This window comes from Pseudomonas sp. 1152_12 (assembly GCF_052850675.1).
The window spans coordinates 114,572-170,474 of the sequence record NZ_VXCW01000012.1; the positions used below are offsets into that span (position 1 = coordinate 114,572).

General features: G+C 60.3%; 57 protein-coding genes, 1 pseudogene and 1 riboswitch (2 of these 59 cut by a window edge). Of the genes and pseudogenes, 28 read left to right on the top strand and 30 right to left on the bottom strand.

Annotated features, from left to right (window positions below; all coding sequences use genetic code 11):
* Positions 1-2, top strand: partial view of an NAD-dependent DNA ligase LigB gene (ligB, locus tag FW764_RS21875; protein ID WP_446435667.1) — a 2-nt sliver only. It extends 1,663 nt beyond the left edge of the window; only 2 of the gene's 1,665 nt are visible here; the start codon falls outside the window, past its left edge; its stop codon straddles the left edge of the window (only 2 of its three bases are visible, at positions 1-2).
* A 71-nt stretch (positions 3-73) separates the two neighbouring features.
* Positions 74-469, top strand: coding sequence for a DUF1090 domain-containing protein (locus tag FW764_RS21880; RefSeq protein ID WP_446435668.1), 396 nt, complete (start codon positions 74-76; stop codon positions 467-469).
* A gap of 6 nt (positions 470-475) precedes the next feature.
* Here FW764_RS21880 and FW764_RS21885 read toward each other — a convergent pair whose 3' ends face one another.
* Positions 476-925 (bottom strand): c-type cytochrome, encoded by a 450-nt coding sequence (locus tag FW764_RS21885; protein ID WP_446435669.1) that lies wholly within the window; start codon positions 923-925, stop codon positions 476-478.
* A gap of 129 nt (positions 926-1,054) precedes the next feature.
* Here FW764_RS21885 and mltA point away from each other — a divergent pair, with 129 nt between their 5' ends.
* The gene (mltA, locus tag FW764_RS21890) at positions 1,055-2,251 is read left to right on the top strand and encodes a murein transglycosylase A (protein WP_446435670.1); all 1,197 of its coding nucleotides are present in this window, start codon (positions 1,055-1,057) and stop codon (positions 2,249-2,251) included.
* Between the two features lie 127 nt (positions 2,252-2,378).
* Here mltA and FW764_RS21895 read toward each other — a convergent pair whose 3' ends face one another.
* Entirely contained in the window at positions 2,379-2,765 is a 387-nt protein-coding gene (locus tag FW764_RS21895) for an MAPEG family protein (RefSeq protein WP_446435671.1), read from the bottom strand.
* A gap of 195 nt (positions 2,766-2,960) precedes the next feature.
* Here FW764_RS21895 and FW764_RS21900 point away from each other — a divergent pair, with 195 nt between their 5' ends.
* Entirely contained in the window at positions 2,961-4,196 is a 1,236-nt protein-coding gene (locus FW764_RS21900) for a cation:proton antiporter (protein WP_446435672.1), read from the top strand.
* 40 nt (positions 4,197-4,236) lie between these two features.
* Here the strand turns inward: FW764_RS21900 and FW764_RS21905 are convergent, their stop codons facing one another.
* Positions 4,237-5,118 carry a LysR substrate-binding domain-containing protein gene (locus FW764_RS21905; RefSeq protein ID WP_446435673.1) on the bottom strand — a complete coding sequence of 294 codons (882 nt, stop codon included), beginning with the start codon at positions 5,116-5,118 and terminating at the stop codon, positions 4,237-4,239.
* A 92-nt stretch (positions 5,119-5,210) separates the two neighbouring features.
* Between FW764_RS21905 and FW764_RS21910 the strand changes: the two are divergent.
* Positions 5,211-5,625, top strand: a pseudogene (locus FW764_RS21910) (VOC family protein).
* Between the two features lie 33 nt (positions 5,626-5,658).
* Complete coding sequence (locus FW764_RS21915; protein ID WP_446435674.1) at positions 5,659-6,948, top strand: cation:dicarboxylate symporter family transporter; 1,290 nt, start codon at positions 5,659-5,661, stop codon at positions 6,946-6,948.
* 42 nt (positions 6,949-6,990) lie between these two features.
* Here FW764_RS21915 and FW764_RS21920 read toward each other — a convergent pair whose 3' ends face one another.
* Together FW764_RS21920 and FW764_RS21925 are read right to left on the bottom strand one after the other, a co-directional pair.
* Complete coding sequence (locus FW764_RS21920; RefSeq protein ID WP_446435675.1) at positions 6,991-7,872, bottom strand: formate/nitrite transporter family protein; 882 nt, start codon at positions 7,870-7,872, stop codon at positions 6,991-6,993.
* 75 nt (positions 7,873-7,947) lie between these two features.
* A complete protein-coding gene (locus tag FW764_RS21925; RefSeq protein ID WP_446435676.1) occupies positions 7,948-8,352 on the bottom strand; it encodes an acyl-CoA thioesterase in 405 nt (134 codons plus the stop codon).
* 198 nt (positions 8,353-8,550) lie between these two features.
* Positions 8,551-8,655, top strand: a riboswitch (S-adenosyl-L-homocysteine riboswitch).
* A 21-nt stretch (positions 8,656-8,676) separates the two neighbouring features.
* Between FW764_RS21925 and ahcY the strand changes: the two genes are divergently transcribed.
* The 4 genes from ahcY (at position 8,677) to FW764_RS21945 (ending at position 14,061) form a co-directional block, all read left to right on the top strand.
* Positions 8,677-10,086, top strand: a complete 1,410-nt coding sequence (gene ahcY / locus FW764_RS21930; RefSeq protein WP_056857730.1) for an adenosylhomocysteinase — start codon at positions 8,677-8,679, stop codon at positions 10,084-10,086.
* Between the two features lie 92 nt (positions 10,087-10,178).
* Positions 10,179-11,024, top strand: a complete 846-nt coding sequence (gene metF, locus FW764_RS21935) for a methylenetetrahydrofolate reductase [NAD(P)H] (RefSeq protein ID WP_446435677.1) — start codon at positions 10,179-10,181, stop codon at positions 11,022-11,024.
* 130 nt (positions 11,025-11,154) lie between these two features.
* On the top strand, positions 11,155-11,946 hold the full coding sequence (locus FW764_RS21940; protein WP_446435678.1) for a substrate-binding periplasmic protein: 792 nt from the start codon (positions 11,155-11,157) through the stop codon (positions 11,944-11,946).
* Between the two features lie 222 nt (positions 11,947-12,168).
* Positions 12,169-14,061, top strand: coding sequence for a DEAD/DEAH box helicase (locus FW764_RS21945; protein ID WP_446435679.1), 1,893 nt, complete (start codon positions 12,169-12,171; stop codon positions 14,059-14,061).
* Positions 14,062-14,128: 67 nt separating this feature from the next.
* On the opposite strand, the gene FW764_RS21950 is transcribed toward FW764_RS21945, so the two are convergent.
* On the bottom strand, positions 14,129-14,497 hold the full coding sequence (locus FW764_RS21950) for a nuclear transport factor 2 family protein (protein ID WP_446435680.1): 369 nt from the start codon (positions 14,495-14,497) through the stop codon (positions 14,129-14,131).
* Between the two features lie 125 nt (positions 14,498-14,622).
* On the opposite strand from FW764_RS21950, the gene FW764_RS21955 reads away from it, so the two are divergent.
* Positions 14,623-15,507, top strand: a complete 885-nt coding sequence (locus FW764_RS21955) for a LysR substrate-binding domain-containing protein (protein ID WP_446435681.1) — start codon at positions 14,623-14,625, stop codon at positions 15,505-15,507.
* Positions 15,508-15,567: 60 nt separating this feature from the next.
* Here FW764_RS21955 and FW764_RS21960 read toward each other — a convergent pair whose 3' ends face one another.
* Together FW764_RS21960 and FW764_RS21965 are read right to left on the bottom strand one after the other, a co-directional pair.
* Positions 15,568-16,164: a YceI family protein gene (locus FW764_RS21960; RefSeq protein WP_026013867.1), complete on the bottom strand. Its 597-nt coding sequence runs from the start codon at positions 16,162-16,164 to the stop codon at positions 15,568-15,570.
* Between the two features lie 32 nt (positions 16,165-16,196).
* On the bottom strand, positions 16,197-16,748 hold the full coding sequence (locus FW764_RS21965) for a cytochrome b (protein WP_446435682.1): 552 nt from the start codon (positions 16,746-16,748) through the stop codon (positions 16,197-16,199).
* Between the two features lie 273 nt (positions 16,749-17,021).
* Between FW764_RS21965 and FW764_RS21970 the strand changes: the two genes are divergently transcribed.
* Positions 17,022-18,428, top strand: coding sequence for an adenosylmethionine--8-amino-7-oxononanoate transaminase (locus FW764_RS21970; protein ID WP_446435683.1), 1,407 nt, complete (start codon positions 17,022-17,024; stop codon positions 18,426-18,428).
* Positions 18,429-18,520: 92 nt separating this feature from the next.
* Positions 18,521-19,240: a 16S rRNA (uracil(1498)-N(3))-methyltransferase gene (locus tag FW764_RS21975; RefSeq protein WP_446435684.1), complete on the top strand. Its 720-nt coding sequence runs from the start codon at positions 18,521-18,523 to the stop codon at positions 19,238-19,240.
* A gap of 40 nt (positions 19,241-19,280) precedes the next feature.
* Here FW764_RS21975 and FW764_RS21980 read toward each other — a convergent pair whose 3' ends face one another.
* Together FW764_RS21980 and FW764_RS21985 are read right to left on the bottom strand one after the other, a co-directional pair.
* Positions 19,281-20,183 carry a transporter substrate-binding domain-containing protein gene (locus FW764_RS21980; RefSeq protein WP_446435685.1) on the bottom strand — a complete coding sequence of 301 codons (903 nt, stop codon included), beginning with the start codon at positions 20,181-20,183 and terminating at the stop codon, positions 19,281-19,283.
* Between the two features lie 28 nt (positions 20,184-20,211).
* Positions 20,212-21,453: a D-amino acid dehydrogenase gene (locus tag FW764_RS21985; RefSeq protein ID WP_446435686.1), complete on the bottom strand. Its 1,242-nt coding sequence runs from the start codon at positions 21,451-21,453 to the stop codon at positions 20,212-20,214.
* A gap of 108 nt (positions 21,454-21,561) precedes the next feature.
* On the opposite strand from FW764_RS21985, the gene FW764_RS21990 reads away from it, so the two are divergent.
* The gene (locus FW764_RS21990) at positions 21,562-22,464 is read left to right on the top strand and encodes a LysR family transcriptional regulator (protein WP_446435687.1); all 903 of its coding nucleotides are present in this window, start codon (positions 21,562-21,564) and stop codon (positions 22,462-22,464) included.
* Between the two features lie 126 nt (positions 22,465-22,590).
* On the opposite strand, the gene trhA is transcribed toward FW764_RS21990, so the two are convergent.
* Positions 22,591-23,208: a PAQR family membrane homeostasis protein TrhA gene (trhA, locus tag FW764_RS21995; protein WP_446435688.1), complete on the bottom strand. Its 618-nt coding sequence runs from the start codon at positions 23,206-23,208 to the stop codon at positions 22,591-22,593.
* Positions 23,209-23,554: 346 nt separating this feature from the next.
* On the opposite strand from trhA, the gene FW764_RS22000 reads away from it, so the two are divergent.
* On the top strand, positions 23,555-24,469 hold the full coding sequence (locus FW764_RS22000) for a LysR family transcriptional regulator (protein WP_446435689.1): 915 nt from the start codon (positions 23,555-23,557) through the stop codon (positions 24,467-24,469).
* Here FW764_RS22000 and madM read toward each other — a convergent pair.
* The 17 genes from madM to pilG all read right to left on the bottom strand — a co-directional run bounded on the left by madM (position 24,466) and on the right by pilG (position 43,240).
* Positions 24,466-25,230 carry a malonate transporter subunit MadM gene (gene madM / locus FW764_RS22005; protein WP_446435690.1) on the bottom strand — a complete coding sequence of 255 codons (765 nt, stop codon included), beginning with the start codon at positions 25,228-25,230 and terminating at the stop codon, positions 24,466-24,468. The two genes, FW764_RS22000 and madM, sit on opposite strands and share 4 nt — an antisense overlap.
* A 5-nt stretch (positions 25,231-25,235) precedes the next feature.
* Positions 25,236-25,628: a malonate transporter subunit MadL gene (madL, locus tag FW764_RS22010; RefSeq protein WP_446435691.1), complete on the bottom strand. Its 393-nt coding sequence runs from the start codon at positions 25,626-25,628 to the stop codon at positions 25,236-25,238.
* A gap of 67 nt (positions 25,629-25,695) precedes the next feature.
* Complete coding sequence (gene mdcH / locus FW764_RS22015) at positions 25,696-26,595, bottom strand: malonate decarboxylase subunit epsilon (RefSeq protein ID WP_446435692.1); 900 nt, start codon at positions 26,593-26,595, stop codon at positions 25,696-25,698.
* Positions 26,592-27,188: a malonate decarboxylase holo-ACP synthase gene (locus tag FW764_RS22020; RefSeq protein ID WP_446435693.1), complete on the bottom strand. Its 597-nt coding sequence runs from the start codon at positions 27,186-27,188 to the stop codon at positions 26,592-26,594. The genes mdcH and FW764_RS22020 overlap by 4 nt, the downstream gene beginning before the upstream one ends.
* The gene (gene mdcE, locus FW764_RS22025) at positions 27,182-27,952 is read right to left on the bottom strand and encodes a biotin-independent malonate decarboxylase subunit gamma (RefSeq protein WP_446435694.1); all 771 of its coding nucleotides are present in this window, start codon (positions 27,950-27,952) and stop codon (positions 27,182-27,184) included. Before mdcE ends, FW764_RS22020 begins: the two co-directional genes overlap by 7 nt.
* On the bottom strand, positions 27,949-28,791 hold the full coding sequence (locus tag FW764_RS22030; protein WP_446435695.1) for a biotin-independent malonate decarboxylase subunit beta: 843 nt from the start codon (positions 28,789-28,791) through the stop codon (positions 27,949-27,951). Before FW764_RS22030 ends, mdcE begins: the two co-directional genes overlap by 4 nt.
* Positions 28,784-29,083 carry a malonate decarboxylase subunit delta gene (locus FW764_RS22035; RefSeq protein ID WP_446435696.1) on the bottom strand — a complete coding sequence of 100 codons (300 nt, stop codon included), beginning with the start codon at positions 29,081-29,083 and terminating at the stop codon, positions 28,784-28,786. The genes FW764_RS22030 and FW764_RS22035 overlap by 8 nt, the downstream gene beginning before the upstream one ends.
* Positions 29,083-29,916, bottom strand: coding sequence for a triphosphoribosyl-dephospho-CoA synthase (locus FW764_RS22040; protein WP_446435697.1), 834 nt, complete (start codon positions 29,914-29,916; stop codon positions 29,083-29,085). Before FW764_RS22040 ends, FW764_RS22035 begins: the two co-directional genes overlap by 1 nt.
* The gene (mdcA, locus tag FW764_RS22045; RefSeq protein ID WP_446435698.1) at positions 29,917-31,587 is read right to left on the bottom strand and encodes a malonate decarboxylase subunit alpha; all 1,671 of its coding nucleotides are present in this window, start codon (positions 31,585-31,587) and stop codon (positions 29,917-29,919) included. It abuts the gene before it with no gap.
* Positions 31,588-31,711: 124 nt separating this feature from the next.
* On the bottom strand, positions 31,712-32,461 hold the full coding sequence (locus tag FW764_RS22050; protein ID WP_446435699.1) for a hypothetical protein: 750 nt from the start codon (positions 32,459-32,461) through the stop codon (positions 31,712-31,714).
* Between the two features lie 531 nt (positions 32,462-32,992).
* A complete protein-coding gene (locus tag FW764_RS22055; RefSeq protein ID WP_130908723.1) occupies positions 32,993-33,229 on the bottom strand; it encodes a DUF6124 family protein in 237 nt (78 codons plus the stop codon).
* A 234-nt stretch (positions 33,230-33,463) separates the two neighbouring features.
* A complete protein-coding gene (locus tag FW764_RS22060; protein WP_094949146.1) occupies positions 33,464-33,919 on the bottom strand; it encodes a chemotaxis protein CheW in 456 nt (151 codons plus the stop codon).
* A complete protein-coding gene (locus FW764_RS22065) occupies positions 33,912-39,728 on the bottom strand; it encodes an Hpt domain-containing protein (RefSeq protein ID WP_446435700.1) in 5,817 nt (1,938 codons plus the stop codon). The genes FW764_RS22060 and FW764_RS22065 overlap by 8 nt, the downstream gene beginning before the upstream one ends.
* A gap of 107 nt (positions 39,729-39,835) precedes the next feature.
* Positions 39,836-41,887 carry a methyl-accepting chemotaxis protein gene (locus FW764_RS22070; protein WP_446435701.1) on the bottom strand — a complete coding sequence of 684 codons (2,052 nt, stop codon included), beginning with the start codon at positions 41,885-41,887 and terminating at the stop codon, positions 39,836-39,838.
* Positions 41,884-42,408: a chemotaxis protein CheW gene (locus FW764_RS22075; protein ID WP_446435702.1), complete on the bottom strand. Its 525-nt coding sequence runs from the start codon at positions 42,406-42,408 to the stop codon at positions 41,884-41,886. Before FW764_RS22075 ends, FW764_RS22070 begins: the two co-directional genes overlap by 4 nt.
* Before the next feature lie 12 nt (positions 42,409-42,420).
* Positions 42,421-42,786 carry a twitching motility response regulator PilH gene (gene pilH / locus FW764_RS22080; protein ID WP_014720320.1) on the bottom strand — a complete coding sequence of 122 codons (366 nt, stop codon included), beginning with the start codon at positions 42,784-42,786 and terminating at the stop codon, positions 42,421-42,423.
* Positions 42,787-42,832: 46 nt separating this feature from the next.
* Positions 42,833-43,240 carry a twitching motility response regulator PilG gene (gene pilG, locus FW764_RS22085; protein ID WP_027606081.1) on the bottom strand — a complete coding sequence of 136 codons (408 nt, stop codon included), beginning with the start codon at positions 43,238-43,240 and terminating at the stop codon, positions 42,833-42,835.
* 239 nt (positions 43,241-43,479) lie between these two features.
* Between pilG and gshB the strand changes: the two genes are divergently transcribed.
* The 7 genes from gshB to FW764_RS22120 all read left to right on the top strand — a co-directional run bounded on the left by gshB (position 43,480) and on the right by FW764_RS22120 (position 49,438).
* Positions 43,480-44,433, top strand: a complete 954-nt coding sequence (gene gshB, locus FW764_RS22090; protein ID WP_016976046.1) for a glutathione synthase — start codon at positions 43,480-43,482, stop codon at positions 44,431-44,433.
* Between the two features lie 77 nt (positions 44,434-44,510).
* On the top strand, positions 44,511-45,416 hold the full coding sequence (locus FW764_RS22095; RefSeq protein WP_446435703.1) for an energy transducer TonB: 906 nt from the start codon (positions 44,511-44,513) through the stop codon (positions 45,414-45,416).
* Between the two features lie 129 nt (positions 45,417-45,545).
* The gene (locus FW764_RS22100; RefSeq protein ID WP_446435704.1) at positions 45,546-46,115 is read left to right on the top strand and encodes a YqgE/AlgH family protein; all 570 of its coding nucleotides are present in this window, start codon (positions 45,546-45,548) and stop codon (positions 46,113-46,115) included.
* Entirely contained in the window at positions 46,115-46,552 is a 438-nt protein-coding gene (gene ruvX, locus FW764_RS22105) for a Holliday junction resolvase RuvX (RefSeq protein ID WP_003195067.1), read from the top strand. The genes FW764_RS22100 and ruvX overlap by 1 nt, the downstream gene beginning before the upstream one ends.
* A gap of 82 nt (positions 46,553-46,634) precedes the next feature.
* Entirely contained in the window at positions 46,635-47,141 is a 507-nt protein-coding gene (gene pyrR, locus FW764_RS22110; protein ID WP_446435705.1) for a bifunctional pyr operon transcriptional regulator/uracil phosphoribosyltransferase PyrR, read from the top strand.
* A 24-nt stretch (positions 47,142-47,165) separates the two neighbouring features.
* Positions 47,166-48,170 (top strand): aspartate carbamoyltransferase catalytic subunit, encoded by a 1,005-nt coding sequence (locus FW764_RS22115; RefSeq protein ID WP_446435706.1) that lies wholly within the window; start codon positions 47,166-47,168, stop codon positions 48,168-48,170.
* Positions 48,167-49,438 (top strand): dihydroorotase, encoded by a 1,272-nt coding sequence (locus FW764_RS22120; RefSeq protein WP_446435707.1) that lies wholly within the window; start codon positions 48,167-48,169, stop codon positions 49,436-49,438. Before FW764_RS22115 ends, FW764_RS22120 begins: the two co-directional genes overlap by 4 nt.
* Before the next feature lie 133 nt (positions 49,439-49,571).
* Here the strand turns inward: FW764_RS22120 and FW764_RS22125 are convergent, their stop codons facing one another.
* A complete protein-coding gene (locus FW764_RS22125; RefSeq protein ID WP_083356307.1) occupies positions 49,572-50,000 on the bottom strand; it encodes an NINE protein in 429 nt (142 codons plus the stop codon).
* A gap of 249 nt (positions 50,001-50,249) precedes the next feature.
* Here FW764_RS22125 and FW764_RS22130 point away from each other — a divergent pair, with 249 nt between their 5' ends.
* Positions 50,250-50,888 carry a C40 family peptidase gene (locus tag FW764_RS22130; RefSeq protein ID WP_446435708.1) on the top strand — a complete coding sequence of 213 codons (639 nt, stop codon included), beginning with the start codon at positions 50,250-50,252 and terminating at the stop codon, positions 50,886-50,888.
* Positions 50,889-51,028: 140 nt separating this feature from the next.
* Here the strand turns inward: FW764_RS22130 and FW764_RS22135 are convergent, their stop codons facing one another.
* Positions 51,029-52,063, bottom strand: a complete 1,035-nt coding sequence (locus FW764_RS22135; RefSeq protein WP_446435709.1) for a type IV pilus twitching motility protein PilT — start codon at positions 52,061-52,063, stop codon at positions 51,029-51,031.
* A 57-nt stretch (positions 52,064-52,120) separates the two neighbouring features.
* On the opposite strand from FW764_RS22135, the gene FW764_RS22140 reads away from it, so the two are divergent.
* From FW764_RS22140 to metW, 5 genes are all read left to right on the top strand, one after another.
* Positions 52,121-52,807 carry a YggS family pyridoxal phosphate-dependent enzyme gene (locus FW764_RS22140; RefSeq protein WP_446435710.1) on the top strand — a complete coding sequence of 229 codons (687 nt, stop codon included), beginning with the start codon at positions 52,121-52,123 and terminating at the stop codon, positions 52,805-52,807.
* Positions 52,808-52,840: 33 nt separating this feature from the next.
* Positions 52,841-53,659: a pyrroline-5-carboxylate reductase gene (proC, locus tag FW764_RS22145; RefSeq protein ID WP_446435711.1), complete on the top strand. Its 819-nt coding sequence runs from the start codon at positions 52,841-52,843 to the stop codon at positions 53,657-53,659.
* A gap of 35 nt (positions 53,660-53,694) precedes the next feature.
* Positions 53,695-54,282, top strand: coding sequence for a YggT family protein (locus FW764_RS22150; protein WP_446435712.1), 588 nt, complete (start codon positions 53,695-53,697; stop codon positions 54,280-54,282).
* Positions 54,283-54,473: 191 nt separating this feature from the next.
* Complete coding sequence (metX, locus tag FW764_RS22155; RefSeq protein ID WP_446435713.1) at positions 54,474-55,613, top strand: homoserine O-succinyltransferase MetX; 1,140 nt, start codon at positions 54,474-54,476, stop codon at positions 55,611-55,613.
* Positions 55,614-55,620: 7 nt separating this feature from the next.
* Positions 55,621-55,903 carry the start of a methionine biosynthesis protein MetW gene (metW, locus tag FW764_RS22160; RefSeq protein WP_446435714.1) on the top strand. Its footprint extends 338 nt past the window's final position, so only the first 283 of its 621 coding nucleotides appear in the window; it begins with the start codon at positions 55,621-55,623; its stop codon lies off the right edge, out of view.

Here is a 55,903-nt window from a genome sequence, read left to right on the forward strand (position 1 = left end):
GAACCCGGCCCTGTCACCTTTTAACTTACGGCAGAATTCACCCTGCCATTTGATTGCGACACTGGAGCCTCACATGAAATTCCTAGCCCCGCTTGCCTTGCTGACCGTCGCAAGCTTCATGGCCCCGCCATTGCTGGCCGCCGAAGACGCGCAACCCCTGACAGGCTGCGCCGCCAAGCGCCACGCCATCAGCACCCAGATCGAACAAGCCAAGGCCCATGGCAACAGCGATCAACAGGCGGGGCTGGAAAAAGCCTTGAGCGAAGTCACCGCCCACTGCACCGATGCGTCCTTGCGCAAAGAACGTGAAAACAAGGTGCTCGACGCCAAGCACGAAGTCAGCCGCCGTCAGGCCGACCTCGACAAAGCAATGAAAAAGGGCGACGCGGACAAGATCAACAAGCGCAAAGACAAGCTCGCCCAGTCGCGCAAAGAACTGCAGGACGCCGTCGAGGAACTCGACCAGTAAAACCGGTCAGTGGTCTCGAAACTGCTTATGACAGGCCGTGCAGGCATCTTCAACTTTCTGCACTGCTGGCCCCAGGTTACTGGCTTTGTAGGGCTGTACCTGGCTTGCGATCACCAATTCACCGGTGGCCGCTTCAAGGTTTCGGGCCAACGCCTGGAAGCGGGCCTGTTGCTGCCACACGTTATCCTTGGCGCTGGTGTGATCTTCTTCGCGCACGCTCGGGAAATGTTTCCACGGCTCGTGGGACAACGCATCGAGCTTGACCGCGCCCTCTGCGAACTTCGCGCCGTCAAACGCAATACGCCCACGCAGCATGCCACCCAGGTCTTCTCCGGTCTTGAGCATCTGTTTGAAAATCGCCTTGCGCTGACCCAGGGGCGAGTTCGGATCAACACCACCGCAGGCGGACAAGGTCAGGCAGGCCAGCAATACCAGGGTCAGTTTTTTAAAGGTCATCATGGCTTCAAGGTCACGGGAAACGGCGGCCAGTATCCTCGCCTCTCCCGCAAAGGCCAATAGCCCTATTATTAATAAGGGTTGCCCAAAAACGCTACGGCATGGGCGATCGCTTCAGGAATTGCGTGTATGAATGTCACCTTGAAACTTTGGAGCCGTCGCCTGGCGTGGGCTCTACCGATGATCGCGTTGCTGGCCGGCTGCGATGCTGGCAAAGACGCCACCAAAGACGCTCACGAAGCTGAAGAAGCAAAGCCTCACCCTGTGGCCACGTATGTGAACGTACCGTGGGAAACGCTCCCGGCAGTCTCCGAAGCTGATCTGCTGGCGGGGTTTAACTCTTGGCGCAGCGCCTGCCAACGGCTCAAGGCCGACCCGGTATGGGGCGCGACCTGCGCAGCAGCAACCGACGTGCCGAGCAATGCCGGAGCGGTTCGGGGTTTTCTCAAAGCGCGGCTGGATGTTTTCGGCCTGCGCTCAGCTGACAACTCACCCAACGGTTTGATCACCGGCTACTACGAACCGATCTACCCCGGCAGCCTGACCGAAACCGCCAACGCCCACGTACCGGTGTACGGCGTGCCGGATGACCTGATTATCGTCAACTTGGAAAGCATCTATCCCGAACTCAAGGGCAAGCGCCTGCGTGGTCGTCTTGAAGGCCGCGTACTCAAGCCTTATGACGATGCCAGCACCATCAACAGCAAGGGTTCCGGTGCCAAGCCCATTGCCTGGCTGACCAACCCCATGGACCTGCAATTTCTGCAAATCCAGGGTTCGGCCCGAATTAAAGTGGCGGGCGGGCGTCAATTACGCGTTGGCTATGCCGACCAGAACGGCTACCCCTACCGCCCTATCGGACGCTGGCTGGTGGAACAAGGCGAGCTGAAAAAAGACGAGGTGAGCATGGGCACCATCAGTGCCTGGGCCAAGGCACACCCGGAACGTATTCCGGAACTGTTGGCGAGCAACCCCAGCTACGTATTCTTCAGCACCCGCCCGGACAGCAATGAAGGCCCGCGCGGCTCGTTGAATGTGCCGTTGACTGCCGGCTACAGCGTGGCAGTGGATCGCAAGGTAATTCCGCTAGGCAGCCTGCTATGGCTGTCGACCACCCAACCTGACGGCTCGCCGATTGCCCGGCCTGTGGCAGCCCAAGACACCGGTGGTGCGATCACCGGCGAAGTACGCGCAGACTTGTTCTGGGGCACGGGTGACGCGGCGGGAGAGTTGGCGGGAAATATGAAGCAGCAGGGGCAGATCTGGATGTTGTGGCCTAAGGGCGTTGCATTGCCGCAAGTGCCGGATGCACCTGCCGGGACCTGACAGACGATAACGTTTAAAGGTGGGAGGGGGCTTGCTCCCGATTAGCGAAGTGTCAGTAACCATCTTCATCAACTGACACTCCGCTATCGGGAGCAAGCCCCCTCTCACACTGAACTTGCGTTAACCGTCAGATCGAAACAAAAAAGAAACTCGCAATCAACGCCATGCCCACCGCCCACACCAACGAGCGCAGCATCGCCCAGTCCGCCAGGTAGCAAATGATGTACAGCAGGCGACTGGTGATAAACAACACCGCCAGCACATTGATAGTCACCAGCGACGCAGTGCCGGCCAAGTGCGCAATAATCACCGCCGCCGCAAACGCCGGTGTGACTTCAAAGCTGTTGAGCTGCGCACTGTGGGCGCGCTTGGCGAACCCGTCGAGGGTGTCCAGAAAAGCGCGAGGGTCGTGGTTCTGGCGTGGCCCGAACTTGCCACCGCTGAACTTGGCCACACCCGTGCACAGGTAAGGCAGGAAAATTGCGATCAACACACACCAGAAAGCCACCGTCATCACTGATTCCTTTTGTAGTTTTAGCCAGCGGTTAGAGTTTTAGCACTAAAAATACCACGCCGCACTTAACCGTTATGAACAGTGCCACTGCCAAAGGTTCTACTGGCCTTTTGCTTTGTGGCTTGCAACCTCCCGCTACTGCTGCGGTCCATCCCTCCATTAACCAATGCTCACTCCACCCTCCAAGGTCCCCGGATGCTTGAACTTGTCGCCGCCTTCATTTGCCTTACCACCTTACTCACCTATGTGAACTTCCGTTTTATCGGCCTGCCGCCCACCATCGGTGTGATGGTTACAGCCTTGCTGTTCTCGTTGATCCTGCAAGGCTTGAGCTTTATCGGCTACCCAGGCCTGGAAGAACGTATCCAACAGTTGATCGGCCAGATCGACTTCGGCGACTTGCTGATGAATTGGATGCTGTCGTTCCTGCTGTTCGCCGGCGCCTTGCACGTCAACTTGAACGACCTGCGCAGTTACCGCTGGCCCATCGGCCTGCTGGCGACCTTCGGCGTGTTAATTGCCACGGTAGTAATCGGCAGCCTGGCGTACTACATCTTTGCCCTGTTTGGCTGGCACGTGAGCTTCCTCTACTGCCTGCTGTTCGGCGCACTGATTTCGCCCACCGACCCGATTGCGGTCTTGGGTGTGCTGCGAACCGCCAACGCGTCGAAACCGCTGAAAACCACCATTGTCGGCGAGTCACTGTTCAACGACGGTACGGCTGTGGTGGTGTTTACCGTACTGTTGGGCATCGCGCAGTTAGGCGAAACACCGACCGTGGGCGCCACCGCCATGCTGTTCGCCCATGAGGCGATTGGCGGCGTGGTGTTCGGCGGACTGATCGGCTACCTGGTGTACTTGATGATCAAGAGCATCGAGCAATACCAGATCGAAGTCATGCTGACCCTTGCCCTGGTGATCGGTGGTTCGGCAATGGCCACCGAACTGCACGTCTCGGCGCCGATTGCGATGGTGGTAGCCGGGCTGATTATTGGCAACTTAGGCCGTAAGCTGGCGATGAACGACATGACCCGGCGCTACTTGGACGGCTTCTGGGAATTGCTCGATGACATGCTCAACGCCCTGCTGTTCGCGCTGATCGGCATGGAGCTGTTGCTGTTGCCGTTCAACTGGCTGCACGTGTTGGCCGCCAGTTTGCTGGCCGTGGCGATCCTGCTCTCACGCCTTCTGACCGTGGCCCCGGCGATCCTGCTGCTGCGTCGCTGGCGCACGGTGCCGCGCGGCACTATCCGCATCCTCACTTGGGGCGGCTTGCGCGGAGGGGTTTCGGTGGCGCTGGCGCTGGCCTTGCCGCAGGGCCCGGAACGCGACTTGCTGCTGAGCATCACCTACATCGTGGTGCTGTCGTCGATCCTGTTGCAGGGTTTGACGATTGGCCGAGTCGTACGCCGCGTTGCCGAGCCGCAGTAAGCCTGACACGAGCCCAAGCACGCTTGTGAGGATTTGCCTGCTACGCCGCAGGCTTGCTCACAGGCGTGCCGCACAGTGTTTCCAACAGGTGTCGCATGCACAGTGGGCGGCGTGGTGCCGCCCCATGCATGACGACCAGCTCCCGCGCATAGCGCTGCTCGTCGTCAACCGGCAAAACGCATAGTTTGCTGCGAGACATTCCCGTCCACTGCGGCACCAACGATACCCCCATGCCTTGAGCGACCAGCATCACGATGGTTTCCAAAGCGTCCAGCTCACATAGCACGTGCGGATCAAAGGACTGCTCATCAAGGAACCGCTGAGCGATCTGACCACCCCATGAACGAGCGTCGTAGCGGATCAATGAGCGCTCACGCAACAAGGCTTCAAACGTCTGCGCCTCACACGCTGAGGGCGCAATCAGAATCAATGGTTCGGCACGCAACAATGTCGTGACCAAAGCTTTGGGCGGTTGAAACGGTGGCCTGACGAGTATCGCCACGTCCAACTCTTGGGTCAGTAATCTCTCGTAGAGGCTTCTGGAATCGCCCGGAGTGATCTTAAGTCTCAGCTTCGGCGCCGAGCGTGCCAGCCGCTCTATCACCCCCGGCAAGACCCCGGTCAACGCCGTTGAAATGGCACCAATCTTAACCTCTCCAGATAAGCCGTCCTGGCTCAAGTCTTCCTGCAACTCGCGCGCCTGTTCAATGACTGCCTGAATTTTTGGTAACAACAGCAGGCAATGGTCTGAGGGAAGCGCGGCATGTGCCGTACGCATGAGCAAGGTGCAGCCCAGCGTTCGCTCAAGCGCCTTGATGCGTTGGCTGATGGCCGCGGCGGTACGGTTTTCACGTCGCGCAGCCGCGGCAATGGAGCCGGTTTCAATAACGGCGACCAGGCTTCGCAGGAAGCGAACATCCATAAGTTTTCCTTTCGCTCAGAACAAGGCGAACCCGTTTTATCCGGATACACAGCCTGTTTAATCTGAGGACTCACCCATTCGGAGATCCCGCCATGAACAGACCCTTTCACGCTGCATACCATGTTTGTGACTTAAACGAGGCGCGCATTTTTTATCGAGATGTTTTGGGATGCACAGAAGGCCGTAGCACTGACACCTGGATCGACTTCGATTTCTTCGGCAACCAGCTTTCACTGCACCTGGGCCCCCCCCTTTTCCACAACGCGTACCGGCCGGGTAGGTGAACACCACGTACTGATGCCGCACTTCGGTGTGGTGTTGCCGCTTGATGAGTGGCTGACGCTTGCCGAACGCCTTACCCATCTGAGGATGCACTTCGAGATTGCGCCAGTGACTCGCTTTGCCGGCGAACCGGGAGAGCAGCGCACGATGTTTTTTCTCGACCCCAGCGGAAACCCAATCGAAGTGAAAGGCTTCAAGGACTTCGCCGGACTGTTCGCTCAATAAATCCCTGACAATCACAACAATAAGGGGCACCCCATGACTGCCAGTAAATCAACCAGCCTTGTCACCCGTATCATGATCGGCCTGGCTGCCGGGATAATCGTCGGCATCCTGCTCAACCAATTTCCCGAACAAAAGACGTGGTTCATCGACAACCTGCTGCAACCGGCGGGCGACCTGTTCATCAAGCTGATGAAAATGATCGTCGTCCCTCTGGTCTTTGCCTGCATGACGGTCGGCATTGCCGGCATGGGCAACCCTGCCGCCCTGGGGCGCGTCGGCGTGAAGACGTTCGTGTACTTCTTCACCATCACCAGTATCGCAATCGTCTTCGGTCTGGTTGTCGGAAATGTCATAGAGCCCGGCGCGGGTGCCGAATTCGCCAGCACCCTGCGTACACCGGTAACGGGCCTGGCCAGCAACGGCACAACGCAGAATCTGGGCCAAACGCTGTTGGCGATCGTACCGGACAACATCGTGTTGGCCATGTCGCAGGGCAAACTGCTCTCGGTGTTGTTTTTCGCCATCTTGTTCGGCTGCGCCTTATCTCTGCTACCCGAGCAGCGCAAGGCCCCCCTGATAAGCGTGATGCAGGGTGTCTCAGACACCATGTTCAAAGTCACTCAATTGGTCATGCATTACTCGCCGATAGGTATTTTCGGACTGATTGCAGTCACCGTCGCCAGCTTTGGCCTCAGCGCCTTGCTGCCATTGGCCAAACTGATTGGCACGACCTATATCGCGGTGCTGTTATTTGCACTGTGTGTCTTGGGCGCCGTTGCGCGGTTGGCGGGCGTAGGTTTTTTCCACCTGCTGCGGGAAATACGCAGCGAACTATTGCTGGCCTATTGCAGTGCTGCGTCGGCGACGGTAATGCCTCAATTGATCGAGAAGATGGAGCGCTATGGCGCGCCACGCCCCATTACCAGCATGGTTATCCCACTGGGTTACTCGTTCAACCTGGATGGCGCATCGCTGTTTGCCGCGCTGGGCACGCTGTTCATCGCCCAAGCGTATGGCATCGACCTGAGCCTGGCGGATCAGGGAATGCTGGTCTTGATCATGGTGCTGACGTCAAAGGGCGCGGCGGGTGTACCAGGGTTCATGTTTATTATCCTGACCGCCACCTTGACTACGGCAGGGCTACCCGTGGAAGGCGTGGCAATCATCGCAGGCGTCTATCGACTGATGGATATGCCGGTCACTGCATTGAATGTGCTGGGCAACGCACTGGCGCCTTTAGTGATTGCTCGGTGGGAAGGTCAGCTCACCGCGCCTGACAGCACGCCTGCCATCAAACCAGCCGACGCGCCGTTCAAAGCCTGAAACCTCCCCGCAAAGGAACGCCATCTACCTTTGCGGGCGATATCACATTTTTTCTTTATCGTGCGGATGACGCGGATCTGCCGGCTCAACCGACAAGCTGCTTTCGCTGCGAATCTGCGCATGGCTGATCAGCGCAAAGATAAAACTGCCGCCGATGATATTGCCCGCCAGAGTCGGCCCGGCGAACACTAGCCAGAAGTCCTTCCACGGCAGTTCGCCGGCAAACACCAGGTAGGAGACTTCTGCCGAGCCGACGACGATGTGGGTGAAATCCCCCAGCGCCATCAGGTAGGTGATCAGGACGATGATGAACATTTTTGCGCTTTCCATGGACGGGATCATCCATACCATGGTGGCGATCATCCAACCGGAAATGATGCCCTTGGCAAACATCTCGCCGGGGTCGTTTTCCATGACTTTGCGGCCGATTTCAAGGAAGGCCATGTCGGTCTTGGTGTCGAATATCGGCAAATGCAGCATCACATACGCTACCAGCACGGTGCCGCACAGGTTGCCCACCAGCACCACAGTCCACAACCGCAGCAGTCGCCCGGCATTGCTCAGGGTCGGCTTGCTCATTACCGGCAGCACGGCCGTCAGGGTGTTTTCGGTAAACAACTGCTGACGGGCGAGGATCACCGCGAGAAAACCCGCGCAGTAACCGAAACTGGCGATCACTTTGAACCCTTCGCCGTCGGGTAGCCGCGAATTGAGCAGGCCCATGCCCATCAACGACAGGCCCATCGTCAGCCCGGCGGCCAACGCCGACCACCATAACGCCGCTACGCTGCGCTCCAGCTCCTGATCACCCTGCGTGCGGATAATTTCATGCAGCACTGCCGCACGAGGCGGTTGGTTCTTGTCGACGTCGTGTTGCTCTTCCTGCGACAAGTTGGGGGTCTTGCCGTCTTCTTGCGTGGCCATGGGGCGTACCTGAACGGGGCGTTGTTCAGGTACGACCTGTCGCCCATCAAGAGCGTTCACTGGCCAACCACACAATTAGTCTTTGATGCCGTCGTCTTGAAACTGGTCTTTCACGTACTTGATCTCGGTACGCCCGTGAGGCGCCGGCAAGCCGTCATCACCGAGGTTGACGAAGACCATCTTTTCCACGGTCAGGATGCTCTTGCGGGTGATCTTGTTGCGCACTTCACACGTCAGGGTGATCGAGGTGCGGCCGAACTCGGTGGCGGTGATGCCCAGCTCAATGATGTCGCCCTGACGCGAGGCGCTGACAAAGTTGATTTCAGAGATGTACTTGGTGACCACACGCTGGTTGCCCAATTGAACAATCGCGTAGATGGCCGCTTCTTCATCGATCCAACGCAGCAAGCTGCCGCCGAACAGGGTGCCGTTGGGGTTGAGGTCTTCGGGTTTTACCCATTTGCGGGTGTGGAAGTTCATGGTCACTCCAAAGCGTGTTGCGAAATGATGGGCAACATCATGGCAGAGCCCGGGCCCAAGCTCTATGAGCCATTGCCTATCACGCCCATGAGCGATCTTCATATGCCCGACAGAAAGGCTTGGGAAGTCAGACGCACACAGCTATAATCGCCCTCGCTTCAAAACGGTCATCTTCAGTTGATACCGTTCTCCCGCCACCTGTCCGAGGGGCGCTGCAGCAGGTTCACCCTGTCAGGCTCGGATGGGGCGTTGTCCAGCCTGGTTACCGGTTGGATACTAAACGCACAACGGCGCCCATTCGCACACTACGAATGGAGGCTCTTCATGAGCGCAGTAATTACGCCTGCAGGTTTTACCGACTACAAAGTCGCCGACATGTCCCTCGCTGCCTGGGGCCGTCGCGAAACCTTTATCGCCGAATCCGAAATGCCTGCCCTGATGGGTCTGCGCCGCAAGTACGCCGCTGAGCAGCCGCTCAAAGGCGCGAAGATCCTCGGCTGCATCCACATGACCATCCAGACTGCCGTGCTGATCGAAACCCTGGTTGCCCTGGGTGCCGAAGTACGTTGGTCGTCCTGCAACATTTTCTCGACTCAAGACCAGGCCGCTGCTGCTATCGCGGCTGCTGGCATCGCGGTGTATGCCTGGAAAGGCGAGACCGAAGAAGAGTACGAGTGGTGCCTGGAGCAAACCATCCTCAAGGATGGCAAGCCATGGGACGCCAACATGATCCTCGACGACGGCGGCGACCTGACCGAGCTGCTGCACAAAAAATACCCGCAGATCCTCGACCGCGTCCACGGCGTGACCGAAGAAACCACCACCGGCGTGCACCGTCTGCTGGACATGCTGGCCAAGGGCGAGCTGAAAATCCCGGCCATCAACGTCAACGACTCGGTGACCAAGAGCAAGAACGACAACAAGTACGGCTGCCGTCACAGCCTCAACGATGCCATCAAGCGCGGCACTGACCACCTGCTGTCGGGCAAACAAGCTCTGGTGATCGGCTACGGTGACGTGGGCAAGGGTTCGTCCCAGTCCCTGCGTCAAGAAGGCATGATCGTTAAAGTCTCCGAAGTAGACCCGATCTGCGCCATGCAAGCCTGCATGGACGGTTTCGAAGTGGTTTCGCCGTTCATCAACGGCCAGAACGACGGCACCGAAGCGAGCATCGACAAGGCCCTGCTGGGCAAGATCGACCTGATCGTGACCACCACCGGTAACGTGAATGTTTGCGACGCAAACATGCTCAAAGCCCTGAAGAAGCGCGCTGTGGTCTGCAACATCGGTCACTTCGACAATGAAATCGACACCGCTTTCATGCGCAAGAACTGGGCATGGGAAGAAGTGAAGCCACAGGTACACAAGGTTCACCGCACCGGTGCTGGCGATTTCGACCCACAGAACGACGACTACCTGATCCTGCTGGCCGAAGGCCGCTTGGTTAACCTGGGCAACGCCACCGGCCACCCAAGCCGCATCATGGACGGCTCGTTCGCCAACCAGGTACTGGCGCAGATCTTCCTGTTCGGCCAGAAGTACGCCGACCTGTCGCCAGCCCAGAAAGCCGAGCGCCTGACCGTGGAAGTGCTGCCGAAGAAACTCGACGAAGAAGTGGCCCTGGAAATGGTCCGCGGCTTCGGCGGCGTGGTAACTCAGCTGACCAAGACCCAGGCCGACTACATCGGCGTGACGGTCGAAGGGCCGTTCAAGCCGCACGCTTACCGCTACTGATATGCCTGCTGCCCGCTCTCTCTTTGGGAGCGGGTTTTGGCAGCATTGACGGTGTACATCTTCTGGCTTGATGAGTTTCCATAGGTACGACCATGTCCCAAGACCGTCGCTACAGCTTCGAGTTCTTCCCAACCAAGACCGATGCTGGGCATGAAAAACTGATGGCGACTGCCAAACAGTTGGCCAGCTACAACCCCGACTTCTTCTCCTGCACCTACGGCGCTGGCGGTTCGACCCGTGATCGCACGATCAACACCGTGTTGCAGCTGGAAAGCGAAGTCAAAATTCCCGCCGCTCCGCACCTGTCGTGCGTGGGCGACAGCAAGGCTGACCTGAGAAGCCTGCTGACCCAATACAAACAAGCCGGCATTAAACGCATCGTCGCCCTGCGCGGTGACCTGCCGTCCGGCATGGGCATGGCCAGCGGTGAGCTACGCTACGCCAATGACCTGGTGAGCTTCATCCGTGAAGAAAGCGGCGATCACTTCCATATCGAAGTGGCGGCTTACCCGGAGATGCACCCCCAGGCACGTAATTTCGAAGACGATCTGCAGAACTTCGTGCGCAAGGCTAATGCCGGTGCCGACAGCGCGATCACCCAATACTTCTTCAACGCCGACAGCTACTTCTACTTTGTCGAGCGTGTACGGGCGATGGGCGTCAACATCCCGATCGTGCCGGGCATCATGCCAATCACCAACTACAGCAAGCTGGCGCGTTTCTCTGACGCTTGCGGCGCTGAAATCCCACGCTGGGTGCGCAAGCAACTGGAAGCCTATGGCGATGACGTCAAGAGCATCCAGGCATTCGGCGAGCAGGTTATCAGCCAGATGTGTGAGCAACTGCTGCAAGGTGGCGCGCCAGGGTTGCACTTCTACACCCTGAACCAGGCCGAGCCTAGCCTGGCCATCTGGAACAACCTCAAGCTGCCACGCTAAGGCTTGCCCCGTCACTCAAAGGCCCTCGTCAATACGAGGGCCTTTTGGTTTTATGTGCGCCACATCAACTCGCCCGCAAATGCTCGCGCCAGAGCTTCTCTTTAGCGCACGAGCATCGTAACCTCAGGGTATGCCCGTCATTCTCAAGCTGTTGACCGCTGTGTTTTTTACTTGCCTGAGCCTCACCGCTTACGGTGAGAAACTGCGCATTGTCACTGAGCCCTGGGCACCTTATGTGTACGACGATAACGGCAGCATGCGCGGCCTGGATTATGAAACAACGGTGATCGTGTTCCAGCGCTTGGGCGTGGACATAGAGTGGCAATTCCTGCCCTGGAAACGCTGCCTGGCCATGCTCGAGCAAGGCCACGCCGATGGCGCGCTGGACATTTTCTACAGCCATGAACGCGACGCCCTGCTGCTCTACCCCAGCGAGCCGCTGTCGGACGTCGAGTTCGTACTGTTCTACGCCAACGACCGCCCTCACCCGGCCGAAACCCTCGACGACCTGCGCGGGCTGACCGTCGGCAATTCACCGGGCTACCTGTATGGCGACGCCTTCAGCGACTCCACCCTGTTCAACCGCGAGCCGGCGCCCAGCCATGAAGCCAACTTCGGCAAACTGTCGCTGGGGCGTGTCGATCTGGTGATCACGGACCGCCGGGTCGGCCAGCATGTGATCAAGGCCATGGGTCTGGAAGGTAAGGTAAGCCAGGCGCCGATCGTGATCAGCCGGCAGCCGCAATTTCTCGCCGTACGCCGCGGCGCTGGCATGGACCTGCTGGTGCAGCGCTTCGCCGCCGAGCTCAAGCGCTTCAAACAAGAACCGGCGTATGCCGCCTTGAGCGCCAAATACGGTGGAATCCAGGCGATTACGGCTTCTGAACACACCGTTGAGCAGCAGGAAAGCAGCGCGCCGTGATTGCTCTGTTATACTCCGGCCTTTCCGCCAGGCTCACGCCCGGCCGCTGAGGTCTTGAAAAAGGCACCCAACCTAGCTACTGCGCAGCTTTCAGCCCCGCGCGAGCCAGTGGAGTGCCCGCCAGACGCAGCAGGACCGGACGGGGTTGCGCTCCCCTAAGCGCCATTCACGCCCGGCAAGATTATCCCTTTGGGCCAAGCCCTAACTAAAACAGGATTACTCATGTCCTTTGCTTCCCTCGGTCTCTCCGAGGCTTTAGTCCGCGCCATCGAGGCAGCGGGCTATACCGAGCCTACTCCGGTGCAACAGCGGGCCATTCCCGCCGTGTTGCAAGGTCGCGACCTGATGGTTGCGGCTCAGACAGGTACTGGTAAAACCGGTGGTTTCGCCCTCCCGATTCTGGAGCGGTTGTTCCCCAACGGTCACCCGGACAAATCCCAGCGTCACGGCCCGCGCCAACCGCGCGTACTGGTCCTGACCCCAACCCGCGAACTCGCCGCCCAGGTGCACGACAGCTTCAAGCTGTATGCCCGCGACTTGAAGTTCGTCAGCGCCTGCATCTTCGGCGGCGTCGGCATGAACCCACAGGTTCAGGCCATGTCCCGCGGTGTTGACGTGCTGGTTGCCTGCCCGGGTCGTTTGCTCGATCTGTGCGGCCAAGGCAGCGTTGACTTGTCCCACGTGGAAATCCTCGTGCTGGACGAAGCCGACCGCATGCTCGACATGGGCTTTGTCCATGACGTGAAGAAGGTCCTCGCGCGGCTGCCGGCCAAACGCCAGAACCTGCTGTTCTCGGCCACGTTCTCCAACGACATCACCGCTTTGGCGGGCAAGTTGTTGCACAACCCGGAACGCATTGAAGTCACGCCGCCGAACACCACGGTTGAGCGTATCGAGCAGCGTGTATTCCGCCTGGCCGCCAGCCACAAGCGCTCGCTGCTGGCGCACCTGATCACCGCTGGCGCGTGGGAACAGGTGCTGGTGTTCACCCGCACCAAGCACGGCGCCAACCGCCTGGCCGAGTACCTGGACAAGCACGGCCTCACCGCTGTCGCCATCCACGGCAACAAGAGCCAGAACGCGCGCACTAAAGCCCTGGCCGATTTCAAGGCCGGTGAAGTGCGCATCCTGGTCGCCACCGATATCGCCGCCCGCGGGCTGGATATCGACCAACTGCCGCACGTGGTCAACTTCGAGCTGCCAAACGTCGACGAAGACTATGTGCACCGTATCGGCCGTACCGGCCGGGCCGGTCGTTCAGGCGAGGCCATTTCCCTGGTCGCACCGGACGAAGAAAAACTGCTGAAAAGCATCGAGCGCATGACCAAGCAGAAAATCGCCGATGGCGACCTGATGGGCTTCGACTCAAGCGCTGTTGAGGCTGAGAAGCCTGAAGTGCGCGAGCGTCCGGATGTGCGTAACCCGCGCAACCCTCGTGGTCCGAAGGGCGATGGCCCGAACGGCGGCGGTGGTGGCGGTGGTCGTCGCGATAAGGGCAAAGACAAAGGCGGTAAGGAAAAAGCGCCTACCAACGGCCGTGGCGAACGCCCAGCCCGTGAACAAAAGCCCCGTGAAGGCACCCCGGCCCGCGAACAACGCCAGCCGAGCCAGCCGCCACGCGCCGCCGCCGACCGTGCACCGGACGAGTTCCTCGACGACGACGTGGATAACTTCGGTAACCGCGTTGACTACGTGCCACAGGCCAAACCGGCCCAGGGCCGTGGCCGTCGCCCAGGCGCTCCGTCACAGGGCGCAGGCGCCGGTAGCAGCGCGCCACGTGGCGGCCAGCCACAGGGCGGTCGTCAGAACGGCCCGCGTAACAGCAGCGGCGGCACCACCGGCACGCCACCGGCCAAACGCAGCGGCCCGCGCAATGGCGCACCACGTGACGGCCAGGCGCGTCGCGAAGACTCGCGCAGCAACAACCGCCGCCCGCCCCGTGACGACCAGCCTCGCTCGTCCGAGCCCGCCGTGCAAAACCCGCGCGGAGGCCCGGCGCCGAAGATCATCCACAAGGAGTCGAAAGCTGACCGCTTCCCGACACCTGAACAGTTGGATCAGTTGCCAGGCCGCCCTCGGGGTGAAAAACCAGCGCTGCTGACCCGCAACCGCTGAGTTTTAAACAGTAAAAAAAACGCCCCGACTGTTCGGGGCGTTTTTGCATCTGGCGCCTGGCACATCCTTACGACGCTTCACCGGCCTTGTGAAAGAGTTTGGCGAAAATCATCCAGCGACCCTCAACTTTCATCAGATTCAAATAATCGACCATTACATTATTAAACAAGCGCAACCGCACTTTCACGATGGCCATCTCCGAGGACATCACGTCAATCATCAGCACTTCATCAAGTTGTGGAAAACCGCCTTCTTGGGGTGATTTTCGGCCTTGAACCATGGTCCGATACTCGGCGAAAGGTCGAACCACCACGTCTGCATTCTGCGCGCTATACAAGACACAGCCACGGTGAAAGACTTGATCGAACTTGTTCAAGTCCTGGGTTTGCAACACATTAAAGTAGTCTTTCAGAAACGCTTGAATTTCGTCTATCACGACTCACAACTCCCGACTGTTCAGCATGGCGTTATTTAAATAAATAACGGGTCGCCCATTATCAGTAGCCCCCTCAGTTCACGTATAGCGGCTATTATTAGTCTTTTTTGTGAAAGGAATTCACATTGAAACTCCCTCCTCTCGCCGCATTACGTGCCTTCGAAGCGTTGGCCCGGCTGGGCAAGGTGAACTTGGCCGCCCTGGAGTTGCACGTCACCCACAGTGCCGTCAGCCACCAGCTTCGTGCACTTGAAGAGTATGTGGGCATCGCGCTGGTGATGCGCAACAAACGCTCCTTGATGCTGACCGATGAGGGCCGTGTGTATGCTTATCAGATCCGGCAGGCACTGGGAGAGATGGCAAGCGTCACGGAAAAACTCATGGCGAAAACCAAGCACCCGCAACTTACCGTCTCGGTGCTGCCCTCCTATGCCATGCACTGGTTACTGCCGCGTTTGCATGATTTCAGGCGTGCCCATCCCGAGCTGCACCTGAGATTGGAGTCGAGCATGGAGTTCGCCAGCTTCGAGCAGGGCGCGCTCGATTGCGCTATCCGCTTCGGCCATGGCCAATGGCCCGATGTGCATTGCGAAACGCTGATGGGCGACTCATTGCTGGTGGTTGCCGCACGCAACTTCAATCACGGCGTTCTGCCCGACACGCCGCAAGCTATCTTGGAGCAGCCGCTGCTGCACGCCAGTGAGAGCTGGCCGATCTGGCTCGGCGCAGCGGGCGTGGAAGAGCAACGCCCTCAAGCCTCGCTGGAGTTCACCGACTCTACGTTGATGCTCGAAGCCGTCAGGCTGGGGTATGGCGTCGCGTTGACCCGTCGCTCGATTGCCCACTCGCTGATCCAACGCGGGGAGTTGGTCAAACTCACCGACATCGAGCCGATTCACTCTTCACGCTACTTTCTGGTCTGGCCGGCCGGCAGTAAGCACTCAGCGCAACTCACCTCGTTGCAGAGCTGGCTCAAAGAGCAAGTCGTGATCTATCAGGACAGCTTGTAAACCGGCAGACAGCAAAACGCCGACCCTGAGGTCGGCGTTTTGATTTGAGCCGCGAAATAATTACTTCGCTTTCACGCCTTCAAACGTCACGTACAGCTCAACCGTGTTGGACGCTGGGCCCAAGTCCATCTGCTTGCCGAAGTCCTGGCGGTTGAAGCTCGTGGTGCCTTCAAAGCCAGCACGGTAGCCGCCCCATGGATCCTTGCCTTCACCCAGGAAGGTGGCCTTGACCACGATCGGCTTGGTCACGCCGTGAAAGGTCAGATCGCCGGTCACGTCGGCAGTGACTTGGCCAGCAGCATTTTTACCGGTGGTTTTAACACTGGTGGAGACGAACTTGGCATCGGCAAACTTGCCAACGTCCAGGAAGTCTTTGCTGGCGATGTGCTTGTCACGTTCGGCGTGGTTGGTGAACACGCTGGCGGTACGGACGTTGAATTCGATCTTGCTGTCTTCAGGCTTGGCAGCGTCGAAGCTGAACTTGCCGTCCAGGTCCTTGAAAGTACCGGTGATGAAGCTATAGCCCAAGTGGCTGATCTTGAAGTCCACGAAGGCGTGCTGACCTTCTTTGTCGACAACATAATCAGCAGCCATCGCTGAACCTGCGGACAGCAGGGCAGAACCGATTGCCAGAGCGGCGAGCGTCTTTTTCAACATGCTTTCTATTCCTTGTGAGTCGAGGTTGAACATCAGGCTTTGCGCCCCAGCATTCGCGTCAGGGTCACATCACGATCAATAAAGTGGTGTTTCAACGCAGCCACGCCGTGCAAACCGGCGAAGACCACCAACACCCAGGCGAGGTACAAGTGCACCACACCGGCGGTGTCTGCCTGGTCCGGTAGCCCGGAAACCATGGCAGGAATCTCAAACAGGCCAAACACCGGGATGCCGACACCGTCGGCGGTGGAAATCAGGTAACCGGCAATCATCACGGCAAACAGCCCGAGATAAAGGAAAGCGTGGCCAAACGCAGCCCCGATACGGGTCAAGCGGCTGTAACTGGCCAACGGTGGCGGCGGCGGGCTAACCAGACGCCAGACAATGCGCACCAGCATGATGGCGAACAGCGTGATGCCAATGCTCTTGTGCAAGTCAGGCGCGTCTTTGCGCCAGGCGCTGTAGTAGTCGAGACCGACCATCCACAGGCCCAGCGCAAACAAACCGAACACCACCAGGGCCACGCCCCAGTGCAAAACCATACTGACCCAACCATAGCGGGCCGGTGAATTACGTAGCTGCATGTCCCAAATCCCGTAAGAACTGTGCCCAAGACTAGCGATTTACCTATCGAATTAAAGCGGAAAATTTCGCTTTGAAATATCGAGAAATACGATCAAGAGGTTATGCACAGTACGTTAACAATGGATTAAGGACTATTCCTAAGAAACGTGACAGACCGTCCCGCGTTTACTGCGAATTCGTCCGTAATGGGTTGTGACACAGCCTGGCATTGCATAGGCTTGCGCGATTGTTACGCCTGCGCTTGCCGCAGGACCGCTTCGAGGAGATAACCGATGGGCTTGAATAACCAGTGGATGCAACGCGACCTCGCGGTGCTATGGCATCCCTGCACCCAGATGAAAGACCACCAGCAACTGCCGCTGATCCCGATCAAGCGCGGGGAAGGCGTGTGGCTGGAAGACTTCGAAGGCAAGCGTTACCTCGACGCCGTCAGTTCTTGGTGGGTCAACGTGTTCGGCCACGCCAACCCGCGCATCAACCAGCGCATCAAAGACCAGGTCGACCAACTGGAACACGTGATCCTCGCCGGGTTCAGCCACCAGCCGGTGATCGAGCTGTCCGAGCGCCTGGTCAAAATGACGCCTGAAGGTTTGACCCGCTGCTTCTATGCCGATAACGGTTCGTCATGCATCGAAGTCGCACTGAAGATGAGCTTTCACTACTGGCTCAACCGTGGCCTGCCGAACAAGAAGCGCTTTGTCACCCTGACCAACAGTTACCACGGCGAAACCATCGCCGCGATGTCGGTGGGCGACGTGCCGCTGTTCACCGAAACCTACAAAGCGCTGCTGCTCGACACCATCAAAGTGCCCAGCCCGGATTGCTACCTGCGCCCCGAGGGCATGAGCTGGGAAGAACACTCGCGCAGCATGTTCCTGGCCATGGAACAGACCCTGGCCGACAACCACGACACGGTCGCCGCCGTGATCGTCGAACCGCTGATTCAGGGCGCCGGCGGCATGCGCATGTACCATCCGGTGTACCTCAAGCTGCTGCGCGAGGCCTGCGACCGCTATGGCGTACACCTGATCCACGATGAAATCGCCGTAGGCTTTGGCCGCACCGGCACGATGTTCGCCTGTGAACAGGCCGGTATCCGCCCGGACTTCCTGTGCCTGTCCAAAGCCCTCACCGGCGGCTACTTGCCGCTGGCGGCCGTGGTCACCACCGACGATGTCTACGATGCGTTCTACGACGACTACCCGACCCTGCGCGCCTTCCTGCACTCCCACAGCTACACCGGCAACCCGCTGGCGTGTGCCGCGGCGCTGGCGACCCTGGATATTTTCGAAGAAGACAACGTCATCGAAAACAACAAGGCCCTGGCCCAGCGCATGGCCACGGCCACCGCACACCTGGTGGACCATCCGCACGTGTCGGAAGTGCGCCAGACCGGCATGGTGCTGGCCATCGAGATGGTGCAGGACAAAGCCACCAAGACCGCCTACCCATGGCAAGAACGCCGTGGCCTGAAGGTGTTCGAACACGCCCTGGAACGTGGCGCACTGTTGCGGCCGTTGGGCAGCGTGGTGTATTTCCTGCCGCCGTATGTGATCACGCCAGAGCAGATCGACTTTTTGGCCGAGGTCGCCAGTGAAGGCATTGATATCGCCACCAACAAAAAAGTCAGCGTGGCGGTACCTAAAGACTTCCACCCAGGCTTCCGCGATCCAGGCTGACGGTCACTACCTGATCATTCCCACGTTCTGCGTGGAAATGCAGCCCAGGACGCTCCGCGCCCGCTGTGCACAACCTTCTCCAGAGAACAGAAATGAGACTGTCCCGCTTTTTCACCGACACCCCGCTGAGCCTCGGCGAGCACGAATTGCCCGAAGCCCAGGCGCACTACATCAGCCGTGTCTTGCGCATGGGCGAAGGCGACGCCGTGCAACTGTTCGACGGCTCAGGCCAAGAGTTCCTCGGCGCGTTGCTGGAGGTCGGTAAAAAACGCGTCAGCGTGCAACTCACCGAAAGCTTCGCGGGCCAGACTGAGTCCCCGCTGCACATCCACCTCGGTCAGGGCCTGTCCCGGGGCGAGCGGATGGATTGGGCGATCCAGAAAGCCACCGAACTGGGCGTGAATGAGATCACACCGATATTCAGCGACCGCTGCGAAGTACGCCTCAAGGACGAACGCGCCGATAAACGCCTGCTGCACTGGCGTCAGGTGGCGATCAGCGCGTGCGAGCAATGCGGGCGTTCAACGGTGCCGGTGATTCACCCACCGCTGTTGCTGGCCGACTGGTTGAAGCACACCAAGGCGGAGTTAAAACTGGTGCTGCACCCAGTGGCCGAGCCGATGATCAGCCATGCCAAGCCTGCCAGCCTGGCGTTCCTGATCGGGCCTGAAGGCGGGTTAACCGATAACGAAGTCGACACCGCCCAAGGCGCCGGTTTCCACGCCGCCCGCCTCGGCCCGCGTGTGTTGCGCACCGAAACGGCGCCCGTAGTCGCGCTGGCCGTCGCCCAGCAACTGTGGGGCGATTTCTAACCAACTTTTGCAAACCCAATTCAAATGTGGAAGGCGGTTATCAGTCCACCGGATCACTCACCGGCCTGGCAATAATCGCCTTCAGCTCAGTGGTCATCGGGAACTCCAGGTTCAGGCCCTTGGGCGGAATCGGCTGTTCAAACCAGCGCTGGTAGATCCCGTTGATCTCCCCCGAGCGGTACAGCTCGCCGAGTGTCTCGTTGACCACCGCGAGGAACTGCGGGTCGTCCTTGCGCAGCATGCAGCTGTAGATCTCCCGTGACTGCTCTTTACCCACCACCACCCAGCGGTGCGGGTCACGGGCCTTGGCGCGCTCGCCGTAAAGCAGCGCGTCATCCATGTAGAACGCCGCCGCACGGCCGGTCTCGAGCATCTTGAAAGCTTCGCCGTGGTCCTTGGCACTGATCACCGACATAGCGCTGCGGTGTTCGGCGTTGTAGCTCTTGAGAAAACGCTCATTGGTGGTGCCGGCGGTGGTCACTACGCTCTTACCCTTGAGGTCTTCAAAGCCGTTGATGTCGCTGTCCTTGGCGGTCAGCAACTGGCCTTTCACGTAGATAAAACCGTAGGAAAACGCCACCTGTTTTTGTCGCTCGGCGGTCACACCGGTGGAACCGCACTCCAGGTCCACAGTGCCGTTCTGCACCAGCGCAATACGGGTTTGGGACGTCACCAGGTTGTACTTCACGTTAAGGTTGGCCACGCCGGTCCTCTGCTGAATCCGCTCGACGATTTTGCTCGCCAGCTCTACTGAGTAGCCCATAGGTTTGCCGCTGTGATCGCCGACGTAGGAAAACGGTACCGATGCATCGCGGTAACCCAGGGTGATGGACTTGGCGTTGGCGATCTTGCTCAACGTGCCGTCCAAGGGTGCGTCATTCGCCTGAACCTGAGCGCCAAAAAAAAGCATCAGGGTGCAGCCGGTCAACAGGATTTTTTTCATTGTTATTCTCCGTTGGTGGTGTGACGAATCAAGCCGCGCGAGGCGCCAAGCCCTGCATATCAATAGAAGGTACGTGTTGGCCGATCAGCTCGGCCAGCAGTTGGCCGCTGCCGCAAGCCAGGGTAAAGCCAAGCGCGCCGTGGCCCAGGTTCAGCCACAGGTTGCGATAAACGCTGGCGCCAATCAGCGGCACCCCGGTTGGCGTAGCCGGGCGCATGCCAGCCCACTCAACCGCTTGGTCGTAGTCGCCAGCCAAAGGGAACGTCTCCAGCGCCTGGCGTTTGATCAGCGCCAGGCGCTTGGGCTCAAGGCTGGCGTCGAAGCCCACAATGTCGACCATCGCGGCTACACGCAATTGCTCGCCGATACGCGCGTAGACGATCTTACGGTCGTAGTCGGTGATGCTCACATTCGGTGCCTGGTGCTGTGCACCGATTGGCACGCTCAGGCTATAGCCCTTGAGCGGATACAGCGGCAGTGACAACCCTGGCAACACGAAGTCGGCACTGCGATGCCCAGCAGCGAGTACAAGCTGCTCGACCGGCATTATTTCATCGCCCAACACAACAGCCTGCACCGCACCGTCGGCGCAACGAATGCCTGTGGCCTTACGCCCCAACAAAAAGCGGCAATGCCCCGAGGCCTCAAGGCGCGCGGCCAGGCGCTGGCAGAAGGCGTGACAGTCCGCCACTTCTTCATTCGGCGTGTAAATACCGCCGATAAAACCGTCACCGGACAACGCTGGCTCCAGCCGCACGCAATCGGTGGCCGACAGCACCTGCTGTTGCAGAATATCGGTGACCTTGCTGCGCGCACGCTCAAAAGTAGCGGCGCTGCGAAAGGTCACCAGCTTGCCGTTGCGCCGCCAGTCGAAGCCGTCCAGTCGGTCATTCTCGCGCCACTGCTGCAACGTGGCTTGGCTCAGGCATGCCAGACGCAGCAGGTGAGCCGCATTGCGTTGGTTCACCGAACCACGGCAGGCCCCGATAAAGGCTGCCATCCAGCGCCATTGCTGAGGGTCGAGGCGTGGGCGCAGCTTTAATGGTGAATCACCGCGCAGCAGCCAGCCGATGGCTTGCAACGGCACACCTTTGTCGGCCAATGGCGCGACATAGCGGTACGACAGTTGCCCACCGTTGGCGAAACTGGTTTCGCTGCCCAGGCTGTCGCGTGCGTCGATCAACGTCACCTCATGGCCTTCACGCACCAGTGCGTAGGCACTCGCCAAACCGATGACGCCACCGCCGATGATGCAAATACGCTTGGCCATGCCCACCGCCTACCGTTGAATGAATAGGCCTCGAGCGTAGGGGCAGGTGACAGGCCAGCGACAATGAATAAAGATGGGTCACCTATAAACAAAGGTTATGGACGTACCATGCGTTTGCGTCACATCGAAATCTTCCAGGCCATTCGCCAAACCGGCTCCGTCAGCGCCGCCGCGCAGTTGCTGCACGTCTCGCAACCCGCTGTGACTAAGGTGTTGCAGCACGCCGAGCAGCAACTGGGGTTCCCATTGTTTCTGCGCGTGCGCGGTAAACTGCAGCCGACCCCTGAAGCCCTGGCGCTGGAAAGCGAAGTCGAGAAAGTCACCCAAAGCCTGCAAGGCGTGCGGCGCCTGGCCAAGAGCCTGCGCCGTGAACCTGGGCAAAGTGTACGGATTGGCGCCATTCCGGCGCTGGCCCTGTCGCTGCTGCCGCCGGCGATTCTGGAGTGGACGCGCGACTACCCGGACATCGCCTGTGAGCTGTCCAGCGACCACAGTCGCGAGTTGGTACAGAAACTGTTGATGCGTGAGATCGACCTGGCACTGACCCTCAACTTCTCCGGCCACCCCGGCTTGACCACGCAAGTATTGGCCAATGGGGGGTTGGTGGCGTTGGCTTCAAAAGGCTATTGGCCGCAGGCGCAATTGCACCAACCACTGCCACTGGCCGATCTGGCGGGGGCGCCGTTGATTGGCTTGTCCAGCGCCGACCCGTTGGCGGCCAAACTCGACAGTTACCTGGAAAATGTCGACCCGCCGCCGCGGGTGACCATTTCCGTACAGACCTATTCCCTGGCCCGGGCCATGGTGGAGTCCGGCGCCGGTTTGACCGTGATCGACCCGTTCACCGCCCTCGGCGCATCGACGGCCACTACCTGCATCCGTACGCTTACCCCGCCGCTGCCGATCACCCTGTACGCGCTGACCCGTGCCGATGAACCGCCGCCGCATATGCTGGCGAACTTGCTGCAGATTTTCGGCAAGCGCGCGCGTGAACTGCTGGAACGCTTATGAGAACACCACAAAACTAATGTGGGAGCGGGCTTGCTCGCGAATGCGGCGTGTCAGCCACTTCATCCGTCACTGATACACCGCATTCGCGAGCAAGCCCGCTCCCACATTTTTTAACCGCGCTGCCTGTTACAGCACGTAATGCATGATCGCCACAAAATGCAGCACGCTGCCGCCGATCACGAACAAGTGCCAGATGCCATGGGAATGGCGCAGGCGATCCTCCAGGGCAAAAAAGATGATGCCGACGGTGTACAACACCCCGCCCGAGGCCAGCCACACAAACCCCGCCGTGCCCAACGCAGCAAGCAGTGGTTTGACTGCCACCAACACGATCCAGCCCATCACCGCGTAGATCACGATCGACAGGATGCGTGCCTCGGAGCGTGGCTTGATCTCCTGCAGGATGCCGATCACCGCCAGCCCCCACACGATCCCGAAAAGCGTCCAGCCCCACGGCCCGCGTAGCGTTACCAAGCAAAACGGCGTGTAGCTGCCAGCGATCAGCAGGTAGATCGAAAAGTGGTCGACCTTCTGCATGATCTCTTTTCGTCGCCCGCGCACGCTGTGGTAGACGGTGGACGCGCTGTACAACACCAGCAGCGTAACGCCATAAATCGCCACGCTGACGATCTTCCAGGGGCTGCCGTCCAGGCTTGCCACCACCAACATCCACACTGCGCCAACAAAAGCTGCAACGGCCCCGGCCAAATGGCTCCAGGCGTTAAATCGTTCCCCGTGATACATGTGTCACTTACCTCGAATAACGGTTACCACTTGGTTGTGCTACCTGCATTCTGACGCGCTGGGCGGCTCGGCAGGTAACAACCTTTTCTTCATTTTCCCAAACGCATACGCCGATAGATGATTCGCTTCATGCCTGGGCCCCAAATTCGCCAACGTCGGCATTCTCTTCGGCCGACGCCTGCTTAGCTTGGCGGGTGCGGTTGTGACCGTGTGCAGGCGGTACCTGTTCCCCCGTTGATCACCGCGTGCGCAGGTTTGGCCTATGCCAAGTGGCGGTGCAGTGCATGGCTGGGAGTGAACGGGTTTTAGGGGCACAATCGAGCGCATTCGAATAAGAGCCACGGCCATGCTGATCGACGAAGAATTCACCCTCAAGAAACTCGAGATCTTCCTGGCGTTCATGCGCACCGGCAACCTGGCCCGCGCCGCCGCCGAACTGCAAACCAGCAACGTCAGCGTGCACCGCGCCATCCATTCGCTGGAAAACGCGCTGCGCTGCCCGCTGTTCAAGCACGAAGGACGTAACCTCACCCCGCTGGAAAGCGCCTACGTGCTGGAAGAACGCGCGCAAAAGCTGGTCGCCGAGGTGGTCGACAGCGTGCGCCTGACCCGCGAAGCCGCCGGTTTCTCGGCTGAGCGCTTCAAGCTCGGCTCGCTGTATTCGCTGACGGTCAAAACCGTACCGCAGCTGATCATGGGCCTGAAAATACGCCGTAGCGAACTCAATATTGACCTGATCCTGGGCTCCAACTTCGACCTGCTCTACAAGCTCAAGAACATGGAAGTCGACGCGATCCTGATCTCCCTCGACGAACATGCCAACGACCTCGACTGCGAGCAGATCGCACTGTTTTCTGACGACATCTTTCTCGCCACCCCGGCCGACTCGCCGTTCGACCGCGAGCAGGAAATCGACCTGGCCGACGTGCGCGACGCCACCTTCATCACCCTCACCCAAGGCTTCGCCACGCATCAGGATGGCAACCGGGTGTTCAAGCAGGCGGGTTTCGAGCCGAAGGTGGCCATGCAGGTCAATGACATCTTCACCTTGTTGAGCATGGTCAGCTCAGGCGTGGGTTATGCGTTGCTGCCAGGGCGGATTGCGGCGGTGTATGAGAACCGCGTAAAGCTCATACCGCTGCAACCCAGGTATCGGTTGCAGCAGCATATTGGCGTGATGTTTCTGAGGGCCAAGGAGCGCGATCCGAACTTGCTCGCCTTGCTCGCAGAATGTCGGATGTACGCCAATCGGGGCGCCTAACCCACCAATCCACGCACGATCAGAAACAACAACGATGGCCCCAACAAACACCCCAGCGCCGTATAAAACGCTGCGGTGAGGCAGCCATACGGCACCAGTTTCGGATCGGTTGCCGCCAACCCGCCGGCCACGCCGCTGGAGGTGCCCATCAAGCCTCCGAAAATCACTGCGCTGCGAGGGTTGTTAAGGCCGATCAACGGTGCCACGAACGGCGTCATGACCATCACCAGAATTGCCTTGATCAACCCGGCAGCAATGGACAGCGCCATCACTTCGGAGCTGGCGCCAATCGCCGCACCGGTGACCGGCCCGACAATATAGGTCACGGCGCCGGCGCCGATCGTGGTCAGACTCACCGCATCGGTATAACCGAACGCCATAGCCACGCCGACCCCGGCGATAAACGATGAACCCACGCCAACAAACAGTGCTAGCACACCGGCATAGCCGGCGCGTTTGAGTTCATCGACACTCACCCCAAACGCCGTGGCGACAATCGCAAAGTCCCGCAGCATTGCACCGCCCAACAAGCCAATGCCCGACAGCAACGGAATATCCACCACCCCTTTAGCGCCACCGGTAAATGCGCCACCGACATAAGAAAGCGTCAGCCCAAGCAAAATAGCGATGGCCGAGCCGTGCAGACGGCCTTTGGTAAGGTGATTGGAGATCCAATAGGACACCCACATAGTCAGGCCGATCACGGCAAAACCACTGATCAGGCCGTAGCCGGTGATCACTTTCATCATCGATTCGTACATGACGATCACCCGGCTTCTTTGGTGGGAACAACCGCGCGCGGCTCACGGTTGCCGATGCGTGACAGCACCGGCACTAAGGCAAAGCCCAACACCACTGCAAGCGTGCCCGCCAGAATCGCCATAGGGCCGCCCTTGATCGCGCCGTAGACGTTTTGCTGGGCCGCCATGGCGACAACAATAGGAATGTAAATCGCCGCCCAGAACGTCAGGCCCTGCTCGGATGTGCCGACAAACAGGCCGCGTTTTTGCAAATAACTGCCCAGGCCGATCAGCAACAACATGGCGATACCCACGCCACCAACGTTGGCAGGGATGCCCAGTAACTTACCCAGCACCTCGCCCACAAACAGCCCCACCAGCGTACAAAACGCTAGAAACGCTACACCGTAAATAATCATCGTGTTTTTCCTCAAAGTGCTTCATCGAAATTGTTGTTTTTGTGCTTCGAAAGCCTTGGGTAATGCTTTATCGGTGGCGGCGCTCCTCCTCTTGCAGCAGAGCCTGCAGGGTGTCCAGGCGTGCGCCTTCGCAGGCGATCACCGTGCCCTGTTCGAAGACACGGCGTGACAGGCCGGTCAGCACCGCGCCCGGCGGCAGTTCGATTTGCAAGCGCACGCCACGCTCGTATGCGCTTTGCACGGTGCCGCGCCAATCGACAACGCGGCACATGTTGAAGGCCAGGTCGTCGCGCAGCTGTTCAGGGTTGTGGATCGGCCGCGCGCGGGTGCTGCTCAGGTAGGTAATGCGCGGCGCTTTGAGCGTCACGAACGCTTGGGCCAGTGCCTGGGCAGGCGCCTCCAGCAGCGCGCAATGGGACGGCACGCTGACGGCCAGGCGCTTGGCGATGCCGTTGCCTTTGATGCGTGCTGCGACGCGCTTCATCGCCTCATCGCTACCGGCAATCACGGTTTGGTTGTCGGCGTTGATGTTGGCCAAGTACACCGGGGTTTGCGCACTGTGGATATCTGCCAGCAAGGTTTCGACGGTGGATAACTCAGGGCCGATGAGCGCGGTCATCCCGTAGCCCTGTGGATAAGCGTTTTGCATCAGCTCGCCGCGCAGGCTGACCAGTTTTATCGCGTCGGCAAAATCCAGCGCTCCGGCGATAACCGCTGCCGGGTAGGCGCCGATGGACAGGCCCGCCACATAATCCGGCGTGTGTTGCAGTTGGCGGGCATGGGCGACGCCGACGATCAGCAGGCATAGCTGAACGGCGCGCGTACTCGCCAAGGCTTGCGCTGAATCGAGCGTGCGAACGTCTTCACCCAAAGCGTCACTGGCTTGTTCCAAGACATCGGCCGGCAGCGCCTGGAGCATGCCCGTGCGCTGGGCGCCCTGCCCCGGAAATACCAAAAGGCTGCTCATGCCACGGCCTGCCACGGATCAACCACCAAATGCGCGCCGCTAGCGGTTTTCAGCAGCACCCGCCGTGATCCGCCCGCCCATTCGCGCAAAGCGACGGCGCCAAACGGGGTTTGCAGTTGCAGGTCCACGGCGCATGGCGCGGTGTCCAGAATAGCCAGCAGATCCTTGGCATCACAGCGCTCCAACCGCTCGTGCGTACGCAGAATCAAATCCAGATCGCTCTGTTCATGCAGCGCCTCAACCCCGCTGGCCAACTCAAAACCCGCGCTGCCCGTGATGCCCCACGTCTCTTGCGCCAACATCGGCCGCAGTAGATCAAGCGCGCGCAACGCCGGTAAATCGCGCGATGAAGTCACCCCGCGCAGCGCCTCGGGCACTACTCGCCGCTGCACCGCCGTGCGGGGCATCAGCGTCGCAAAACGCTGCTCACGCAACCGCCCCCGCACGCCGACCGCCACCTGGCCCGGCTCGACGACGGCGCGACGCACCACCACCGGGTGACCAGCGTTGATAGCCTCCAACACCCAAGCCGGAGCGTCGGCGGACAGGTGCGCCGGGGTCATGCCCCAGAGCAAATCGTGGGCGTTCACCATTGCTCCCGCAGCAGTTGGCGCACGCGGCTGGAGGCTTCTCGATTGGTGGCGCCCAGGCGGCCGCTCAAATCACGACCGTCGATATTTTTGATCGCACTGAGCAGGCAATCACTGACCCGCACCACATCGTCCGCCGTAGGTTGCTCTATCTGGCTGACCGACAGTGTTTCCCAGAGCAAACCGAGGCTGGCATAACTGTCGATGTCGTAGGCCATGGGCGGCACGCTGGCGGCCAGGGTTTCCAGCTCCTCGACGCTGCGCAGGGTCACCCGCGCCGCCGAAGCCTTGCCCATGGCGTGCACCATCACGCCGGGGTCACGCAGGGCGATCATGCGGTTGGCCTGATAGCCATGGGCGAGGAACGCGCCGGACATGGCCTTGCCCACCAACAGCGCAATCACCGGGTGCCCGGCCAACCGAGCGCGGGCGTAGCTATCAGCGGCGGCGGCCAGGGCTTGATGGATGCCGAGGGCTTCTTCGCGGCGGCCATAGGCTTGGCTGGGCACATCGACGATGGCAATGATCGGGCGCTTGTCGCCACGGGCGATGGCGTCGTCCACGGCCTTGGCCAAACCCCAGCCTTCGAGCAGGCCGACTTCGCCATTGCGCGCCCGCGCGAAGCGGTTGTGCGCGTCGGTGACCACGGCGATAAAGCGCACGGCGTGTTCGCCTAATACGCCATCGGCGACTTTCAGCGACGCCGGCAAACCGTCAACGGGTGTGGCGCCGTTGCTCAATGCGTTAAACCACAGCAACCCTCTCATGAGCGGTCTCCTTGATACAGGTCGCGCACCGTGGCCGCGTCGATTTGCGGCGCAGCGTCCAGTTCGGCCAGGCGCGACAGATAGAAATCGACCTGACGGCTGCGCGGGTGTTCGGGCAACCCTTGTTGCAACAGCGCGGTAATGGTCTGTTGGATCTGCGCCACATCGTCCGCCACATAACGGTCGGCCAAACCGCTGTTAAAGCGTTGCTCGCCGCCAGTCAGGCTCCAGATAAAGGGGCGGTCGCGGGAGTCGTATTCTTCCAGGCCTGCTTCCTGCTCGATCACCTGCGGGCCATTCAGGCCCAGGCGTGCTTCACGGGTGACGACGAGGTAGCTGCACAACCCGGCAGCAATGGACATGCCGCCAAAGCAACCGACGCTGCCCGCCACCACGCCGATCACCGGCTGGTACTGGCGCAAGTCGACAATCGCCGCGTGGATATCGGCAATTGCAGCAAGCCCGAGGTTGGCTTCCTGCAGGCGTACGCCGCCGGTTTCCAGCAGCAGCACGGCGCGGGTCGGGATGCCCTTGCGGTTGTCTTCAGCCGCCAGTTCCAACGCACCGGCGATTTTCGCGCCGCCGACCTCACCGAGGCTGCCGCCCTGGAAGTTGCCTTCGATAGCCGCAACCACCACCGGCAATCCGGCAATGCTGCCCTTGGCGATCACCACACCGTCATCGGCCTGGGGCACCACGTCTTGGCGGCTGAGCCACGGTGACATCACGCGCTGGAACGGATCGATCAGCTCGCGGTAAGTGCCGGCGTCCAACAAGGCCTTGGCCCGTTGCCGCGCACCGAGTTCAACGAAACTGTGTTTGTTGAGCAAGTCAGTCATGGCCGATCTCCTCGAAGCCTTGCTCCAGGCGCAAGCGCACCACGCCGGGGGTGGCGCCGAAATCGTGGATATCAATGTTCAGGGCCAGTGGCGTCTGCTCCTGAAAGATCCGTTCGAACAAGTGCTGCCAACGTTGCTGCGCTCCATTGACGGAGGTTTGCACCTGGATGGTCAGCCTGCCGGGCGTGCCCGGTTCCAGCAGCACTTCGAGGTCGCCGGAGCCGACACAACCCACCAGTGCGCGGCCTTTAGGCGGCTGCCCGGCTGGGAATTCAAAGGATAAGGTTTCCATCACAACGCTCCGTCGAGGCGGTCGATAAACAGGCAGGCGGCCAACAGGTCGGCGGCGCCGCCAGGGGAGGCATTCAGGGCCAGTAATTGCTGGTCGAGTTCATGCAGTTGGCGGCGACCGGCGAGAGTCGCGCTGCCACCCGCATCCAGAACGGCTTGGGCGCCGCGTTGCATGGTGTGTAGGCCTTCGGTTCCGGCGCGGTAGAGCACGCAGGTGTCAGCCAGGTCGGTCATGATCGCGAGCAACGCATCCAGGCGCGCGTTCTGTTCGCCTGCATTTTGCTCGCGGCTTTTGTGCAGTTGCGGCAAGCCGCGTTGCACCACGGACGGGAAGCCCTGTTGCGCTTCTTCACGGGCGCCGCGTGCACCGTAGCGCTGGGCGACTTGGGCGCCGTGGCTCAGGGGCTGCGGGGCGTAGCGGTCGTTGAGCAGGGCCAGTTTGGCCGCCGTCAGCGTAACGGCGCGTGGCTCCAGCGCCGCAGCAGCGGTGAGCAAGCCAAGGGCCCAAATCGCGCCGCGATGGGTGTTCACCCCGTGGGTGGTGGTGAGCATTGCCTGTTCACCTTCACGACCGATACGCCCGAGGGCTTCGCGCAGGGGCAAACCGACTTCACCGAACTCAAGTGCGGCTTCGGCCATTTCCTTGAACATCGGCCACAGCGACAGCGCCGAAGCGTGCATCAGGCCCAAGTGCAAATCGCTATGGGCACCGTTACCGCGACGGTCGACCAAGGCAGGTTTTGGCGACAGGTCAGCCTCATCGATCAACGCCTCGACGGCCCTATCCGCCAGGCGATCAGCGAGGCTTATTTCATGCAGTTTGAGAGCGCGCATTTACCAGCTCCTGAACTTGGCGGGCGGGTTGTACAAGCCACCGGACCACTCCACCAAGTCCGCCACGCTCTTGGCGGCCAACAGCTCGCGCGTGGCATCGGTGCGGCGGATGCCGAGGTCTTCGGGCAACGCGATCAAGCCTTCGCGGCGCATGCGCGCGGTGTCCTTGGGGTTGTGGCGCATACCGATAGCGGTGACGCCGGCGACAGCGGCGATCATCGCCTGACGCTCTTCCAGAGAGCGCGCCTTGTACAGGTAGGCGATACCTTCTTCGGTGAGCAGGTGGGTGACGTCGTCGCCGTAGATCATGATCGGCGCCAGGGGCATGCCGCTTTTGCGTGCGACGTCCACCGCGTCGAGGGTTTCGACGAAGGTCGGTTTGCCGCCTTCCTGGAAGGTCTCGACCATTTGCACCACGAGTTTTTTGCCGCGTTCGAGCAGAGCCTCCGGCGCGTCATCGTGGCGCATATCCAGCCAGGCCGGGGTGCCATGGCGACGACCACGCGGGTCGTGGCCCATGTTCGGCGCGCCACCAAAACCCGCCAGGCGGCCACGGGTCACGGTAGAGGAATGCCCGTCGCCGTCCACTTGCAGGGTGGCGCCGATAAACAGGTCCACCGCGTACTGGCCTGCCAGTTGGCAGAACATCCGGTTGGAGCGCATCGAGCCGTCGCGGCCGGTGAAGAACACATCCGGCCGCGCGGCGATGTAGTTTTCCATGCCCAACTCGGTGCCGAAGCAATGCACGCTTTCGACCCAGCCGCTTTCGATCGCGGGGATCAGGGTTGGGTGGGGGTTGAGGGTCCAGTTGCGGCAGATTTTGCCTTTAAGACCGAGGGACTCGCCGTAGGTGGGCAGGATCAATTCGATAGCGGCGGTGTTGAAGCCGATGCCGTGGTTAAGTGACTGCACATTGTGTTTTTCGTAGATCCCACGGATCGCCATCATCGCCATCAGCACATGCACCGGCTTGATATGGCGCGGGTCGCGGGTGAACAGTGGCTCGATGTAGAACGGCTTGTCGGCCACCACCACAAAATCCACCCAACTGGCGGGGATGTCGACACGCGGCAAGTCGGTCACGTCGTCCACCAACTGGTTGACCTGCACGATGACGATGCCATCACTGAACGCGGCGGGTTCGATCAGCGCGGGAGTGTCTTCGGTGCTGGCGCCGGTGTAGATATTACCGGCGCGGTCGGCCATGAAACCGGCCGAGAGCACGACGTTGGGGATCAGGTCCACCACCAGCCGTGCGTAGAGTTCGATATACGTGTGGATCGCGCCGATTTCCAGCAAGCCGTCTTCCAGCAACTGGCTGATGCGCAGGGATTGGGTGCCGGCGAAGGAGAAATCCAGCTTGCGCGCGATGCCCTTTTCAAACAGGTCGAGGTGCTCGGAGCGGCCGACGCTGGGCATGATCATATGCAAATCGTGGAGCTTGGCCGGGTCGGCCTTGGCCAGGGAGCGCGAGAGGAAATCGGCTTGCTTCTGGTTGTTACCCTCCAGCACCACGCGGTCGCCAGGCAGTATCAGGGCTTCCAGGGACTCGACGATTTTGTCGCTGGGCAACACCGCCCCGTCTGCGTACTTTTTGACCAACCCGAGGCGCCGCTGCTTCTCGTCGCGCCGCCGCGTCCAGCGCGAGTCGGGGGTGATGGTTGTTGTCATGGTCGCTCCACGGGGTTTGCTGTCGTGGGCTTACCTTAGGAGTGAATCCGGGGGGCATCAATCAAGCACTCCGCCGAATCATTACGCTCAGGGTAATGGTTCGAGGGAGCGTTTACTGGGCTTTTTAAAGAGCTTGCAGATCAGTAGATACTTGAAGCGCTTTATTACGATAGTACTTTGCTAGCGCTCTAACGAAGAGACCTAACACTATACTTATCACGATTACCCACTCTTTGAGCTGTATCCACACATCCGTCAACGCATTGGCGTAAATAGCCAAAACAATCAGTAAAAACAAGAATAGAAAAACGCTAATCCAGTCGTCCAGTCGAGCTTTTTTTGATCGACATGCACTCAGCAAGCAACCGAAAATTGCGCTCACTAAGACAACAAGTATGCCGTCACATTGAGCGTCTGTGAAAAACCGTGATCCTGAAAAAATCGGCGTATGGCACAATACGGACACTATCAAAGATGAAAGAACTATAAAAAAATAGATCTGCTCAAAAACACTGTACAGCGCATTTCTGAATTTGGCAGGATCCTCTTTATCAGGCCCAGCGATTATCGCGAGACCAAGAAGACCTGAGCCTAGCCCACCTAGAGTCATCACAACAAAGTTAGTCATAACAACTCTAGTTGAGACTTCAGCATCGCTAAGCCCCTCAAAACTTTCCAGATGCAACATGATACCCACCGCACCGATTGCAGAAATAACAAAACTCCACAATTTCCTGCGCGACGAGTTCAAATCACTCATAGTCACCGCACAAGTGGCTACGATCACACCGCCCCATACGATTAATGTCAGCGTAAACTTAGAACTATTGAATATAGCCTGAAACGCTTCAACAAATATATTGAAAGAAAACATTATAATCTCACAGCTCCGACCAAAAAGATAAATCTTTATCGGCCCTTCCGCGAGTTTCTTTACCTTTAAAACTCGGAGTGTAGCAAAAAATACTTTCTTGGAAGTGATAACCTTCTCACTTAGCATTCGAGTAACAGAGAATACGCTTCAAGGTGGCCCGACCAGTAAACTGTCAGTCCCCCTAACGATCCAGCGGCACAGCGATCAAACAATTTGATCGTTCCCACGCTCAGCGTGGGAACGCCGCTTGGGACACTCCGCGCTCCGCCAGTCAGCGCAATTCGTGAGTCGTGAGTCGTGAGTCGTGAGCGAAGGTGACGCGGAGCGTCACAAGATGCATTTCCACGCTGAGCGTGGGAACGATCAACTGGATTCGAGCCGAATGAAGATCAAAATGTGGGAGCGGGCTTGCTCGCGAATGCGGTGGGTCAGTTACACATTTACCGACTGACACCCTGCATTCGCGAGCAAGCCCGCTCCCACATTTGTTCGGTGGTGGGTGTTCGATAGCGGTCCCAAACAGGGACCGATTTAACCTTCCGGTGCAGGGCTGACTTGTTCCAGCGCTCTATCGACCAGCAACTGACCCAACTCGGCCATTTGCTGAATGCCGAGCATGATTGCGCGCTGGGAGGTGTCCAGGTTGAAGGCAAGATTGCAGGTCATGGCGTTTAGCGACGATAAGGTTTCGCTGGCGTTGACCAGTAGAGCTTCGGTGTTTTGATCTGGGTTAACGGTGAAAATATTGGACGAGGACGAATTCGACATGATGTGCGGTTCCTAAACGAATCATTGAGGAACGCCTTTGAATCTAGGCGTCTTGAACGCCTAAACAGATTTCTCGGACTTGCACGTCCGTGTCACCGTTTTTTCGAAGACTAGCCGCCATGACTACCCGCAACAAGTTCATGCACAGCCCGAAATCTTGCGGGAAAAATCCGAAGGATCCCACCTAGCTTGATTCGATCGTTCCCACGCTCTGCGTGGGAACGATCATCGCAGTCAGGCCAGACCGGACTCCACCAACAAGGCTTCAAGCCCCATAAGGTCAGGCACCTTCGCCACATGCTCGCCCACCTGCACCGCCGCCAGTTCCAGCGGGCACAGCGGCACATCCACGTAACTCAACTGGCTATCGAGTTTGTACGAGCGGGGAATCCCCTGAATCACCATCGCAATAAACTTCAACGTTGGCCGCCCACCCAGCGCGTTCAACACCACAATTCGCGAACGCTCCCCGGTCACGCTGGCTTCACCGCACGCCGCTTCAAAGCTGATCAACGGCAACTGCCGGTCGCGCCAGGTCACTTGCCGCAGGTACCACGGCGGGGCATCACTGGCGGGTTCGCCGCGCTGGAAGTCGATCAGTTCGGCGATGGCGACGTTGGGCAGCACCAGGTGGCGGTCGGCCAGGGGCAACAGCAGGCCGGTGAGTTGGCTGGTGCGGTGGTCAAGCATGGGACTTGCTCCAGTAGGCGATGCTTTCCAGCAGCACCGACTCTTGATACGGCTTGCCGAGGTAGTCATTGACGCCAATGGCCATGGCGCGGTCGCGGTGTTTTTGGCCGGTGCGCGAGGTGATCATGATGATCGGCAGGCGCATCAGCCGTGGGTCGTTACGCACTTGGATGGCCACTTCGAAGCCGTCCATGCGCGGCATTTCGATGTCGAGCAGCATCAGGTCCGGGGTGTGTTCTTCGAGGAGGGCTATCGCGTCGATGCCGTCTTTGGCGGTGAGTACGTTCATGCCGTTGCGTTCCAACAGGCGGCTGGTGACTTTGCGCACGGTGACCGAGTCGTCCACCACCAGCACCAGCAGCGGACGTTTTTTCAGCGGGTCGTTGAGGATCAACGGCGCGTCGACCGCCTGCGCTGGCAACGCCGGTTGCCGTGCGCGAATGTGCGCCAGCAAGTCGATGATCAACACCACGCGGCCATCGCCCAGAATGGTCGCCCCGGACAACCCTTGCACGCCAGCAAACTGCGGCCCCAAGCCCTTTACCACGATCTCGCGCGTACCGGCCATAGCATCCACGTGCACCGCTACGCGCCGTTCGTTGCATTGCACCAGCAGCACCGGCACCGGTTGGTACTGGCCCAGCAGTTTCGGCCGGGCGACGGTGTGCAGCAAGTCGCCCAGATAGAACAGTTCATAGCGCTGGCCGGCGTATTCATAACGCGGCGGGTCTTGTTGATAATGCCCAGCCAGTTCGTGGGGCAGCACCCGCACTAGACCTTCAATAGTGTTGAGCGGAATCGCGTATTGATCGTCCGCGCATTGCACCATCAGTGCCCGGTTGACCGACACCGTAAACGGCAGGCGAATGCGAAAGTGCACACCCGCGCCCGGCGTCGAGTCGATGAACATCGAGCCGCCAAGCTGGCGCACTTCTTCGTGCACCACGTCCATGCCCACGCCGCGCCCGGAAATCTGGGTGATTTTTTCCGCCGTGGAGAAGCCCGGCTGAAGGATGAACTGCAACACATCGCGATCGCTGATGTCTTGGTCAGGCGCGAGCAAGCCGCGCTTGATTGCCTTGCGCCGCACCGCATCCAGGGGCACACCGGCACCGTCGTCGCGCATGTCGAAGACAATGTCGCCGCCTTCGTGGGTCAGCTCCAGGCTGATACGGCCCTTCTCTGGCTTACCGGCGAGCACGCGCGCCTCGCGGGATTCCAGGCCATGATCGACGGCGTTGCGCAGCATATGTTCCAGCGGCGCCACCATGCGTTCCAGCACGTTGCGGTCCATCTCGCCTTCGGCGTTGCCGACCACAAATTCAACGTCCTTGCCTAACTCCTCCGCCACCTGGCGCACGATGCGCTTGAGGCGCGGCAACATGCGTTCAAACGGCACCATACGCGTGCGCATCAGGCCTTCTTGCAACTCGGTGTTGATGCGCGCCTGTTGCTGCAACAGGTTGTGCGCGTCCCCGTTGCGGCGGTCTAGGGTTTCCTTGAGGTCCAGCAGGTCGGAGGCCGATTCGGACAGCGCGCGCGACAACTGCTGCAACTGCGAGTGGCGGTCCATTTCCAGCGGGTCGAACTCCTCGTAACCCAGGCGCTCGGCCTCGGCCTGCTGACGGCTGAGGATGCGGCCCTGGGTTTCGGTGTCGAGGCGGCGCAGTTGGTCGCGCATGCGCTCTATTGTGGTTTCGACCTCGTTGAGCGCCACGCGCGCGTCGTTGACCTGTTGTTCGATACGGCCCCGGAAGATCGAGGTTTCACCGGCCAGGTTGACCAAATCATCGAGCAAATCGGCGGAAATTTTCACCATGTCGGCGGCGGGGTCCACCGCCGCTTCGGCTTTGCCGGCCGGCAAGGCTACCGGCGCGAGGGGTTCATCACCCGGATGCACCAGGCTTTTGATGCGTTCGATAAGCTTGTCCACCGACCCCACCGGCAACCCGCCCTCCACCGCGTCGATCATCTGCGCCAGGCGGTCATGGCAGCCTTGCAGCAACGCGAACAGCTCCGGCGACGGCACGAGCAAACCCGCAGAGAGCCCTTCGTAGAGAAACTCCAGCTCATGGGCCAGATCGCCAATCGGCCCGATCTCAACCATGCGCGCGCCGCCCTTGAGGGTGTGCAGGTCGCGCAGCAGGGTTTCCACTTCCTGGCGGTTGCTCGGCTCGGCCTGCCAGCGCAGCAAGGCGCTGCTTGAGCTGTCGAGAATATCGGCGGCTTCTTCGAGGAAGATATCCAGCAACTCAGGATCAGCCGTCGCCGCTTCCGCCACCGCAGCGGGCGTAGCGGGCATGCTGCTATTGCGTAACTCGCGCAGTTGGGCGATCAAATCGCTGGAGTCGCTCAAGGGCTGGCGGCCTTGCAGTTCATCCAACTGCAAGGCCAGCCGCTCATGGCTGGCCATCAATACTTGAGACAGTTCGGTTGAGTAGCTGTAGCGGCGGTCCACCAAGCCTTCGTAAAGGCATTCCAGCTCATGGGCCAGGTCGCCAATCGGGCCGATTTCGGCCATGCGCGCGCCGCCCTTGAGCGTGTGCATATCCCGATGTAACGACGACAACGGTGCGGCGCTATCCGGCTCCAACAACCAGCGTTTGAGCGACTGCCCGGCGCTGTCGAGGATGTCCACCGCCTCTTCCAGGAAGATCGCGACGATCTCGTCGTCCATCGCCGTGTCCTGGCCCAATTGTGCCGTGGCGGCGCCCAGTTCCGAGATGCTCAGGGCGCGGCTGCCGTCGCTTTTGATCAGGCCGGTGGCGGACGGGTCGAGTGCGTCATCGAGCAGTTCGTGCAGGGCTTCTACCCGCGCCGGTGCCGGGCTGATTTCCTGGCCTGCCGCGAGTTGGTCGAGCATGTTGATCAACGCTTCATGGGCCTGTTCGGCCTCATGGAAAAACCGTTCGCTGACCGCCAGGCTGCTCTCTTCCACGGCGCCATACAGATCAAGCAAGGCTTCGCACAGTTCATCGATGGCGTGCAGGTCGGCGATGTGTGCGCCCTCACCCAAGGTGGTCAACTCATCCAGCAGCGCGGTCAGCTCCTGACGTTCGCCGGGGTGCTGCTGCCAGCGGCGCAGCAGACTTTCGGCGTCCAGCAGGATGTCCATGCCTTGGGCCAGAAAATTGGTAATCAGCTGCGGGTCGCGCTTGATGCGCAAGCCGGTGTTGGGCGCGTCGAGTAGGGCTTGCAGTTGTTGGTCGAGCAGGCTTTGGGTGCGACTGATCAGATCCTGCGCGCCCTTAATCGGCACCAGCGGGTCGTTGTGAAGTTGACGCAAGCCGCGCCGGAACAGGCCTTCGGCTTCCAGCAGCAACTCCACTTCATCCAGGTCCAGCGGCAGTCGATGGGCTTTGTATTCGCGGGTCAGGTGATCCAGCGGCCGCGCCAATTCGGCTATCGGCAACACGCCGGCCATGTGGGCGCTGCCCTTGAGGGTGTGCAGGGCGCGTTGCAGTTCATCGCTGACTTGCAGCGGCACATGCTCGGCGGCTTGTTGCAAGAAGTGGTTGAGGCTTTCCAGGTGGCTCTGGGCTTCGTTGCGGAAGATCTCCATCAGCATCGGGTCGTGGGGCTCCGCGGCCGGCTCAGTGCCGCTGGCCAACGCGTGGGCACGGGCAGCCAGGGCGTCGACTTCATCGCGCTGGCGCTGGTCGTCGGCCGCGAAGTCGGCGATCAGTTCCGGCAGCAGGGCCACGGCCTCCTCCAGCACCTGTTGCACGTCAGGGCCGAGGGTCACGCTGCGTTCAAGCACGCGGTTAAGCAGGTTTTCCACGGCCCAGGCCAGCTCGGCAAGCACCAGGGCGCGAACCATGCGGCCGCTGCCTTTCAAGGTATGGAAGGCACGGCGCATTTCGCCTTGAGCGGCTTTGTCGGCGCTGTTGGGCAAATAGCGATGCAGCACGTCGAGGACTTCGTTGGTTTCTTCAAGGAAGACATCGCGCAGTTCATCGTCAATGGGCTCTTCGCCAGAGGGCGGCGGCAGCAGGCTGCCCGGACGCTGCTGGGCCGGCGGGTTCAGGCGCGAGGTGGGGCTGGCCAGAGCATCGAACTGCGATTGGCTCGGCGTGATCTCGCTGGACAGTGCGCCATCCGGCGCCACCAGCGCCTGGCGCCAAGGTTTGGCGGCGGGCAAATAGCCGAGTGCCGCCAGGCCTTGGGTGGCCAATTCCAGCACCCGCTCGCCAGCGGCGTCGGGGTCCTGGAGCATTCGTTCCAAGTAATACTCCAGACTGCTGATCACATCGGCAAAATGCGCCAGTTGCGCTTGCGGCGGTTCGGCCTCATTCACCATCAGCTCTTCATCAACATAATCGGTGCAGCCGCGCATCAGGCTCGCCGCACGTGGCAGCGGAATCATCGCCAACGCGCCGCGCACCTGGCTCAGCAGTTCCGGCAGAGACTCCAGGCGCTGGCGGTCCCAATCGGCTTCGATGCAGTCGATCACCAGCTCTTTGGCCTGGCGCAGGCACTGGCAGGATTCGCGGATCACCAGTTGGTGAATCTGGGTCAAGTCGGTGGTGGGCAGGCGGCTTTCTTCGCGGCTTTGCGGTTCGACGGTGCCGACCATGCCCGCCAGCGTGGCTTCGACGTAGAGCAAGGCGCCAGCGACGTCCATTAGCACCGCGTCATTGGGCTCGCGTTGGCCTTGGACCAGGCTCAGCACCACGGCGAGCTGGTCGATGATGACTTTGCGCGGCTGGCCGAAACCCAACACCGCCAAGGTGTCGGCGATCTGCCGGAGCGGCGCCAGCAACGCGTCGAGGTCGTGGGTGTGTTGGCGGTCGCTGCGCACGAACAGGTCGAGGCGCTCCTTGACCCGCACCAGTTCCTCACACAACGCGCCTAGCACCGAGCCCATGGCATTGCGGTCCGGCCCCGCCAGGCGCGCGCGCTCGGCGTCTACCACGGCGCTGTCGGGCAAGGCTTCATCCAGGCCGTAACGTTCCTTGAGGCTTTGCATGCGCGGCGTCGGCCGGGAGACCTTGGCCACATAAAACAACAGGCTCTTGAGCAGTTCATCCGGCGCAGGCTGGTTGATACCGCCGATGCCCTGGGTGAGCAGGCGCTTGAGTTGCTTGTCACTGGCCTTGAGCAGGCTGCGCAGCGACGGGCTGTTGGCGATCACGCCGGTGAGCATGCCTTCGACCAGCGCCGAGGTGACTTGCCACAACGGCAGCAGCGGCGCGCCCTGGCACAGCGCTTCGAGGCGCGCGAATACCCGCGCCATGTCTTCCAGGTTGCTGGGGCCGTGGTCTTCGCGCAGTAAACCGGCCAACGCCTGCAGCAGAAGCTGGTGCCACTGGCGCAGTTGCTCGTGAAGGTCCGGCAGCGTGCGCTGGGCCAAGGCCTCATCGGGCAACGGCGCAATCGACAACAGTTGCGGGCTGAACAGGCTGGTCTCCGACAGCAGGCTTTCGCCACGCGCGCTACGCAGGTCGTTGAGCAACGGCAACACCACCAGCGGCAGGTCGCGGCGGGCGCTGTGCACGCGGTCGAGGTACAGCGGCAGTTGGCCAAGGGCTTGTTGCAGCAGGCGGAGGCTTTCATCACGCTGGCCGACGCGCTCGGCTTGCAGGGCCAGGGCCAGTGCCTCGATTTCTTCAGCCAGCAGGGCCGCGCCATAGAACTCGACCATTTGCAGCGCGCCGTGCACTTGATGGATGCTGGCCAGGCACTCGGCGATGGCGTCGCTGTCGCGAGTTTCAACAAACGCGTCCAGCGCCGAACGGGCCTGTTTCAGGGTTTCGGCAATGTCGCCCTTGACCCATTCGAGGGCCACGTAGTCGTGCCGATCAACCATAACTGCTCCGCTTAGAATTCGTGAATTGCTGGTGTTGCCAAGATCTCAAATCAAAAGGAGATCCAATGTGGGAGCGAGCAAGCCCGCTCCCACATTTGGATAGCATTTCAATCGTCTACCTGTTTTGGCGGTGGCAACGTGAAACCCGACACCGACCTGCGCAACTGACTGGCCATTTTCGCCAGGTTGCCGATGCTTTCGGCGGTAGCTGTGGAGCCCGACGACGTCTGCGTGGTGATCTGCTGAATCACGTTCATCGTCAAGGAAATCTGCCCCGCCGACGACGTCTGCTGCTGCGCCGCATTGGAAATACTCTGGATCAACGCCGCCAGGGTTTTCGACACACCTTCGATCTCTTCCAGCGCCACCCCGGCATCCTGGGCCAGCCGTGCACCACGCACCACTTCGGTAGTGGTCTGCTCCATGGAAATAACCGCTTCGTTGGTGTCGGTCTGGATCGCCCGCACCAAGGTTTCAATCTGCCGCGTGGCGGCCGATGAACGCTCCGCCAGCCGTTGCACCTCATCGGCCACCACCGCAAACCCGCGCCCGGCATCCCCGGCCATACTCGCCTGAATCGCGGCGTTGAGGGCGAGGATGTTGGTCTGGTCGGCGATGTCATCGATCAGGCTGACGATGTCGCCAATTTCCTGGGACGATTCGCCCAGACGCTTGATGCGTTTAGCGGTGTCCTGGATCTGTTCGCGAATGTTGTCCATGCCGTGGATGGTGTTATGCACCACCTCGTTGCCTTTGTTGGCAATTTCCACCGAGCGCTCCGCCACCGCCGAGGACTCGGCGGCATTAGCCGAGACCTGGTCGATGGACTGGGCCATCTGGTTGATCGCCGTGGACGCTTCGGCAATTTGTTGGGCTTGATGCTCCGAGGCCTGGGCCAGGTGCATGGCGGTAGCCTGGGTGTCCTGCACTGCGCCGGCCACTTGGCCAGCGGTGAGGTTGATGGTGGCAACCAGATCGCGCAGTTGGTCCACGGAATAATTGATGGAGTCGGCGATGGTGCCGGTGAAGTCTTCGGTCACCGAGGCCGTCACTGTGAGGTCGCCGTCGGCCAGGTCTTCGATTTCATCGAGCAGACGCATGATCGCGTTCTGGTTGCGCTCGTTTTTCTCGGCGGTTTCATGCAACTGGCGGTTGGTCTCGCGCACCATCACCAGGCCGATCAGGATGATCGAAGCCAGCGCCAACAGGCCCAGCACGTAACCGCCGATGGTGTCGAAACTGCGCCCACTGGCGAGGTTCTCAAAGCCGGTGGCCAGGTGCGAGGCTTCATCGAGCAGGGTTTGCGACAGGTTGAAGATGTTGCTCGCCGAGGCGCGCACCTGGAACAGCTGCGGCGAGGTTTCGAGGATTTCATCCACGGAGCCGGAGACAAACTCGAACAACTCAGCGATTTCCGCCAGCCGCGCACGCGCGTCGTGGTCTTCGACCTGAGTGATGCGCAAGCCTGGGTTGCCGTTGAGCATGCCATTGAGTACCACGCCGAAGCGGTTGGCATCGCGACCAAAAGCGTCGGCAGCCTGCACGGCGGTTTCGTCACCGGCCAGCACCGTGTTGACGGCGCCAAGAATACGCTCGGCCAGCAGCGACTGACGCTGTGCCAATGCCACCTGGCTGGCCGGGGCGCCGCGTTGCAGCAAGATGTCGACGACCTTCTCCGATTCAATCTGCAATTGCGGCACGGTTTCGGCGAGGGTTGCGGCTACTTGGTGCAACGACAGCACGGTCTGCTCGCTGGCGAGGATTGCGTCGGTGTTTTTCAGCAGCGCTTCCCAGTCGGTCTGCACGGCGCGCATCTCGGCGCGTACTGCACTGGGCGCAGCCGGCAGGCCGGTCTCGGTGTCGCCTTTTTTAAGGTAGCCCCAGCGCTGGGCGAAGTCGTTGCGCGCATCGCCCAGCAACTTGAACGCGGCAGCCTTGCCAGCCGCGGCTTCGGTGGCGTTCTTGGCGATGCGTTGGGACAGCACGCGCAGCTCACCGGCGTGGCCGATGTACTGCTTGTCGTAGGTGGACTGGGTGTTGAGGTACGCGAAGTTGGCGAACAGCAGCATGATGAACACGATCAGCGCAATAAACAGCACGATGATCTGCGAGCGGCTGCGCGAGGCGGCTTGCGGTTTGAGTGTGGTAGCGGTGGTCATGCGGCGACATCCATGAAGCCTGGGGCCTGGGCCAGAGCGAAGGGGCTGAAGACCTGCCACAGCTGATCGCTGTCGAACTGGCCCTGGATAAACGGTGCGACCGCAGGTGCGCTCGCCAACAATGCGTCTTGCGCGAAATGCTGCATGCCCACCACCTCGTCCACCAGCAGCCCGACAAATAAGTCGTTAAATTCCACCACCAGCACCCGCCGTTGCTTGCACGCCTTGGACAACTCCAGCCCCAGAAAACCGCCCAGGTCCATCACCGGCAGCAAACGCCCACGCAGGTTGGCCACGCCCTTGACCCAGGGTTTGACCCCAGGCATCAAGGTACAGCGTGGCTCATGCAACACCTCGGCGACTTCGCCCATCGGCGCCACATACCAATACAGCCCCAGGCGAAAACCGATCCCGCTCCAACGTTGCAGGCGGGTTTCCTGGGACGGCAGGTCGGCGGCCAGCAGACGGCAGCGGCGGTCGATGTCCAGCAGCAGCTCGAAAGCGGTTTGCGACTCGGTCATGATGGCGTGCCGTTAGCCGGCCAGCACCTTGTTCAGGGTGGCAATCAGGGTTTCTTCGTCCACGGGTTTGGTCAGGTAATCCTTAGCGCCCTGGCGCGCGCCCCAGATTTTGTCGGTTTCCTGATCTTTGGTGGTGATGATGATGATCGGGATGCCGTTGGTTTCCGGCTCCTTGGACAGCTGGCGGGTAGCCTGGAAGCCATTGAGGCCCGGCATCACGATGTCCATCAGCACGGCGTCGGGTTTTTCCTGACGGGCCAGGGCCACGCCGTCCGCGCCGTTTTCGGCTTTGAGGACTTGGTGGCCGTGCTTTTCCAGCATGCCGGTCAGTTTGTACATTTCGGTCGGCGAATCGTCGACGATCAGAACACGTGCCATGGTTTTCCCCACTACATTGGTGGACGCCGGCCCTTGTGAGGCGGTGTCAGTGTGCTTGTTCTACTGCAGCGAAGCCGGGCACGTAGGCCTTGATCGCACTTAGCAGTTCTTCCTTGCTGAAAGGCTTGGTCAAAAACTGATCGACACCAACGATGCGCCCCTTGGCCTTGTCGAACAGGCCGTCCTTGGAGGACAACATGATCACCGGAATCGATTTGAACACCGGGTTGTTCTTCACCAGCGCACAGGTTTGATAGCCATCCAGGCGCGGCATCATGATGTCGACAAAGATAATGTGCGGGTGATGATCAACAATCCGGGCCAGCGCATCGAAACCGTCGATGGCCGTGATCACATCGCAGCCCACGTTCTTCAACAGGGTCTCGGCGGTGCGGCGGATCGTTTTTGAATCGTCGATCACCATCACTCTCAAGGCGTTGGAATGCTGTTCCATATCTGCTCTACCATCGCCACAGCGAATCGGTTTTCGGTGTGTACTGCCAGATGTTGCACAGGATGAGCGCCGCAAGCCTTGGAATTCAAGGGCTGCTGCACCGTGGGAGTCTTTTTAGCACAGTCTCTGGGCGCAATCTATCGAGCAACCAGCCAGGTGGTTTTTCCTTGACCCACAACAGCCACAGCGCCACTCTGACGCCACTTTTATGCGCCCTAATTTGCTAGAGGAAATCCCCCATGAGCGTTCGCGTCGGCATTGTCATGGACCCTATCGCCAGCATCTCCTATAAAAAGGACAGTTCGCTGGCCATGCTCCTGGCCGCCCAGGCCCGCGGCTGGACCCTGTTCTATATGGAGCAGCGCGACCTTTACCAAGGCGACGGCGAAGCCCGCGCACGCATGCGTCCACTGCAGGTATTTGCCAACCCTGAGAAGTGGTTCGAGCTTGCAGATGAAATCGACAGCCCGTTGAGCGATCTGGACGTGATCCTGATGCGCAAGGACCCGCCGTTCGACATGGAATTCGTCTATTCCACCTACCTGCTGGAGCAGGCCGAGCGCGCCGGCGTGTTGATCGTCAACAAACCGCAAAGCCTGCGCGACTGCAATGAAAAGCTGTTCGCCACCCTTTTCCCACAGTGCACACCGCCGACCGTGGTCAGTCGTCGCGCCGATGTGCTGCGTGAATTCGCCGCCAAGCATGGCGATGTGATCCTCAAGCCGCTGGACGGCATGGGCGGTACGTCGATCTTCCGTCACCGTGCGGGCGACCCTAACCTGTCGGTGATCCTGGAAACCCTGACCGCGCTGGGCACCCAGCAGATCATGGGCCAGGCCTACCTGCCAGCGATCAAGGACGGCGACAAACGCATCCTGATGATCGACGGCGAGCCGGTGGACTACTGCCTGGCGCGTATCCCGGCAGCCGGCGAGACCCGCGGCAACCTGGCGGCTGGTGGTCGGGGGGAGGCACGCCCACTGTCGGATAAAGACCGTTGGATCGCCGCTCAGGTTGGTCCGACCCTGCGCGAAAAAGGCCTGCTGTTTGTAGGACTCGACGTAATTGGTGAGAACCTCACCGAAATCAACGTCACCAGCCCGACCTGTATTCGCGAGATCGACAACGCATTTGGCACGAACATCGGCGAAATGCTGATGGCTGCCATTGAGCGCAAGCTACAAGCCAAGTGACATAGAACAGCCGGACACACACCAACATTGCGTTATCATGCGCCACCTGTGAAATGCGCGATGTTGGTTTTTTTGTCATGACGCTCCCGCCCGATCTGCCCCTAGAACTCTCCCACAGCGGCGTGCGCCCGGCTGATCGGCTCGGATTTACCCTGTTCCTGGCAGCCTTGATCCACCTCGCGTTGTTGCTCGGCCTGGGCTTCACCTTCGCCGAACCCAAGCAGATCACCAAAACCCTGGAAATCACCCTCGCCACGTTCAAGAGTGAAAAGAAGCCCGAAAAGGCCGACTTTCTTGCCCAGGACAATCAGCAAGGCAGCGGCACCCTCGACAAGAAGGCCGTGCCCAAGACCACCGAATTGGCGCCGTTCCAGGACAATAAGGTGAATAAAGTCACCCCGCCACCGACGCCCAAGCCCGAGGTCAAGCAGGCCGCACCCAAGGCCGCCGTGACCACCGTCGCGCCCAAACCGCAAAAAGCCCCGACCCAACGCGAGAAAGCCAAGACCGAACCACAGCCCGAACCGGTGAAACCGGCGCCGACTTTTGACAGTTCGCAGCTCTCTGACCAAATCTCCAGCCTCGAAGCCGAACTGGCCAACGAACAACAACTGTACGCCAAGCGCCCCCGCATCTACCGCCTGAATGCCGCCTCGACCATGCGCGACAAAGGCGCCTGGTATAAGGACGAGTGGCGCAAGAAGGTTGAGCGCATCGGCAACCTCAATTACCCGGATGAAGCCCGGCGCCAGCAGATCTATGGCAATTTGCGCTTATTGGTGTCGATCAACCGCGACGGTTCGTTATATGAAGTGCAGGTGCTGGAGTCGTCCGGCCAACCGCTGCTGGACCAGGCTGCCCAACGTATCGTGCGCCTGGCCGCGCCTTTCGCGCCGTTTACCGGCGACCTGAATGATGTGGACCGCCTGGAAATCATCCGCACCTGGAAGTTTGCCCGGGGTGATCAGCTGTTCAGCAACTGACAAGGCGCCCCTGTAGCTGGGGCAAGCCCGCTCGCCACAACAAGCTCCGCTCGCCATAGCAGCCTGTTCGCAACAATTAGGGCCCGCCGCAGCTTGTCAGTTCGCCCCTCCAACGCCACACTAGCGGACATGAAAAATGTCAGCCCGACCTACCTCAAACACCAATTCTTGATCGCCATGCCCCATATGGCCGACCCGAACTTTGCGCAGACCTTGACCTACATCGTCGAGCACACGGCCAATGGTGCCATGGGGTTGGTGGTGAACCGTCCGCAAGAGCTGAACCTGGCGGACATTCTTGAGCAATTGCGCCCTGAGACCGACCCGCCGGCGCGCTGCCAAAACGTACCGATCTATATCGGCGGGCCGGTGCAAACCGATCGAGGTTTTGTGCTGCACCCCACCGGGCCTAAGTTTCAGGCCACGGTGGACCTCGAAAGCGTGTCGCTGTCCACGTCCCAGGACGTGTTGTTCGCCATCGCCGACGGCGTGGGGCCCGAGCAAAGCGTGATCACCCTCGGCTACGCCGGCTGGGAAGCCGGGCAACTGGAAGCCGAATTAGCCAGCAATGCGTGGCTGACCTGCCCATTCGACGCCGACATTCTGTTTAACACGGCCAGCGAACTGCGCCTGCAAGCGGCGGCAGCCAAACTGAGGGTTAACCTCAGCCTGTTGACCAGCCAGGCGGGGCACGCCTGATGGCCTTGCGCTTGATCCTCGGTTTTGACTACGGCACCAAACAAATCGGCGTAGCGGTCGGCCAGGTGATTACCGGCCAGGCCCGCGAGCTGTGCACGCTCAAGGCCCAGAATGGCGTGCCGGACTGGAATCAGGTCGAAGCCCTGATCAAGGAGTGGAAGCCCGACGCGGTCGTGGTCGGCCTGCCCTTGAACATGGACGGCACCCCCAGCGACATGTGTCTTCGCGCTGAAAAATTCGCCCGCCGCCTTAATGGCCGTTACAACCTGCCCTTCTATACCCACGACGAGCGCCTGACCACCTTTGAGGCCAAGGGTGAGCGCCGCGACCGCGGCGGCCAGAAAGGCAGTTACCGCGACAACCCGGTGGACGCCATCGCCGCCGCCTTGCTGTTGCAGGGTTGGCTGGATGAAAACACCGCTTTATTTGAATCCTGACTGACGCGGCTTGCCGCGTCTTTTTACGTTTGAGCCCGGACCTTGCCATCACCCCGCTGCGCAAGGCCTAGAAGGAGCCACCATGAGTCTGCCCAATCCCGCCCAACTGATCAGCCAGATGGCGATTCGCCTCACGGCGCACCTGCAACACCGTGCTATCAGCGAGCCGCGCTTTATTGGTATTCGCACCGGCGGCGTATGGGTGGCCCAAGCGTTGTTGGAAGAGCTGGGCAGCGATTCGCCGCTGGGCACGCTGGACGTATCGTTCTACCGCGACGACTTCAGCCAGAACGGCCTGCACCCGCAAGTGCGCCCTTCAGCCCTGCCGTTCGAGATCGAAGGCCAGCACCTGGTGCTGATTGATGACGTGCTGATGAGCGGCCGCACCATCCGCGCCGCCATGAACGAGTTATTCGACTATGGCCGCCCGGCCAGCGTGACCTTGGTGTGCCTGCTGGACCTGGACGCCGGCGAATTGCCGATCAGCCCCGATGTGGTCGGCGCCACCCTGTCCTTGGAAGCCCACCAGCGGGTAAAATTGTCCGGTCCCACGCCGCTCGAACTCGAACTGCAAGACCTTGCCCTTTAAACCGCCTTGTACAGAGTCCCTGCGATGACGCCTCTAGATACCAAGCGCCCGCTGCAGCTCAATGCTCAGGGCCAGCTGCAACACTTCCTGTCTCTCGACGGTTTGCCCCGCGAACTGCTGACTGAAATCCTCGACACCGCCGACTCGTTCTTAGAAGTCGGCGGACGCGCGGTGAAGAAGGTCCCGCTGCTGCGCGGCAAGACCATCTGCAATGTGTTCTTCGAGAACTCCACCCGCACCCGCACCACCTTTGAGCTGGCGGCTCAGCGGCTATCGGCCGACGTGATCACGCTGAACGTGTCGACCTCGTCGGCGAGCAAGGGCGAGACCCTGCTCGACACCCTGCGCAACCTGGAAGCCATGGCCGCCGACATGTTCGTGGTACGCCACGGCGACTCCGGTGCAGCGCACTTCATCGCCGAACATGTGTGCCCGAACGTGGCAATCATCAATGGCGGCGACGGCCGTCATGCCCACCCGACCCAAGGCATGCTCGACATGCTGACGATCCGTCGGCACAAGGGCGGCTTTGAAAACCTCTCGGTGGCCATCGTCGGCGACATCCTGCACTCGCGGGTCGCGCGCTCGAACATGCTGGCCCTCAAGGCCCTGGGTTGCCCGGACATCCGCGTGATCGCGCCAAAAACCCTGCTGCCGATCGGCATCGAGCAATACGGCGTGAAGGTTTACACCGACATGGCCGAAGGCCTCAAAGATGTGGACGTAGTGATCATGCTGCGCCTGCAACGCGAGCGCATGGCCGGTGGCCTGCTGCCGAGCGAAGGTGAGTTCTACCGCCTGTTCGGCCTGACCACCGCACGTTTGGCCGGGGCCAAGCCGGATGCGATCGTTATGCACCCAGGTCCGATCAACCGGGGCGTGGAGATTGAGTCGGCAGTGGCCGACGGCAGTCAGTCAGTGATTCTCAACCAGGTGACCTACGGCATCGCCGTGCGCATGGCGGTGTTGTCCATGGCCATGAGCGGGCAAACCGCGCAACGTCAATTCGAGCAGGAGAACGCCCAGTGAAGCTCAGCATTCTCGGCGCCCGAGTCATCGACCCAGCCAGTGGCCTGGATCAAATCACCGATCTTCACCTGGAGGCCGGCAAAATTATCGCCATTGGCGCTGCGCCCGCAGGCTTCAGCGCAGTTGAGACCATCGACGCCAAAGGCCTGGTGGCCGCGCCTGGCTTGGTGGATCTGAACGTCGCCCTGCGTGAACCGGGTTACAGCCGCAAAGGCACTATCGCCAGCGAAACCCGCGCCGCTGCTGCTGGTGGCATCACCAGCCTGTGCTGCCCACCGCACACCAAGCCAGTGCTGGACACCTCGGCCGTGACCGAGCTGATCCTCGACCGTGCCCGCGAAGCCGGCAATTGCAAAGTGTTCCCTATCGGCGCCCTGAGCAAAGGCCTGGAAGGCGAACAGCTCGCCGAGCTGATCGCCCTGCGGGATGCCGGTTGCGTGGCGTTCGGCAATGGGTTGGAAAGCTTTCGCAGCACGCGCACGCTGTGTCGCGCCCTGGAGTACGCGGCCACCTTCGACTTGACGGTAATTTTTCACTCCCAGGACCGCGACCTGGCAGAAGGCGGCTTGGCCCATGAAGGCGCGGTCGCCAGTTTCCTCGGCCTGCCGGGCATTCCGGAGACCGCTGAAACCGTGGCCCTGGCCCGCGATCTGCTGCTGGTGGAACAAAGCGGCGTGCGCGCGCACTTCAGCCAATTGACCAGCGCGCGGGGCGTAGCGCTGATCGCCCAAGCACAGGCTCGTGGCCTGCCGGTGACGGCTGACGTGGCGCTGTATCAGCTGATTTTATGCGATGAAGCGTTGATCAACTTTTCCAGCCTGTACCACGTGCAGCCACCGCTGCGTACCCTGGCCGACCGTGAAGGGTTGCGTGCGGCCGTGAAGTCGGGTGTGGTGTCAGCGATCTCCAGCCACCACCAGCCCCACGAGCGCGATGCCAAGCTGGCGCCATTTGGCGCGACAGAGCCGGGCATCAGCAGCGTCGAGCTGTTGCTGCCACTGGCGATGACGCTGGTGGAGGATGGCCTGCTCGACCTGCCGACATTGCTGGCGCGATTGAGCACCGGCCCGGCCGAGGCACTGCGCCTGCCGGCGGGTAAATTGGCGGAGGGGTCGGCGGCGGATCTGGTGCTGTTCGATCCGGCCAGCTCCACGGTTGCCGGCGAACACTGGCTGTCCAAGGGCGAAAACTGCCCGTTCATCGGCCATAGCCTGCCGGCGACGGTGCGCTACACCTTGGTGGATGGGCGGATCAGCTACCAGGCCTAAAGCGGGCACGGTAAAAAAGTGGGAGGGGGCTTGCTCCCGATCGCGGTGGGTCAGTCAGCTTATTTGTAGCTGACCCACTGTCATCGGGAACAAGCCCCCTCCCACATTTGGTTTTGTATAGGCCTTGAGAGACTCAGCGCCCGTTATTGCGCTCAGCATTACGGATCGAAATCTGCGTATTCAGCGTCCAGAAGTCATACAGCACCCCGATCAGGAACAGCCCACCGGTCAGCAGGTAGATCAGGCCAGTGATCCACTTGCCTTGGTACATGCGGTGCAAACCGAACACACCCAGGAATGCCAACAGTATCCAGGCCACGTTGTACTCGATCGGCCCAGCGGTAAAACGCAGGTCTGCTTCACGGTCCATGGCCGGAATCAGGAACAAGTCGATCAGCCAACCAATACCGAGCAGACCGAAGGTGAAGAACCAGATCGTCCCGGTCACAGGTTTTCCGTAATAGAAGCGGTGCGCCCCGGTAAAACCGAAAATCCACAGCAGGTAACCGATCAGCTTGCTGTGGGTGTCTTGCTGCATCACATCCTGTCGATAGGTGTTCATGGAGTACCTCTTTTGCCTCGATAGATAAATTTTTTCATTTTCTTTGTGACTTTTTTACGGGCGCCCGACGCACGGTAAATGGTATCTTCCCTCCCGCAAAGCCTTATGCCACCTGACCTCTGTAGGACGATAGCGGCAATTCGTCGCGTTTTTCCTGAATTTGACCCCAGGGTTCAGTCGACAAACGGCCTTAGAACGACACAAAAAGCTGTTATAAAGTTGCGCGCAAACCAAAAAGAGCCACGCCTAATGCGACCATTTTTCAAGACATGGCTAACCATCTGCCTATTAATGCCACTGGCCGCCCACGCCACCAATCGTGAGCAACGTCTTCCTAACGTTAACGGTTTCACCCCTAAAGTTCACAGCACGCCAAGCACCGCCAAGTCGGTAAAGCTGACCGTCAACCGCCCAACTCACGTGAGCAAGGCCCACAACGGTAAAGCGGTTCCAGGCCTCATGGCAGGCAACACCAAACAAAGCAGCAACGTTTTAAGCCGCGCCGTGAATGTACTCGGTACTCCTTATCGTTGGGGCGGCAGCAGCCCAAGTAAAGGGTTCGACTGCAGTGGTTTGGTGAAATATGCATTTAACGACGTCAAAGCGGTGGATTTGCCACGCACCTCCAACGCCATGGCCGCCGGCCACGGCCTGAAGGTTGATCGCAAAGATCTGAAACCGGGCGACCTGTTGTTCTTCAAATTGAAGAGCCGCCAGGTCAACCATGTTGCGATCTACCTGGGCAACGACCGTTTTATCCACGCACCGCGTCGTGGCAAGTCGGTGAGCATTGACACGCTGAAGAAGCCGTTCTGGAATAAGAATTACGTGATTGCCAAGCGGGTTCTGCCTAAAGAGCAGAACAACCTGCGGGTTGTGCAGCGCTGATCTCTGGCTGAAATGCGGTAAAACATGTGGGAGCGGGCTTGCTCGCGAAGGCGCAGTGTCAGTCACCATCTTAGGTGACTGATCTACCGCCTTCGCGAGCAAGCCCGCTCCCACAGTTGATTTTCATGGCACGCAAGACCTCAGATATCCCCCGGCACCCTCGCCTGCCCTCGCGCTTCCTCCCGGCTGATCACCCCCTCGCTGACCAGCGCCTTCAAGCTCATGTCCAACGTCTTCATCCCCAGCGCCCCACCTGTCTGGATCGCCGAGACCATCTGCGCCACCTTGTCTTCGCGGATCAAATTGCGAATGGCCGGCGAGCCTAGCATGATTTCGTGGGCCGCCACCCGCCCGCCGGCCAGCCTCTTCACCAACACCTGGGACACCACCGCCTGCAGCGATTCCGAGAGCATTGAGCGCACCATGGCCTTTTCCCCCGCCGGGAACACATCCACCAGTCGATCCACGGTCTTTGCCGCCGACGTCGTGTGCAGCGTGCCAAACACCAGATGCCCGGTCTCCGCGGCCGTCAGCGCCAGGCGGATGGTTTCCAGGTCACGCAGCTCACCCACAAGGATCACATCCGGGTCTTCGCGCAGGGCCGAACGCAGCGCTGCCGAAAAGCTGTGGGTATCGCGGTGCACTTGCCGCTGGTTGATCAGGGCCATTTTCGGCCTGTGGATAAACTCGATCGGGTCCTCCAGGGTGAGGATGTGCTGGCGCCGGTGCTGGTTGAGGTAGTCGATCATCGCCGCCAGTGTCGTGGACTTGCCAGACCCGGTCGGCCCGGTCACCAGCACCAGGCCACGCGGCAGTTGGGCGATGCGTTGGAACACCTCGCCCAGCCCTAGGCTTTCCAGGCTCTGCACTGAGGCTGGAATAGTGCGAAACACCGCCCCCATGCCGCGATCCTGCTGGAACACATTCGCCCGGAACCGCGCCACACCCGGTAGTTCGAAGGCAAAATCCGTTTCAAGAGATGTTTCGAAATCCTTTTCTTGGTATTCGTTGAGCAAAGGGCTCAATAAATCCGCAAGTTGCGGGGGCGAAAGCACCGGCCCCTCCAGCGGCCAGACTTCGCCATCAACACGCAGCATCGGCGCCAGGCCGGCCGACAAATGCAGGTCGGAGGCGCCACGGCGCACGCTGGCCGTCAGCAATTCAGTGATGTCCATAGGGCTTTCCATTTCCAGTAGAATGCCGCGGACTCCATATCCACGGGTGCATCTTGAATGTCGACGATAGCAGACAACATTGGCCTGGTTAGCGAACGGATCCGTGCCGCGGCCCACGCCGTGCAACGTGACGAAAGCAGCGTCCACCTGCTGGCCGTGAGTAAGACCAAACCCGCGCAAGCCGTGCGCGAAGCCTATGCCGCCGGGATGCGCGATTTTGGCGAGAACTACCTGCAGGAAGCCTTGGGCAAACAGGCCGAATTAACCGACCTGCCCTTGAGTTGGCACTTCATCGGCCCCATTCAATCGAACAAGACTCGTGCGATCGCCGAGCATTTCGCTTGGGTACATTCCGTGGACCGTTTGAAAATTGCTCAACGCCTGTCCGAACAACGCCCGGCCGACCTGCCGCCGCTGAACATTTGCATCCAGGTCAACGTCAGTGGCGAAGCCAGCAAGTCCGGCTGTACACCCGCCGACCTGCCGGCCCTGGCCAATGCAATCAGCACCCTGCCACACTTGAAACTGCGCGGTTTGATGGCGATCCCTGAGCCGACTGACGACCGTGCAGAGCAGGATGCAGCCTTCGCGACAGTACGCGACCTGCAAGCGAGCCTGAACCTGGGCATGGACACACTTTCCATGGGCATGAGCCACGACCTTGAGTCGGCCATCGCCCAAGGCGCCACGTGGGTGCGGATCGGTACCGCCCTGTTTGGCGCCCGCGACTACGGCCAGCCGTGAAATGGCTGACTTTCCTCTGAATAGGGACCTGTCATGAGCAACACGCGTATTGCCTTTATCGGCGCCGGCAACATGGCGGCCAGCCTGATCGGTGGCCTGCGGGCCAAAGGCCTCGAAGCCTCCCAGATCCGCGCCAGCGACCCGGGCGCCGACACCCGCGCCCGCGTCAGCACCGAGCACGGCATTGAAACCTTTGCCGACAACGCCGAGGCCATCCAGGGCGTTGACGTGATCGTACTGGCGGTCAAGCCGCAGGCCATGAAAGCGGTGTGCGAAAGCCTGCGCCCGAACCTGCAACCGCATCAGTTGGTGGTCTCCATCGCCGCCGGTATCACCTGCGCCAGCATGAACACTTGGCTAGGCGCACAGCCGATCGTACGTTGCATGCCCAACACACCGGCGCTGCTGCGCCAGGGCGTGAGTGGCTTGTACGCTACGTCAGAAGTGAGCGTCAAACAGCGTGAGCAGGCTCAAGAGCTGCTGTGCGCCGTGGGCATCGCCGTGTGGCTGGAACAGGAACTGCAACTGGATGCGGTCACCGCCGTTTCAGGCAGCGGCCCGGCTTACTTCTTCCTGTTGATCGAAGCCATGACCGCCGCCGGCGTGAAACTGGGCCTGCCACACGAAGTGGCGGAGCAACTGGCTGAGCAAACCGCCCTGGGCGCCGCGAAGATGGCTGTTGGCAGCGATGTAGACGCCGCCGAGTTGCGCCGCCGTGTAACCTCGCCGGGCGGCACCACGCAAGCCGCCATTGAATCGTTCCAGGCCGGGGGGTTTGAAGCCCTGGTGGAAAAAGCACTGGGTGCCGCGGCACATCGTTCGGCTGAAATGGCCGAGCAACTGGGCAAATAGTCGTCCCCTGCAACTGGACTAGATAGGAAACAAACATGCTTGGACTCAATGACGCTGCCATTTTCATCATCCAGACCTTAGGCAGCCTGTACCTGCTGATCGTGCTGATGCGTTTTATCCTGCAACTGGTGCGGGCGAACTTCTACAACCCGCTCTGCCAGTTCGTGGTGAAGGCCACCCAACCGCTACTCAAACCGCTGCGCCGCGTGGTCCCGAGCCTGTTCGGCCTGGACATGTCGTCGCTGGTGCTGGCGCTGCTGCTGCAGATTCTGCTGTTTGTGGTGATCCTGATGCTCAACGGCTACCAGGCCTTCACCCCGCTGCTGTTGCCATGGGGCCTGATCGGTATCTTCTCGCTGTTTTTGAAGATCATTTTCTGGTCGATGATCATCAGCGTGATCCTCTCGTGGGTCGCACCGGGAAGCCGCAGCCCTGGCGCTGAGCTGGTTAGTCAGATCACCGAGCCGGTGCTGGCGCCGTTCCGTCGGTTGATCCCGAACCTGGGCGGCCTGGATATCTCGCCGATCTTCGCGTTTATCGCGATTCAGCTGCTGCAAAGCTGGGTGATCCCGCGCCTGGCCTTCTACGCGTTCATGCCAAAAGAACTGTTTGGCCTGATCTGAGTGCGCTAAAAAATCTGCGAAAGGGTTTGCTCCCGATAGCGGTGGGTCAGTCAAACAGATGTCGACTGCCACGCCGTCATCGGGAGCAAGCCCCCTCCCACATTTGTATCTTCGTACGGGTGCAGGCCTTTGCTTGCCGCTAGGGGCCCCGCTCTTTAGACTTACGCCTCATTTAAACGAGAGCAGGGTCGATGCCAACTGCCTTTCCCCCCGATTCTGTTGGACTGGTCGTGCCCCAAGTGGCGCACTTCAGCGAGCCGCTGGCCCTGGCCTGTGGCCGTTCGCTGCCTGCTTATGACCTGATCTACGAAACCTACGGCCAACTGAACGCCACGGCGAGCAATGCCGTGCTGATCTGCCACGCCTTGTCTGGCCATCATCACGCTGCGGGCTTCCACAGTGCCGACGAGCGCAAACCCGGATGGTGGGACAGCTGCATCGGCCCGGGCAAGCCCATCGACACCAACAAGTTCTTTGTGGTCAGCCTGAACAACCTCGGCGGCTGCAACGGTTCCACCGGCCCCAGTAGCCTCAACCCGGAAACCGGCAAACCGTTCGGTGCGGATTTTCCGGTGCTGACCGTGGAAGACTGGGTGCACAGCCAGGCGCGCCTGGCCGACCTGCTGGGCATTGGCCAGTGGGCCGCGGTGATCGGCGGCAGCCTGGGCGGCATGCAGGCACTGCAGTGGACCATCACCTACCCAGACCGCGTACGCCATTGTCTGGCCATCGCCTCGGCGCCAAAACTCTCGGCGCAGAACATCGCCTTCAACGAAGTGGCACGCCAGGCGATCCTCACTGACCCTGAATTCCACGGCGGTTCGTTCCAGGAAGCGGGCGTGATCCCCAAACGTGGCTTGATGCTGGCGCGAATGGTCGGGCACATCACTTACCTGTCCGATGACTCCATGGGCGAGAAATTCGGCCGTGGGCTCAAGAGCGAGAAGCTCAACTACGATTTCCACAGCGTCGAGTTCCAGGTCGAGAGCTACCTGCGTTATCAGGGTGAGGAGTTTTCCGGGCGTTTCGACGCCAACACCTACCTGCTGATGACCAAGGCGCTGGACTACTTCGACCCGGCCGCCAACTTTAACGACGACCTGGCGAAAACCTTCGAGGGCGCCACGGCCAAGTTCTGCGTGATGTCGTTCACCACCGACTGGCGCTTCTCCCCAGCCCGTTCACGGGAACTGGTGGACGCGTTGATGGCGGCCAAGAAAGACGTCTGCTACCTGGAGATCGATGCGCCGCAGGGACACGACGCCTTTCTGATTCCGATCCCGCGCTACCTGCAGGCCTTCAGCAACTACATGAACCGCATTACTTTGTGAGAACGCCATGAGAGCCGACCTGGAAATCATCCAAGACTGGATCCCCGCCGGCAGCCGCGTGCTCGACCTCGGCTGCGGTGATGGCGAACTGCTGAGCTGGCTGCGCGACAACAAGCACGTCACCGGTTACGGCCTGGAAAACGACCCGGACAACATCGCCCAGTGCGTGGCCAAGGGCATCAATGTGATCGAACAGGACCTGGACAAGGGCCTGGGCAACTTTGCCAGCAACAGCTTCGATATCGTGGTGATGACCCAAGCCCTGCAAGCGGTGCACTACCCGGACCGCA

Coding starts and splice junctions, on each gene's coding strand:
- FW764_RS21880 (WP_446435668.1), top strand. CDS start 74: ATGAAATTCCTAGCCCCGCTTGCCTTGCTGACCGTCGCAAGCTTCATG.
- FW764_RS21885 (WP_446435669.1), bottom strand. CDS start 925: ATGACCTTTAAAAAACTGACCCTGGTATTGCTGGCCTGCCTGACCTTG.
- mltA (WP_446435670.1), top strand. CDS start 1,055: ATGAATGTCACCTTGAAACTTTGGAGCCGTCGCCTGGCGTGGGCTCTA.
- FW764_RS21895 (WP_446435671.1), bottom strand. CDS start 2,765: ATGACGGTGGCTTTCTGGTGTGTGTTGATCGCAATTTTCCTGCCTTAC.
- FW764_RS21900 (WP_446435672.1), top strand. CDS start 2,961: ATGCTTGAACTTGTCGCCGCCTTCATTTGCCTTACCACCTTACTCACC.
- FW764_RS21905 (WP_446435673.1), bottom strand. CDS start 5,118: ATGGATGTTCGCTTCCTGCGAAGCCTGGTCGCCGTTATTGAAACCGGC.
- FW764_RS21915 (WP_446435674.1), top strand. CDS start 5,659: ATGACTGCCAGTAAATCAACCAGCCTTGTCACCCGTATCATGATCGGC.
- FW764_RS21920 (WP_446435675.1), bottom strand. CDS start 7,872: ATGGCCACGCAAGAAGACGGCAAGACCCCCAACTTGTCGCAGGAAGAG.
- FW764_RS21925 (WP_446435676.1), bottom strand. CDS start 8,352: ATGAACTTCCACACCCGCAAATGGGTAAAACCCGAAGACCTCAACCCC.
- ahcY (WP_056857730.1), top strand. CDS start 8,677: ATGAGCGCAGTAATTACGCCTGCAGGTTTTACCGACTACAAAGTCGCC.
- metF (WP_446435677.1), top strand. CDS start 10,179: ATGTCCCAAGACCGTCGCTACAGCTTCGAGTTCTTCCCAACCAAGACC.
- FW764_RS21940 (WP_446435678.1), top strand. CDS start 11,155: ATGCCCGTCATTCTCAAGCTGTTGACCGCTGTGTTTTTTACTTGCCTG.
- FW764_RS21945 (WP_446435679.1), top strand. CDS start 12,169: ATGTCCTTTGCTTCCCTCGGTCTCTCCGAGGCTTTAGTCCGCGCCATC.
- FW764_RS21960 (WP_026013867.1), bottom strand. CDS start 16,164: ATGTTGAAAAAGACGCTCGCCGCTCTGGCAATCGGTTCTGCCCTGCTG.
- FW764_RS21965 (WP_446435682.1), bottom strand. CDS start 16,748: ATGCAGCTACGTAATTCACCGGCCCGCTATGGTTGGGTCAGTATGGTT.
- FW764_RS21970 (WP_446435683.1), top strand. CDS start 17,022: ATGGGCTTGAATAACCAGTGGATGCAACGCGACCTCGCGGTGCTATGG.
- FW764_RS21975 (WP_446435684.1), top strand. CDS start 18,521: ATGAGACTGTCCCGCTTTTTCACCGACACCCCGCTGAGCCTCGGCGAG.
- FW764_RS21980 (WP_446435685.1), bottom strand. CDS start 20,183: ATGAAAAAAATCCTGTTGACCGGCTGCACCCTGATGCTTTTTTTTGGC.
- FW764_RS21985 (WP_446435686.1), bottom strand. CDS start 21,453: ATGGCCAAGCGTATTTGCATCATCGGCGGTGGCGTCATCGGTTTGGCG.
- FW764_RS21990 (WP_446435687.1), top strand. CDS start 21,562: ATGCGTTTGCGTCACATCGAAATCTTCCAGGCCATTCGCCAAACCGGC.
- trhA (WP_446435688.1), bottom strand. CDS start 23,208: ATGTATCACGGGGAACGATTTAACGCCTGGAGCCATTTGGCCGGGGCC.
- FW764_RS22000 (WP_446435689.1), top strand. CDS start 23,555: ATGCTGATCGACGAAGAATTCACCCTCAAGAAACTCGAGATCTTCCTG.
- madM (WP_446435690.1), bottom strand. CDS start 25,230: ATGTACGAATCGATGATGAAAGTGATCACCGGCTACGGCCTGATCAGT.
- madL (WP_446435691.1), bottom strand. CDS start 25,628: ATGATTATTTACGGTGTAGCGTTTCTAGCGTTTTGTACGCTGGTGGGG.
- mdcH (WP_446435692.1), bottom strand. CDS start 26,595: ATGAGCAGCCTTTTGGTATTTCCGGGGCAGGGCGCCCAGCGCACGGGC.
- FW764_RS22020 (WP_446435693.1), bottom strand. CDS start 27,188: ATGGTGAACGCCCACGATTTGCTCTGGGGCATGACCCCGGCGCACCTG.
- mdcE (WP_446435694.1), bottom strand. CDS start 27,952: ATGAGAGGGTTGCTGTGGTTTAACGCATTGAGCAACGGCGCCACACCC.
- FW764_RS22030 (WP_446435695.1), bottom strand. CDS start 28,791: ATGACTGACTTGCTCAACAAACACAGTTTCGTTGAACTCGGTGCGCGG.
- FW764_RS22035 (WP_446435696.1), bottom strand. CDS start 29,083: ATGGAAACCTTATCCTTTGAATTCCCAGCCGGGCAGCCGCCTAAAGGC.
- FW764_RS22040 (WP_446435697.1), bottom strand. CDS start 29,916: ATGCGCGCTCTCAAACTGCATGAAATAAGCCTCGCTGATCGCCTGGCG.
- mdcA (WP_446435698.1), bottom strand. CDS start 31,587: ATGACAACAACCATCACCCCCGACTCGCGCTGGACGCGGCGGCGCGAC.
- FW764_RS22050 (WP_446435699.1), bottom strand. CDS start 32,461: ATGTTTTCTTTCAATATATTTGTTGAAGCGTTTCAGGCTATATTCAAT.
- FW764_RS22055 (WP_130908723.1), bottom strand. CDS start 33,229: ATGTCGAATTCGTCCTCGTCCAATATTTTCACCGTTAACCCAGATCAA.
- FW764_RS22060 (WP_094949146.1), bottom strand. CDS start 33,919: ATGCTTGACCACCGCACCAGCCAACTCACCGGCCTGCTGTTGCCCCTG.
- FW764_RS22065 (WP_446435700.1), bottom strand. CDS start 39,728: ATGGTTGATCGGCACGACTACGTGGCCCTCGAATGGGTCAAGGGCGAC.
- FW764_RS22070 (WP_446435701.1), bottom strand. CDS start 41,887: ATGACCACCGCTACCACACTCAAACCGCAAGCCGCCTCGCGCAGCCGC.
- FW764_RS22075 (WP_446435702.1), bottom strand. CDS start 42,408: ATGACCGAGTCGCAAACCGCTTTCGAGCTGCTGCTGGACATCGACCGC.
- pilH (WP_014720320.1), bottom strand. CDS start 42,786: ATGGCACGTGTTCTGATCGTCGACGATTCGCCGACCGAAATGTACAAA.
- pilG (WP_027606081.1), bottom strand. CDS start 43,240: ATGGAACAGCATTCCAACGCCTTGAGAGTGATGGTGATCGACGATTCA.
- gshB (WP_016976046.1), top strand. CDS start 43,480: ATGAGCGTTCGCGTCGGCATTGTCATGGACCCTATCGCCAGCATCTCC.
- FW764_RS22095 (WP_446435703.1), top strand. CDS start 44,511: ATGACGCTCCCGCCCGATCTGCCCCTAGAACTCTCCCACAGCGGCGTG.
- FW764_RS22100 (WP_446435704.1), top strand. CDS start 45,546: ATGAAAAATGTCAGCCCGACCTACCTCAAACACCAATTCTTGATCGCC.
- ruvX (WP_003195067.1), top strand. CDS start 46,115: ATGGCCTTGCGCTTGATCCTCGGTTTTGACTACGGCACCAAACAAATC.
- pyrR (WP_446435705.1), top strand. CDS start 46,635: ATGAGTCTGCCCAATCCCGCCCAACTGATCAGCCAGATGGCGATTCGC.
- FW764_RS22115 (WP_446435706.1), top strand. CDS start 47,166: ATGACGCCTCTAGATACCAAGCGCCCGCTGCAGCTCAATGCTCAGGGC.
- FW764_RS22125 (WP_083356307.1), bottom strand. CDS start 50,000: ATGAACACCTATCGACAGGATGTGATGCAGCAAGACACCCACAGCAAG.
- FW764_RS22130 (WP_446435708.1), top strand. CDS start 50,250: ATGCGACCATTTTTCAAGACATGGCTAACCATCTGCCTATTAATGCCA.
- FW764_RS22135 (WP_446435709.1), bottom strand. CDS start 52,063: ATGGACATCACTGAATTGCTGACGGCCAGCGTGCGCCGTGGCGCCTCC.
- FW764_RS22140 (WP_446435710.1), top strand. CDS start 52,121: ATGTCGACGATAGCAGACAACATTGGCCTGGTTAGCGAACGGATCCGT.
- proC (WP_446435711.1), top strand. CDS start 52,841: ATGAGCAACACGCGTATTGCCTTTATCGGCGCCGGCAACATGGCGGCC.
- FW764_RS22150 (WP_446435712.1), top strand. CDS start 53,695: ATGCTTGGACTCAATGACGCTGCCATTTTCATCATCCAGACCTTAGGC.
- metX (WP_446435713.1), top strand. CDS start 54,474: ATGCCAACTGCCTTTCCCCCCGATTCTGTTGGACTGGTCGTGCCCCAA.